Source organism: Paenibacillus zeirhizosphaerae, from assembly GCF_030705605.1.
GTDB classification, from domain to species: Bacteria; Bacillota; Bacilli; order Paenibacillales; family Paenibacillaceae; genus Paenibacillus; species Paenibacillus zeirhizosphaerae.
Window position 1 is genome coordinate 57,672 of sequence record NZ_JAPCKK010000016.1, and the last position, 57,671, is coordinate 115,342.

General features: G+C 48.3%; 45 protein-coding genes and 2 pseudogenes (1 of these 47 only partly in view). 6 read left to right on the plus strand and 41 right to left on the minus strand.

Features of this window, described 5'->3' with window-relative positions:
- Positions 1–124: the beginning of a Dabb family protein gene (locus tag OIN60_RS10085; protein ID WP_305754747.1), read on the minus strand. The gene continues 185 nt to the left of window position 1, outside the view; 124 of the gene's 309 nt are visible here — the first part of the coding sequence; the start codon lies at positions 122–124; the stop codon falls past the left edge of the window.
- A 147-nt stretch (positions 125–271) separates the two neighbouring features.
- Here OIN60_RS10085 and OIN60_RS10090 point away from each other — a divergent pair, with 147 nt between their 5' ends.
- Positions 272–1,132 (plus strand): helix-turn-helix transcriptional regulator, encoded by an 861-nt coding sequence (locus OIN60_RS10090; RefSeq protein ID WP_305754748.1) that lies wholly within the window; start codon positions 272–274, stop codon positions 1,130–1,132.
- Here OIN60_RS10090 and OIN60_RS10095 read toward each other — a convergent pair.
- The 6 genes and pseudogenes from OIN60_RS10095 to OIN60_RS10120 form a co-directional block, all read right to left on the minus strand.
- Positions 1,121–2,098 (minus strand): LacI family DNA-binding transcriptional regulator, encoded by a 978-nt coding sequence (locus OIN60_RS10095; RefSeq protein ID WP_305754749.1) that lies wholly within the window; start codon positions 2,096–2,098, stop codon positions 1,121–1,123. The two genes, OIN60_RS10090 and OIN60_RS10095, sit on opposite strands and share 12 nt — an antisense overlap.
- Before the next feature lie 252 nt (positions 2,099–2,350).
- The gene (locus OIN60_RS10100) at positions 2,351–3,796 is read right to left on the minus strand and encodes a glycoside hydrolase family 1 protein (protein ID WP_305754750.1); all 1,446 of its coding nucleotides are present in this window, start codon (positions 3,794–3,796) and stop codon (positions 2,351–2,353) included.
- A gap of 97 nt (positions 3,797–3,893) precedes the next feature.
- Positions 3,894–4,871, minus strand: coding sequence for a glycerophosphodiester phosphodiesterase family protein (locus OIN60_RS10105; RefSeq protein WP_305754751.1), 978 nt, complete (start codon positions 4,869–4,871; stop codon positions 3,894–3,896).
- Positions 4,864–5,448, minus strand: coding sequence for a TetR/AcrR family transcriptional regulator (locus OIN60_RS10110; RefSeq protein WP_305754752.1), 585 nt, complete (start codon positions 5,446–5,448; stop codon positions 4,864–4,866). The genes OIN60_RS10105 and OIN60_RS10110 overlap by 8 nt, the downstream gene beginning before the upstream one ends.
- A gap of 246 nt (positions 5,449–5,694) precedes the next feature.
- A pseudogene (locus tag OIN60_RS10115) lies at positions 5,695–5,910 on the minus strand (MerR family transcriptional regulator); the annotation flags it as partial.
- A gap of 15 nt (positions 5,911–5,925) precedes the next feature.
- A complete protein-coding gene (locus OIN60_RS10120; protein ID WP_305755512.1) occupies positions 5,926–7,362 on the minus strand; it encodes a DHA2 family efflux MFS transporter permease subunit in 1,437 nt (478 codons plus the stop codon).
- A gap of 279 nt (positions 7,363–7,641) precedes the next feature.
- Between OIN60_RS10120 and OIN60_RS10125 the strand changes: the two genes are divergently transcribed.
- Positions 7,642–8,229: a TetR/AcrR family transcriptional regulator gene (locus OIN60_RS10125; protein ID WP_305754753.1), complete on the plus strand. Its 588-nt coding sequence runs from the start codon at positions 7,642–7,644 to the stop codon at positions 8,227–8,229.
- Here OIN60_RS10125 and OIN60_RS10130 read toward each other — a convergent pair.
- The 3 genes from OIN60_RS10130 to OIN60_RS10140 form a co-directional block, all read right to left on the minus strand.
- The gene (locus OIN60_RS10130; protein WP_305754754.1) at positions 8,219–9,280 is read right to left on the minus strand and encodes an NAD(P)/FAD-dependent oxidoreductase; all 1,062 of its coding nucleotides are present in this window, start codon (positions 9,278–9,280) and stop codon (positions 8,219–8,221) included. The two genes, OIN60_RS10125 and OIN60_RS10130, sit on opposite strands and share 11 nt — an antisense overlap.
- Before the next feature lie 148 nt (positions 9,281–9,428).
- The gene (locus OIN60_RS10135; protein ID WP_305754755.1) at positions 9,429–12,626 is read right to left on the minus strand and encodes an alpha/beta hydrolase; all 3,198 of its coding nucleotides are present in this window, start codon (positions 12,624–12,626) and stop codon (positions 9,429–9,431) included.
- Positions 12,613–13,380 (minus strand): ABC transporter ATP-binding protein, encoded by a 768-nt coding sequence (locus OIN60_RS10140; protein WP_305754756.1) that lies wholly within the window; start codon positions 13,378–13,380, stop codon positions 12,613–12,615. The genes OIN60_RS10135 and OIN60_RS10140 overlap by 14 nt, the downstream gene beginning before the upstream one ends.
- A gap of 179 nt (positions 13,381–13,559) precedes the next feature.
- On the opposite strand from OIN60_RS10140, the gene OIN60_RS10145 reads away from it, so the two are divergent.
- Together OIN60_RS10145 and OIN60_RS10150 are read left to right on the plus strand one after the other, a co-directional pair.
- Positions 13,560–14,231 carry a response regulator transcription factor gene (locus OIN60_RS10145; protein ID WP_305754757.1) on the plus strand — a complete coding sequence of 224 codons (672 nt, stop codon included), beginning with the start codon at positions 13,560–13,562 and terminating at the stop codon, positions 14,229–14,231.
- Positions 14,228–15,280 carry a sensor histidine kinase gene (locus OIN60_RS10150; RefSeq protein WP_305754758.1) on the plus strand — a complete coding sequence of 351 codons (1,053 nt, stop codon included), beginning with the start codon at positions 14,228–14,230 and terminating at the stop codon, positions 15,278–15,280. The genes OIN60_RS10145 and OIN60_RS10150 overlap by 4 nt, the downstream gene beginning before the upstream one ends.
- 79 nt (positions 15,281–15,359) lie before the next feature.
- Here OIN60_RS10150 and OIN60_RS10155 read toward each other — a convergent pair whose 3' ends face one another.
- The 7 genes from OIN60_RS10155 to zwf all read right to left on the minus strand — a co-directional run bounded on the left by OIN60_RS10155 (position 15,360) and on the right by zwf (position 23,248).
- Positions 15,360–16,133, minus strand: a complete 774-nt coding sequence (locus OIN60_RS10155; protein ID WP_305754759.1) for a hypothetical protein — start codon at positions 16,131–16,133, stop codon at positions 15,360–15,362.
- A gap of 147 nt (positions 16,134–16,280) precedes the next feature.
- Positions 16,281–17,093, minus strand: coding sequence for a hypothetical protein (locus OIN60_RS10160; protein WP_305754760.1), 813 nt, complete (start codon positions 17,091–17,093; stop codon positions 16,281–16,283).
- Entirely contained in the window at positions 17,090–18,472 is a 1,383-nt protein-coding gene (locus OIN60_RS10165) for a sensor histidine kinase (RefSeq protein WP_305754761.1), read from the minus strand. Before OIN60_RS10165 ends, OIN60_RS10160 begins: the two co-directional genes overlap by 4 nt.
- Before the next feature lie 71 nt (positions 18,473–18,543).
- Positions 18,544–19,203: a response regulator transcription factor gene (locus tag OIN60_RS10170; protein ID WP_305754762.1), complete on the minus strand. Its 660-nt coding sequence runs from the start codon at positions 19,201–19,203 to the stop codon at positions 18,544–18,546.
- Positions 19,204–19,481: 278 nt separating this feature from the next.
- On the minus strand, positions 19,482–20,897 hold the full coding sequence (gene gnd / locus OIN60_RS10175; RefSeq protein ID WP_305754763.1) for an NADP-dependent phosphogluconate dehydrogenase: 1,416 nt from the start codon (positions 20,895–20,897) through the stop codon (positions 19,482–19,484).
- A gap of 118 nt (positions 20,898–21,015) precedes the next feature.
- Positions 21,016–21,681, minus strand: a complete 666-nt coding sequence (gene fsa, locus OIN60_RS10180; protein WP_305754764.1) for a fructose-6-phosphate aldolase — start codon at positions 21,679–21,681, stop codon at positions 21,016–21,018.
- 40 nt (positions 21,682–21,721) lie between these two features.
- The gene (gene zwf / locus OIN60_RS10185; RefSeq protein WP_305754765.1) at positions 21,722–23,248 is read right to left on the minus strand and encodes a glucose-6-phosphate dehydrogenase; all 1,527 of its coding nucleotides are present in this window, start codon (positions 23,246–23,248) and stop codon (positions 21,722–21,724) included.
- 184 nt (positions 23,249–23,432) lie between these two features.
- Between zwf and OIN60_RS10190 the strand changes: the two genes are divergently transcribed.
- Positions 23,433–24,311 carry a LysR family transcriptional regulator gene (locus OIN60_RS10190; protein ID WP_305754766.1) on the plus strand — a complete coding sequence of 293 codons (879 nt, stop codon included), beginning with the start codon at positions 23,433–23,435 and terminating at the stop codon, positions 24,309–24,311.
- A gap of 77 nt (positions 24,312–24,388) precedes the next feature.
- On the opposite strand, the gene OIN60_RS10195 is transcribed toward OIN60_RS10190, so the two are convergent.
- The 12 genes and pseudogenes from OIN60_RS10195 to OIN60_RS22615 all read right to left on the minus strand — a co-directional run.
- Positions 24,389–25,507 (minus strand): GntR family transcriptional regulator, encoded by a 1,119-nt coding sequence (locus tag OIN60_RS10195; RefSeq protein ID WP_305754767.1) that lies wholly within the window; start codon positions 25,505–25,507, stop codon positions 24,389–24,391.
- A gap of 120 nt (positions 25,508–25,627) precedes the next feature.
- Positions 25,628–28,747, minus strand: a complete 3,120-nt coding sequence (locus OIN60_RS10200) for an alpha-mannosidase (protein WP_305754768.1) — start codon at positions 28,745–28,747, stop codon at positions 25,628–25,630.
- Positions 28,748–28,776: 29 nt separating this feature from the next.
- Positions 28,777–29,601: a carbohydrate ABC transporter permease gene (locus tag OIN60_RS10205; protein WP_305754769.1), complete on the minus strand. Its 825-nt coding sequence runs from the start codon at positions 29,599–29,601 to the stop codon at positions 28,777–28,779.
- Positions 29,602–29,622: 21 nt separating this feature from the next.
- Entirely contained in the window at positions 29,623–30,543 is a 921-nt protein-coding gene (locus OIN60_RS10210; RefSeq protein WP_370872461.1) for a carbohydrate ABC transporter permease, read from the minus strand.
- A 101-nt stretch (positions 30,544–30,644) separates the two neighbouring features.
- Positions 30,645–32,030, minus strand: a complete 1,386-nt coding sequence (locus OIN60_RS10215; protein WP_305754770.1) for an ABC transporter substrate-binding protein — start codon at positions 32,028–32,030, stop codon at positions 30,645–30,647.
- Between the two features lie 378 nt (positions 32,031–32,408).
- On the minus strand, positions 32,409–33,236 hold the full coding sequence (locus tag OIN60_RS10220; RefSeq protein WP_305754771.1) for a carbohydrate ABC transporter permease: 828 nt from the start codon (positions 33,234–33,236) through the stop codon (positions 32,409–32,411).
- Positions 33,233–34,117: a carbohydrate ABC transporter permease gene (locus tag OIN60_RS10225; protein WP_305754772.1), complete on the minus strand. Its 885-nt coding sequence runs from the start codon at positions 34,115–34,117 to the stop codon at positions 33,233–33,235. The genes OIN60_RS10220 and OIN60_RS10225 overlap by 4 nt, the downstream gene beginning before the upstream one ends.
- A gap of 21 nt (positions 34,118–34,138) precedes the next feature.
- Complete coding sequence (locus tag OIN60_RS10230; protein ID WP_305754773.1) at positions 34,139–35,425, minus strand: extracellular solute-binding protein; 1,287 nt, start codon at positions 35,423–35,425, stop codon at positions 34,139–34,141.
- Positions 35,426–35,532: 107 nt separating this feature from the next.
- Complete coding sequence (locus tag OIN60_RS10235) at positions 35,533–36,588, minus strand: response regulator (protein WP_370872462.1); 1,056 nt, start codon at positions 36,586–36,588, stop codon at positions 35,533–35,535.
- Complete coding sequence (locus OIN60_RS10240; protein ID WP_305754774.1) at positions 36,585–38,387, minus strand: sensor histidine kinase; 1,803 nt, start codon at positions 38,385–38,387, stop codon at positions 36,585–36,587. The genes OIN60_RS10235 and OIN60_RS10240 overlap by 4 nt, the downstream gene beginning before the upstream one ends.
- Before the next feature lie 245 nt (positions 38,388–38,632).
- On the minus strand, positions 38,633–38,875 hold the full coding sequence (locus OIN60_RS10245) for a multicopper oxidase domain-containing protein (RefSeq protein WP_305754775.1): 243 nt from the start codon (positions 38,873–38,875) through the stop codon (positions 38,633–38,635).
- Between the two features lie 39 nt (positions 38,876–38,914).
- A pseudogene (locus OIN60_RS22615) lies at positions 38,915–39,083 on the minus strand (multicopper oxidase domain-containing protein); the annotation flags it as partial.
- Positions 39,084–39,195: 112 nt separating this feature from the next.
- Between OIN60_RS22615 and OIN60_RS10250 the strand changes: the two are divergent.
- On the plus strand, positions 39,196–39,888 hold the full coding sequence (locus tag OIN60_RS10250) for an aspartate/glutamate racemase family protein (RefSeq protein WP_305754776.1): 693 nt from the start codon (positions 39,196–39,198) through the stop codon (positions 39,886–39,888).
- A gap of 60 nt (positions 39,889–39,948) precedes the next feature.
- On the opposite strand, the gene OIN60_RS10255 is transcribed toward OIN60_RS10250, so the two are convergent.
- The 12 genes from OIN60_RS10255 to OIN60_RS10310 all read right to left on the minus strand — a co-directional run bounded on the left by OIN60_RS10255 (position 39,949) and on the right by OIN60_RS10310 (position 57,642).
- Positions 39,949–41,955, minus strand: coding sequence for a beta-galactosidase (locus OIN60_RS10255; protein WP_305755515.1), 2,007 nt, complete (start codon positions 41,953–41,955; stop codon positions 39,949–39,951).
- 236 nt (positions 41,956–42,191) lie between these two features.
- Positions 42,192–43,487 carry a galactokinase gene (locus OIN60_RS10260; protein WP_305754777.1) on the minus strand — a complete coding sequence of 432 codons (1,296 nt, stop codon included), beginning with the start codon at positions 43,485–43,487 and terminating at the stop codon, positions 42,192–42,194.
- Positions 43,488–43,511: 24 nt separating this feature from the next.
- Positions 43,512–44,561 (minus strand): glycoside hydrolase family 53 protein, encoded by a 1,050-nt coding sequence (locus OIN60_RS10265; protein WP_305754778.1) that lies wholly within the window; start codon positions 44,559–44,561, stop codon positions 43,512–43,514.
- A 451-nt stretch (positions 44,562–45,012) separates the two neighbouring features.
- Positions 45,013–47,088 (minus strand): beta-galactosidase, encoded by a 2,076-nt coding sequence (locus OIN60_RS10270; RefSeq protein WP_305754779.1) that lies wholly within the window; start codon positions 47,086–47,088, stop codon positions 45,013–45,015.
- A gap of 52 nt (positions 47,089–47,140) precedes the next feature.
- Positions 47,141–48,019, minus strand: coding sequence for a carbohydrate ABC transporter permease (locus tag OIN60_RS10275; RefSeq protein ID WP_305754780.1), 879 nt, complete (start codon positions 48,017–48,019; stop codon positions 47,141–47,143).
- Between the two features lie 36 nt (positions 48,020–48,055).
- Positions 48,056–48,946, minus strand: coding sequence for an ABC transporter permease (locus OIN60_RS10280; protein WP_305754781.1), 891 nt, complete (start codon positions 48,944–48,946; stop codon positions 48,056–48,058).
- A 307-nt stretch (positions 48,947–49,253) separates the two neighbouring features.
- Positions 49,254–50,936 (minus strand): type 2 periplasmic-binding domain-containing protein, encoded by a 1,683-nt coding sequence (locus OIN60_RS10285; protein ID WP_305754782.1) that lies wholly within the window; start codon positions 50,934–50,936, stop codon positions 49,254–49,256.
- A gap of 102 nt (positions 50,937–51,038) precedes the next feature.
- A complete protein-coding gene (locus tag OIN60_RS10290) occupies positions 51,039–52,676 on the minus strand; it encodes a response regulator (protein ID WP_305754783.1) in 1,638 nt (545 codons plus the stop codon).
- The gene (locus OIN60_RS10295) at positions 52,654–54,429 is read right to left on the minus strand and encodes a sensor histidine kinase (protein WP_305754784.1); all 1,776 of its coding nucleotides are present in this window, start codon (positions 54,427–54,429) and stop codon (positions 52,654–52,656) included. The genes OIN60_RS10290 and OIN60_RS10295 overlap by 23 nt, the downstream gene beginning before the upstream one ends.
- Before the next feature lie 233 nt (positions 54,430–54,662).
- On the minus strand, positions 54,663–56,144 hold the full coding sequence (locus tag OIN60_RS10300; protein ID WP_305755516.1) for a DHA2 family efflux MFS transporter permease subunit: 1,482 nt from the start codon (positions 56,142–56,144) through the stop codon (positions 54,663–54,665).
- 50 nt (positions 56,145–56,194) lie between these two features.
- Positions 56,195–56,782 carry a TetR/AcrR family transcriptional regulator gene (locus OIN60_RS10305; protein WP_305754785.1) on the minus strand — a complete coding sequence of 196 codons (588 nt, stop codon included), beginning with the start codon at positions 56,780–56,782 and terminating at the stop codon, positions 56,195–56,197.
- Positions 56,783–57,114: 332 nt separating this feature from the next.
- Positions 57,115–57,642 (minus strand): DinB family protein, encoded by a 528-nt coding sequence (locus OIN60_RS10310; RefSeq protein ID WP_305754786.1) that lies wholly within the window; start codon positions 57,640–57,642, stop codon positions 57,115–57,117.
- Positions 57,643–57,671: the final 29 nt, after the last annotated feature.

The window sequence follows — 57,671 nt, forward strand, 5'->3', positions numbered from 1 at the left end:
CTGCGCTTAGACCCACAATTCCTGCAATAGCATCCTTGAACGAATGGGCCTGTTTTACGGCCTCTTCCTGCTTGTCCAGCGTAAAGCTATCCTTGAATTTAATTAAAACGATATGTTCATACATGCCTGGTGCTCACTCCTTATTCTGATGATTGATTTTTTATCATGGTATACCATAAGCTATTTTATACAAAGAATAAAAAGCCAGGAAGAGATCTGAGTATCCTGGGATTGACAATCCCACTCTTCCTCTGCAATAGGAGACTTAAAAATGTCAATGACCCAATTAGACCGATACCAGGAATTAGCCCGTTTTTTACGAATACGCAGAGAAAGAATCACCCCACAACAGGCTGGGCTGCCTAACAGTGGGCGCAGACGCACTCCAGGCCTTCGCCGGGGGGAAGTTGCCATGCTGGCCGATGTAGGGCTGGACTGGTATACCTACCTGGAGCAGGGGAGGCATATTAATATGTCCGCAGAGATTCTTGACCGATTAGCTAACGTCTTAATGCTCGATTCTGCTGAACGAAAGCATCTGTTCTTTCTTGCACGAAAGGAGCTCCCCTTGGAACAGGCTCTACAGCCATCCAGGGTTAACCCAGCACTGCAAAGCTTTCTGAATAGTCTCGGCACCTCGCCCGCCAATGTGATGGATTCGAGAATGAACATAGTAGCCTGGAACTCTGCTTACTGTGCTTTAAATGGGGATATGTCCCTCAAAACCGAGCAGGAACGTAATTTTGTCTGGATGACGTTTACTTCGCCACGCTTTCGTTACATTAAAGGTGACCAGTGGGAGCAGCACGCTCGGCGAATCGTAGCCCAATTTCATGCGGGCTATGCCCGTTACGCTGATGATTCATGGTGGTCTGAGCAATTTAAGGCCTTATCTAAGATAAGCGTCGAATTTCGGGAATATTGGGAAGCCCATGATATCATGGATGCGATTGATGCCCCGAAAGCATTGCGGTGTCCGAATCTTGGTATATTGAATTTTGATTTCGTATCCTTTCAGTACTTGGGAGACCCTAATTTAACCGTCTCGGTTCACGTTCCCCACCATGACGGAACTGTCGAAAAAATGCAGCAGCTTTTGAGCCAGGATGCTACTAATGCATTAGACACTTGATCTTTCCACCAACTCATAAGGAATCTCCATCTTACGCGAAACGGCTTCCGGATCAACCATATCATTGTAAAAGGCCTGAAAGGCCTGCACGCCAATTTCATGCAGATGCTGGTCGATGGTCGTCAGCCGCAGCGCTTCAGAGATTGGCTGATTGTCGAATCCGACAATGGCCAACTGCTCAGGAATCGAAATCCCCAACTGTCTGGCACGGGTCAAGACACCGGCGGCGGCCTCATCACCGGTTACGAGCAGAGCGGTGGGCCGATCCGCCATAGCAGCAACGCTGTCCAGCACACGTATACCGTCACTTAAATGTACACAGCCTTCGAATATCCAAGTCGGCTGCAATGGTTGATTGATTTCACGGAGAGCGTCGGCATACGCGGCATACCTCTGGCGGCTGCTCTCGCTGTTTCGCCTGCCGATACAGTAGCCTATCTTTCGATGACCGCGCCCGATTAAATAACGCATCCCTCTTAGAAACGCATCATAATGGTTGGTATACACCGAGCTGATTTGCTCATGCTGAACCGACTCACAGGCAACGATCGGGCCACTTGCCGCATAAAGAGCTATGTCTGACCAGGGAAGCTCATGAGAACATAGAATCAAGCCATCCACTTGCTTCGTACGCAGCATATGCAGATAGCGCCGCTCTTCCCTGGGATCATAATTCGTCTGGCACAGAAGCGCCGTATATTGATGCTTGAGCGCTTCCTCCATCAGGCCACCCAGGAGCGCATGGAAATAGGGGTGGTGATTAAACGGAAGTACAACTCCGATCATGCCTGTCCTTCCTGTGGCCAGATGAACGGCGTTTGAATTCGGGCTGTAGCCCGCCAGCTTCATAGCCTCTTCTACTCTTCTGCGTTTCTCCTCGCTGACATAGGGGTGTCCGTTGAGCACTCGTGATACCGTTGTGACAGAGACCTGCGCAGCCTCGGCGATTTCTCGTATATTAGCCATGTCTTGTATTCCCTCATTCCCTACTCCAAACTTGCTGCTCCTTTAATTTTCCCTTCAAGATACACTATATAATGATGTAAAGTTGCATATACCTCATTAAATCATGATGCAATCAGATTGCAAGTATGTAAATCAAGCCGTCATCGTCCTGCTTGCTCTGAAAATGTTCCTAGGCGCGTAAGCGATTAGCTGCACATAAAGATCCCCTCTGGCCCAGTGATAACACACGCTCTGGCCATGAGGGGATCATTTTTAAGGTTTTAACAGATGACCGCCATTGGTGCGGATGACCTCCTGATACCAGTAGAAGCTGTCCTTTTTGATCCGGCGCAGCGTTTTTGCATCGGCTTCATCCCGATCAATATAGACAAATCCGTAGCGCTTTTGGTACCCGTTTAACCAGCTAAGCACGTCCGTAAACGACCAACTGCAGTAGCCGATTAAATCTACCCCGTCATTGATCGCCTGTTGACATTGCTGCAGATGGGATTTCAGGTACGCAACCCGATACTCGTCATGGATTGTATCATCTGCTTCCAGCTTATCGAATTCTCCCAGACCATTCTCTGTAATAAATACCGGAAGTCCATAACGGCTCGCAATGCGGCGCAGGCCTATACGCAGACCGATCGGATCGATGGCCCAGTCCCAGTTGGACGTCTCAAGGTTGGGATTTGATGCCGTTTTGTATAGTCCGGGGATTCCGGTGGACTGATTGCTGCCCTTTTGTCCTGTTGTATTCATTTTGCCTTCCGAGACGCCGTCCAGTGGGTTGTGATCATAGGTGATCGTCTGATAATAATTGACTCCGACAAAATCCGGCTTGCCCTTGCGCAGCAGCTCCAGATCCCCCTCCTCAAAGCTCGGAGCAAGTCCCTGCTCTTCCAAATAACGCAGCGGAATCTGCGGATACTGTCCCAGGCAGTATACATCCAGCCACCAGTTGTTGGTGAACTCCTCCGCATTCTCAAATGCCAGCATATCCTCAGGCTTGCTCGACGCAGGATAGGCTGGCGAGTAAGCAAAGCTTGGCCCGATCTTGCCGTCCGGCACATATTTGCGGAAGGAGTCAATGACCTTGGCATTGGCCAGGAACGCATGATGGTTCGCCTGATAGAACCGTTTACGGTCCTTGGCACCCGGCGGATGCATCGCAGTAATAAAACCATGGTTCGTATTGTAATTTTGCTCGTTCAAGGAAACCCAATATTTTACCCGGTCGCCATAACGTTTAAACAAGGTGGTGCAGTATTGGTCGAAATCTTTAATAATTCGTCGCGACTCCCACGCACCATATTCATCCATAAGCGCTTGGGGCACATCCCAATGATACAGCGTAAGCACTGGCTCAATGCCGTGGGCGAGCAGTTCATTGATAAGGTTATCATAAAATTGCAGGCCCGCTTCATTCACTTCTCCGTAGCCCGACGGATAAATCCGCGGCCAGCTTACGGAGAAACGGTAGGCTTTTAACCCCATCTCCGCCATAAGAGCGATATCTTCTTGATAACGATGATAGTGATCCATGGCTACATCCCCATTGCTGCCTTTAAAGGTTTTGCCTTCGATTTTCGTAAACACGTCCCAGACAGACGGACCCTTGCCATCCTCGTTCCAGGCCCCTTCAATCTGATATGCGGCAGATGCTGATCCCCAAAGAAAGTCCGGTTGGAATGGGCGTAAATGACGGTGTATCATATGACTTCTCCTCCTTGATTCGCTAGTACATATAACTTGTGCAGGAAAAGTATAGAGTATGAAACGCATTTCATAGCAAGCCTTACGGCTACGAATCTCATTGATAAACAGGCGCGATTCGATCAATCCGGTTTGTCCATATACCGCCACTGTAATCGGAGGGCAAACGTTTAAGATCCTCGGCCGAGTCGAAACCGCTCGAAAATTCGCTGCCGTTCCCGGCCACCACGATGACACGGGTATCGGCATTTTTCATTCGATTGACAAATTTCTGCGGCCATCCCCACAGCCAGGGGGCGATTTTTTCGGGAATATGGAGCTGGGAATCTTTGCATGAGTTAGGCATATATCCTGTCCAGCCCACAGCCACATAAGGGAGCAGACATTGCTTGATGCTCGCTTTCGACATGACCCTCATATCCGGCATCTCCTTCTTCAAAGCGTCAATCGGCTCGTCTCCCCCATAAACAGCCAATTGGCTTTGCTGTTTCTTCGTCAGCCGGGACAAAAAGGACGCGAGCAGCCTGCCTTCCTCGGAATCACTGCTTTTGACATTAATCAGAAATGAAGAATTGGGGAAATGATCCAATACCTCCGTCAAGGAAGGCATCATGCCGACACCTTTACCACGAAAAGGATAGGTCTGGCCTTGATCCGCTGTGTAGCCATAACCAATGTCCACTTTTTTCAGTTCGGCCATCGTATAGTCTTTGGTCGTTCCATTCACATTGGTACGACATCCTAAGGTCCAATCATGAAACACGGCAAATTGTCCGTCTTTGGTCAGATGCACATCAAACTCTACGATGTCCGCCCCAGCCTTAAAGGCCGCCTTCATGGAGGAGATCGTGTTTTCCAGGTATGGATATTCAGGCGGGTAGATTCGTTCCGCCGTACATGTATCATTCGTTATATTGTCCATCGTAAACGTCTGCGCAAGCCCACGATGTGCAAGAAGGAGTGGCGCTTCACCACTCGGCTGGACAAACAGATTGCTGTTGTTTACCGCTATAAAAAGGATAAGGATGGCCAGAACAGCCGCAACTTTTCTTCGGTATTTCTTTTTCCTATTCATTTGCAATTCCCTCCCATACTGCGTCCATCCCTCGCTTGAATGACTCAATGATGGTCTGTTTGTCTATTTCCCCCGAATACATCATCAGCGTATGGAGCAGGATCGCGACTAAAATCGAAGCTGCGGTATCCGAATCTGTGCGGGGTCGGAAGGAACCGTCTCTAACCGCCTCCTCTATAACCCCACGAATTCTCTCCTGCAGAATTATTAAATTTGCTGCTTGCTCCTTGCCCTCGATTGCTACTTTAACCGTTTCAGCCAGTGCAAGGCGCAGTAAACCGGAATGATCTGAATAAATGGTGAGCAGTTCGCCGAATATACTAAGTAATCTGGGCTTAAGTTTACCCTCCTGATGTCTTTCCGTAATTTTCCCCAGTAATGTGGAATAGGAATCAGCAACGTGAAGAAGAACATGCTCTTTTTTGGCAAAATAATTAAAGAAGGTTCCTTTTGCAATTCCGCACGCCTGGGTAATTTCCTCAACGGTCACGTTCTCAAAACCTTTCTGCTTGAACAGTTCAACAGCATGATAAACGATAGTATCCTTCGTTTTCTTTTTCTTTACTTCTCTTAGCACATGATCACTCCCGAAAATGACCTTGGTCATTTATGACTAAGGTCATTATATTTCACCTTTTATCTGTTTACAATAAAAAAAACCAAAAATTAGGATAGATACGTACAGAGCTTCCCATAGAGAATATCCTATAGCGCACAGGGAAATCCCTTATTCTGCAAATGCACAGCCTCGGCAGCACATTCACATTGTTGAACGAAAAAAAGAACCGCAGAAATATCCTGCAGTTCTTATGGAACCCATTGCTTATGGATTTGCCACAGCAAATGCCTCCGCAGCCGCGTACAGATAATAAGCTAATCCAGTTTGCTGGCCTTCCAGCATACGAAGATGAAACTCATCGCTGAGGAAAAATCGTGTTTGCGCTGCAAAATCATCAGCCGAAACCTTATGTCCATGCTTGTTCAAGAATTCCAGATGATTGCGAATCAAACCTCTTGTTTGTTCATCATCATGCCTTAATGATCTTTTTTGTAATTAAGCCTCTTTTGGAATAGCTCTTTTGGTTTTTTCGGAAGATGGTTCCTCGACGGCTTGTTTTACACGTTTGATAAAGAACGAGAGCAACAAACCAAGAACACCGATGCCAACAATAACAAGGTAGGCGTCGTTTATCCCCTGTATCGTTGCTTCCGTAACCATTTGAGCTTGCGTCATCCCTTCAGTTCCGCCGGAAGCCATCATATCTTTCATATGTGTTTTTGTCCGGTCGGACATGACGGTTACGAGCAACGAGGTACCAATAGCACCTGCAACTTGACGAACAGTGTTGGAAATTGCCGTACCATGTGGATTCAATCGATTTGGCAATTGATTCAAGCCTGCGGTTTGGATTGGCATCAGAAGCAAAGCCATCCCAATACGGCGCGCAGTAGACATAAGCAACAGATAAGTGTAGCTTGTCGAGTCTGTTAAATTAACAAAGCCAAGCGTTGAAACAATCGTGATGGTCATCCCGATGACAGATAACCATTTTGCGCCAAAGCGATCGAAAAGTTTACCGGCGACCGGCATAAGAAAACCCATCACAAGCGCGCCGGGAAGCATAAGCAAGCCGGATTCTAAAGCTGTATACCCTCGTGCATTTTGTAAATAGAGCGGCAGCAACATCATATCCGCATACATGACCATCGTCACCGCAATATTCAAGATTGTCGTCAAGGAAAACATACTATACTTGAATGCTCCCAAATCGAGCAAAGGATCCCTGGAAACAAGCTGACGCCACGAGAATAGAACTAGAAATACAATACCAGCAGCTATAGTGAGCAGAACTTCCAAGCTGGACCAGCCTTGACTTCCTGCCTGGCTAAAGCCATATAACAGTGACCCGAAACCGATGGTGGAAAATACGACACTTAGAATATCGAGATGAGTTTTAACCCGTTCAGATACATTCTTCAAAAAAATGAAGCCGCAGGCAATGACAATAACAGCAAACGGAATCATCCCATAAAACATCGTTTGCCAAGCGTAATTCTCCAAAATGTAACCAGCAAGCGCTGGCCCAATCGCTGGAGCAAAAATAATAGCAAGGCCCATCATCCCCATGGCGGACCCTCTTTTATCGGGCGGGAACAGCGTTAAGATTACATTTGAGAGCAGCGGCATAATAATCCCTGCACCGGCTGCTTGAATCATACGACCGGTTAGCAGTACGGGGAAGCTCGTTGCAATTGCCGAGACAATTGTACCTATTAGAAAGATGAACATGGACGCCTGAAAAAGCTGCCTAGTGCTGAAACGCTGCATGAAATAAGCTGTAATAGGGATCAGCACTCCATTAACTAACATATAGCCCGTGGTCAGCCACTGGGCGGTTGCAGCGGAAATATTAAAATCCTTCATCAATTCCGGGGTCGCAACACTCATGATGGTTTGATTCAAAGTTGCCAGAAAGGCACCCAAAATCATAATGAACAAAATAGGCCCTTTTTTGACCGAACTACTTGTTGTTTCCTTGCTTTTACTCAACTCACTACATCCTTTCCAAATATCTCTAGACTTAATTTACAAAATGTTAGATAATCAACATTGTATAAATTAAATTATAAATATAGTACTATTTCTTGCAAGCGACAATATAGGACAAAGTGTAAAGTAATCATCGTTATCCGTATCTTTTGTTGTCTAAGTAATATTTATACAACAGAAACTAATATCAATGTAAATTAAAGAAAGGAAGAGATTTGCATGAGTCAAGATAAACCTCGTATAGATCCAAGGATTCTTCGTACTCGTAAATTACTAAAAGACGCCTTTGTTGATTTGTCGCAGGAGATGGAGATCGAGAAAATAACAGTTAATAGAATCGCGGAGCGCGCAACCATTAATCGAGTAACCTTTTATCTGCATTACCGCGATATTCCGGATATGTTGGAGAAAATGGCTGAAGAGATGATCGAGGATATTAAAAACGTCCTACACCACAAGCCTCTGAATCTAGATTCCGTTAAAGACAAGAGTTCTTGGGTTTTAATTAAACTGCTTGAGCACATTGCAGATAATGCTAAATTTTATAAAGTTGTTCTGGGGTCTAAACGGACCCCTATCTTTACGGATCGATTGCATGAGATGTTATCGAAGGCCGTAACGCTAAGGGTAGAAAAAGACCCCTTTATCTCAAAAGCTGGTATTCAAAAAGATATCGCGATCTGGCACGGTTCAGCAGCTTTGATTGGCACAATTGTGGCCTGGCTTCGCAATGACCTGCCTTATACACCGCAATATTTAGCCGAACAGTTCTTGTTATTGATTGACCCATCATATTTTATGGATTAGACTGCTTAAACATTTGCTTTACAAGCTCACGATTGCGTTCTTTGAAAGCCTCATTATGCGATGATACCATCGCACTCTTTTGCGCCTCCGGATCAATGAAGCGTTTGGCGCTATTGACCGCGTTGGCCGCATCCTGGAAGGCTCCCGCAATCAAATGCAGCTTCCCGTCATAATGGAGAATGTCCCCTGCTGCATACAGTCCGGGAACGGAGGAATCGCAGTGTGCTGACCCCGCGATATAATAATCATCTTTACGATCAATATTCAACGGGCTGCTCTCCAGCAGGGAAATGTCACGTTCATATCCATGATTAATAATGACCTCGTCCACGGACAGGCTTGTAACCTCACCCGTTGCGCTGTTCGTCAGCTCTACATGCTCGATAACCTCATGATTATTCGATGCTATCAGCTTGGTGATTTCGGTATGAAAGAAACAATCGACCGTGCTGTTCATTAGCTGATCTACCTGGGCCTCGTGCCCGCTCAGCGCTTCTTTGCGGTATGCAAGATATACTTTTTTGGCGACTGGCTCAAGCTCGTTCGCCCAATCTACTGCCGAATTGCCGCCACCAGACACGATGACCGTTTTATCCTTGAAATGCTCCAGCGATTTTACCGTGTAATTGAGATTGGATACTTCGAAGCGCTCGGCCCCTTCAATCTGCAGCTTCTGCGGATTCAGAATGCCACCACCGACAGCAACAATCACCGTTTTGGACAAATGAAGCCCGGAGGCTTCGGTATGTAATTCAAACAGCCCATCATCATTGCGAACAATCGACTCTACCTTCGTATTCAGCATCACTTCCGGATTAAACGTCAGTCCCTGCTGTACCAATTGTTCTATTAATTTGGCCCCGGTTGTCGGAATCAGGCCGCCCACGTCCCAGATCATTTTCTCCGGATAAACGTGAACCTTGCCCCCCAGCATTGGCTGATACTCAATGATTTTGGTCTTCATTCCACGCAAACCACTATAGAAAGCAGAATATAATCCTGCCGGTCCTCCACCGATAACAGTGACATCAAAGATTTCATTCCTGGACATAAGGTGTTCCTCCAAGGCCTAAGTTTAAAGTAGATATCTAGTAAATGATTATCATTATCATTTAGTATACGTTGCTTTTTATATTTATTCAATATCAAGAAAAAAGCCCCTCCATGTCTGGATGAGGCTTACCAGAAAAACTATTAAACTAAGGCTCCACGAACCGAACCTCCGGATACGGAGTTGTGGAAGAATCAAATAAAGGCTGATTCGCTCCCTTGAGATGAAGATCGAAAAATGCCGTAACATACTTTCGTTGCGCATCCAGCACCTGATCCGGGTCAGCACTGCCGATAACTTGCTGCAGCACCTGCGGTGACATACTTAGCTTGCCGTCAAGGGCAGGCAGCAGATATTGATAGTCCGTGAATGTGTAATGCGCGCCGCCAGGAATACTAATATCCCGCTTCCAACCGTTCGAATTTTGCCAAAAAGATTTGCGGTCTGGAGCCGTAAGATGAGAATCGACCTCTCCTTCATCGTTGTAGCCGCCATTGATCAACAGAAACGGACGATCAAGACCATGTTCTGCTACAGGCAGCGGATGATCCGGCATATAACCCATCGTTCCGTCCATGTCGATCCCGGCATCCAGCCTGCTGTCTTCATACATCGTCTGAGCCGCCGTAGCACCGCCTGCGGAATGTCCAAATATGCCGATTTTTGAAAGATCCAACACGCCTTGAAGTCCTGCAGGCAACGTGCGTCCCTCATAGTCAGGGTTGACACCATCATTCAGATTGGCGAGCTGATCCAGGACAAAACGCATGTCGTTTACCCTAACATCCAACATTTTCAGAATGCTGTTAGCATTGATATCCGGCAATTGTCCTGTTTCCACACGTCCGTCCGGAAAGGCTACAACGGAGGCATCATAGGTATGATCCACGGTAACGACGATATATCCCCTGCTTGCCAGCTCTTCGACCAATACAGTACCAAGTGTTCTGGGAACCGAGCCTCCCGGTGAATATAAAATGACCGGCCAGCCGCTCTCGTTCCGGGCCACAGGCACATCCAGCCATGCGTGGGTGTTAACCCCCGCCCAGTTGATACGCCCCGGATCGATCCCCACGGCGCTGACCGTCTCCTCGTCATAAATTCTGGCTGCTTCCGGATGCATGTAAAGCGCAGGTTGACTGCCTACCTTCTCGGCAGGATACCAGATACTGACCATCAACTCTCGTTGTTTATCCTTTTTCCAGGGGTCGGGACGTTGTTCGTCCACGAGGTGCAATTCTGCCGTTCCGACGGGATATTTGCCTGTTGGCTTTGGCAGCTCCAGTTGAATTTTCGCGCCTGTATTTGCCTTTTCCTGCGGGACACTGCCCTCTAATCCGACAAACATACCGCTGATGACCAGTACACCGACGAGGAGGATGGCGACCCAACCCTTCACCATACGGGCTGATTCTCCAAGAGCCATTCCATTAATGGCATTTACCGTTAAAGCGAAATAAATAGCGTAGATCAAAATAAAAACAGCGGCGCAGATTAAAAACGGCAGCGTTAAATCAACTCCAGCGAGTGAACTGAACAGTCTTATCAGCAACTGAAGGATCACCATGTAGTGGGCCAGTGCCACCGCCAATGGCAGAAGGAAAACAAACGCATTTTGCTTCAGAATGGAATGTCTGATTTCCTTGCTGCTGACCCCGAGCCTGCGCAGAATCGAGTACCTTCCTGTATCTGCCACCGCCTCACTCACCTGCTTAAAATAAATGATGCTGCCGGTGGCCATCACAAAAATCAGACCGAGAAAGCCGAGAATAAATACGTTGAAGGTGGCGTCCTCAATCCCTAACCGGTACTCGGAATAAAAGGTCAACAGCTTGGATTCAGGTGTTTTCACGACTGCAAGCAGATCAGCGGTTGTTTTGGTTGTCTTTTGCTGCTGTACAATATAGCCGATGTACTTTTCAGGAGAAATTTGGCCCTCCAGAGTACGGAAAGTTTCTTCATTCACGATAATCATCACGTCAGGATAACTCCAATTCAGCACCCGCTGTACGGTCATACCCGCAAAAGATAAGGTTTCGGGTCCTTTCGGTAGCTGGAGCGTGATGCTCTCTCCCTCATAATCCGAACTTTCACGGTCCGTGTACAGCGGCTGGATAGCGATGGCCTCCGTTTCTCCTACAGAATTCAGCTGTGGAACACCCAGCGCCTGAGCAGCACGGTTGTACTCAGCCAGTGAAATTACCTTGATGGGGCGTTCATCCGCTTTCGCTTCTTTCTCGCTGAGGATCTGCGGCTTAGAGGCCTCGCCCTGCACCTTGATGACAGGTATCGTCATCTTGTGGTCAACCGGGTGCTCCTGATCGCTGCGGATGATTTTATCTGCCGTTTGATTAAAATGATCATCCTGTGCAATAAACATATAGCTGAAGGGGGCTGCCAGCCTTGACGTTTTCTCAAATCCGTAATACATGCCAAAGCCGATACTGAATGCGCATAATGCTGCCGCCGACAATAAGGAAATGACGCTTAACATTCGTGCATTGCCTTTGATTCGATACACAAGATTCGACGTGCTGACCAAATTCATGCCTTTGTAATAGCTTTTCTTTCTGCGTTTGGTCAGTTTTAAAATAAAAATTACGAGCGAAGAAAACAGCAGCACGGTTCCAACAATAATTCCGCCAATCATGACTCCCAGATTCGTGAGAATTTCTTTGCTGTCGGAGAAGCTCCGGAATGCATAGACATATGCCGCAAGAATACACAGGACGGCAATAATTGCGGATATCCAGGAGGCTCCGGGTTCCTGTTCCCCTTCCTGTTCCGCTCTGAACAGCTCAATAAGCTTAAACCTATAGACCAAACGATAGCTCTGGAACGATGTAATCAAAAAGATCACCGCAAACACGACGATGGTATTCAAAACGGCCGCAAGCGAAAAATTCATCCCTACCGCTGTGGCGGACCCGAGCAGTCGTAACAGGATCATGGCAAATAACTTGGACAAGAACGCCCCCAGCGCAATGCCAACGAATAAAACGACAATACCCAACAGCAGATTTTCATAAATCAACAGGTTTCTGACCGTTTTTTTAGGCAGACCCAGTAGTAAATAGATTCCTGCCTCTTTCTTGCGCTTTTGTGTAAAAAATTGATTTGAATAGAAGATAAACACGGCCACAAATAATATGAGAATAACGGATGCCGCCATAAATACAGATTTCATGCTTTTCGACGATTCAATGCTCTCCGCGATTTCGGTGTTATGCTGCAGAGACACAAATGTGTAATAGATAACAACACTGAACAGCATGGATACGAAGTAAACCAGATAGTTTTTGAAGTTCCCGCGTATATTTTTCCTGGCAACATCAAACAAGGTCACTGCTGTTCCCTCCCAACACGGTGAGCACATCCAATATCTTTTTAAAAAATTCCTTGCGGGAAGTGCTCCCTTTGACCAGCTCACTGAACATAGCTCCATCCTTGATAAATAACACCCGGCTGCAGTAGCTGGCGGCAAAGCTGTCATGTGTTACTATCAAAATGGTCGCCTGCTCCTGCTCATTCAATTCCTTCAAGCTTTCCAGCAGTTCCGTGGCTGCCCTGGAGTCGAGCGCACCCGTCGGTTCATCGGCCAGGATCAGGCGGGGCTTCGTAACCATGGCACGTGATGCTGCCGTGCGCTGCTTCTGTCCGCCGGAAATCTGAACCGGGTATTTGTCCAAAATGGAAGCGATCCCGAACCGTTCGGCTATTTGCCGAACCCGCTGCTCCATCTCGGCCGCATTTTGTTTGGCCAGGGCCAGAGGCAGCAGGATGTTTTCTTTAACCGTCAATGTATCCAGCAAATTATAATCCTGAAAAATGAACCCGAGCTTATCCCGGCGGAACGCGGACAATTCCTCCTCCCCTAGTTGCAGGATATCGTCCCCATCAATCCGGATCTCCCCCGAAGTTGGCTGATCGATGGTCGCCAGTATATTAAGCAGCGTGGTTTTGCCGGAACCGGATGCCCCCATGATGCCGACAAATTCACCTTCTTGCACCGTCATATCAATGCCATGCAGCACATGCAGCACATTTCCTTCGGCACCAAACGCCTTTTTGATTTGCTTAGCTTCCACAATGGTTCTCATTTTTCCCATGTCCTCCGCTTCAAAATGTTGTTGCTCTTAACCTTGGTCCTATCCTATCATCTCCGAAGCAGCGCTGCCTTTGAACAACCTTGCAATGCTCGAAGACAACCTTACATTTTTGTAAGCCTGCTTTTATATAAAAGCAGTGGTGATACAATGGTTCTATGGGAGGTCAAGACATGAAAATCATGATTATCGAAGACGAGCCCGTTATCCGGGAGCAACTGGTTGAAACACTTGAAAAATGGGGTTATGAGGTCATCGCCTTGGAAGACTTTCATCAGGTGCTGCAAGCCTTTCTTACGGAAAATCCCCATCTTGTGCTGCTGGACATCAATCTGCCAGCGTTTGACGGATACTACTGGTGCAGCAGAATCAGAGAGGTTTCCAAGGCGCCAATTATGTTTCTTTCCTCCCGTACTACGCCTATGGATATGGTGATGTCGATGAACATGGGGGGCGACGACTTTATTGCGAAGCCATTCTATGAGGAGGTGCTGATTGCAAAGATCAAAGCTCTCCTCCGCAGAACCTATTCCTATAGCGAAACCTCTCCGAACATTATTGAGCACGATGGGGTCGTACTGAACCTGAACGATGGCTGCATCATCAACGGAGCAAGGAAAACCGAGCTGACTAAAAACGAATTTAAAATTCTGAAAAATCTGCTTCAGCATAAAGAAAGCATCGTCAGCCGGGAAAAGCTCATGCGCAGCCTGTGGGAAGATGAAAGTTTTGTAGACGATAATACCTTAACGGTTAATATAACCCGTATACGCAAGAAGCTTGCAGAGATCGGAAAAGAAAACTACATCACCACCATAAAGGGAGAAGGGTATATCATAAAATGAGCCTCCTACACTATCTTGAACAGAAACGTTTCTTTTTATTGTTTTACCTTGGAATCGCCTTGTTTGTGACTTTGATGATCGCGGTTTGCAGCAGCCCGGACATGCTTGTGGACAATATCGTGTATACGAATCTGGGCTGTGCGTTGCTGGCGGCTGCCTACATCATCATCGGCTACTTTTACCGGAATGCTTTTTACCATGAACTGCAGGACATGCTTCATATGAAGCAGCAGGATATGCTGGCCGTACTTCCGCAACCCAAAGACCCTGAGCAAAAGCTGTATCTACAGCTCCTGAAGGCAGTACTGGCCATGCAGTTGAAGGAGCTTGAGCAGCTTCATGCAGATAAAAAGGATCATCAGGATTTTATAATGTCCTGGATTCATGAAGTCAAGCTCCCCATAACCGCAAGCCGCCTGCTCATCAGCAATAGCTCAGGCAAAAGCGCAGACTATTTGGCGGACAAATTCGAGGATGAGCTGGGCAAAATCGATAATTTGGTCGATCAGACGCTCTATTATTCCAGACTGGATTCCTTTTCCAAAGACTACTTGATTGCGGAGGTCTCATTACACAGTGTCGTCAAAGAGAGCATCCGCAAACATTCCAAGCTATTTATACATAAACATATCCAGCTTAATCTGTGGGAAGAGCCACAGAACGTGCACACCGATAGCAAATGGCTGGGGTTCGTGGTGGATCAGATTCTCTCCAATGCTTTGAAATACACGAGGAACGGCGGTACGATCTCCTTTTCCTATGCAGAAACCACCAGGGAAAAACAGCTGCATATTCATGACACCGGTATCGGAATCAAACCTGAAGATCTTCCACGGGTATTTGATAGGGGCTTTACCGGCTTTGCTGGAAGAAGCTATGCAAAATCTACCGGGATGGGGCTTTACCTTGCCAAAAATTTAGCCTTAAAGCTCGGGCATGATCTGTCGATTCAATCCAGCGAAGGTCAATCCACAACCGTGACGATTCATTTTTTCAAAAACAGCAGTTACCATAACGTGTGGTCAACCTCACCGGATTCCTCTGCCTAACCGCTATTCCAAAGCTTTGCCATTTCAACAAATAAACCCTTTCACTTCTTTGCCAGAAGCGAAAGGGTTGAATCAAGAGTTAGTATTCAACTCCATGAATCCATTGCAATTTTGAATACTGCTTCATGGGGATTCCTGTGGTATCAAACAAACTTTTATCATCAACATATTTATGCTCATAAGCAACAGAGTATTGTTGTGTTTTGATCCCTTTATATTCAGAGTATGCTTCCAATTTAACAGGCAGTCCGGTAGCTTCGTCGAGCTGAGCATATTCATTGATGACCACTTTACTGCCTTCCGGCTGGATATCGTCTTCCAGCATATTCTGACCAGAAAGCTTGATTAGCTTCTTCCCGTCCTGTGCTTCCAGAAGTCCTTCATGTTTCCACCCTGTTTTGGCAAATTCGGCTTTACTGTCGGCAAAGGATGTCCATGTATCAACACTCAGCTTTTCCTTTTCTGACAGTTTGTAGTATTTTCCGCTTATAGCCTTCCCGTTTTTATCTCTTGCAACCTCTACCCATTTCGTTCCGTTTTCTTTTAAGTACTGACTGATTGGATGGATTGTTCCATCCTCTTCTTTGGCCATCATGTCGATCCTTTTGTCGTGAGTTACAGGATCTACCCACGTTTCTACCACCGCATTCACACTGCCGTCATCAAGGTAAGAGATCTCCTTGGTATATTCAATACGACTTTGCGTTTCTTTGTTTGCAGACTGAAGTCCTCCAGTTTCTTTGCTTGTGGACTGAGGTCCTCCGGTTGCAGGTTCTGTTGCCATTGCAAATGCTGCAGTTGAAGTAAGCGCCAGTGATGCCATCATTGTGGATGCGATCAATAATCGTTTCAATTCAATAATCTCCTTTAAGCAATTTAATTTTGAATCAGATTCTTTATATTAAAACCACAGATACGGCCGTTCTGTAATGTTACTTTAACAAGTGACTGTATCCAGGACTCATCATAATCCCATCTTTTTAGCATCATTTATTCGTTTTTATTGAAAAGACCAGGAGATGGTCAAGCTTTTTTTGTCTTGGGCGATGAGAAATGAATATACGACCGTTTGGTTGCCATCGGTATAATCATGTACTAATGCCATGGCCATACCGGATGTTCGATCATCAACGGGATAATCCTGATCTGATTCCTCTGACATACTGTTCAAAGGAGGGAACGGCCCGTTATCATTGCTATAACCGCCTTCAGGTAATTTTCTGGCATGATCTGATTGCTCAAGGGAAAGCCCTATATAGTCTTGCCAATGAAGGTATGCATTGTCGTAATCCAAGACCAGGGGTTTGACGACCGATTCAATGCTCAGCTCGTAAATTTTATGGGTGTCCGCGTCCATCGTAAAAGAGATTCGATACTGGTTGGAATACATTGTCATGACATAGTAATTCACGACCAGGTCCGGCCTTGACGTATCAAAGCTGGTAAATGAAGATCCCTCAAATCCGGTGCTTAGGCCGTCTTCCAGAGCAGGAAGCAGCTTTTTTTCTCTCAGCGTCTGCAATTCGGCATAACATACGGCGTTGAGCTTTTCCAGGTCAGCTGCTGATAACTGCGCGTTCTGAACAACCACAATGTCTTTGGAATGAACACGTTTATCATAGAGAACGCGCAGTTTGTCTATCATACTATACTGCGTGGAAGGATTATTTTCTTGAGCTTTAATTTTCTGTAAATGGATTTGTCCCAGCAGTTGCTGATCATTGACTTTGGAAAGCAGTAGCGGAAATACTGCAGAAAATGCCATCAATAGAATGAGTACAAGAAATAGGGTCATGATTTTAAATGTTTTCATTTTCCGCACACCTCTTTAAAACGGATATATACGGAAGTCCCCTGACCAGGAACACTTTCAAAATCCATTTCGGCATGGTGCATTTCGATAATTTGTGAACATATGGTCAGTCCCAATCCTGCGCCGCCCTCTGCTCTGGAACGCGATTGATCCGCCATATAAAATGCTTCCGTGATTTTGGATAACTCTTCCGGCTCCATCCCTTTACCATTGTCCGTGATGATGATGCTATAACCCTTGTTGTCCATTTTACCCAGGAAACGAATACAACCCTCAGTCTCAATGGATTTTCTGGCGTTATCCAGCAGATTAAGACAAACCGTTTTCATCAAATCAGGCTCTATCAACAAATTCGCCTCATCCGCCTCCATGACCAGTTCTATCCCTTCGCGCTTGAGTATAGGTGAAATCACACTTTGCACGGATTCAAATAAATGAGACGCAGGAACCCTTTTCATGTTGAATTGCTGTTTTTTCAATACGATCAGATCCATTAATTTGAGCGAAAGGGCTTCCAGCCTTCTTCCTTCCTGAAAAATATGATTGGCATACAGAATCATCTGCTCCTGTTCAACGTTTCTCGAACGAAGCATATCGGCGTAACCGATAATCGAGGTCATAGGTGTCTTTAACTCATGGGCAAAGCTTGCAATAAAATGTTCCTGGCGCCGCGCAGCATCTTCCAGCTCCGCTACCATGTGCTCCAGGCTCCTGGACATATGGCGGAAAGCCTTGGCAAGCAAACCGATTTCATCATTACTGTCCTGGAAAGCCGGAAGTTTAAAATCCCCTTCAGCAATGCTCTTGGTTGCCCTGGCAAGTGTTTTGATCGGTTTAGTCAGCCAGTAAGCAACAAACAAAATCAGAATAAAGCTCAAGCCAATCATGCCAAAAATCAAGCCGTAAAAAACTTGGTATTGATTTTCCCTGCTTTTAAACAATGAGGTAATGTCCCGATAAGTTTCCAGATAGAAGGTTTCTCCGTCAGACACAATAGCGCTGGCAACCCTGATGAAATACTGTTCGCCTAGCGGCACCACTTCATAACCTTGCGTACTGTGATCTAGCCTTTTGATCAATTCATTGTCAAATCCCGGGGTTCCGGTGGTATGGATGGTTAGATAGTTACTGCTACTGATCCGGAATGGGACGGTCCCGTTAGAAGTACTCACGGTAATGGTCTCTAAAGCGCTTTTAATCAGACTATCCCGCAGTTGACGCTGCTCCAGTTTCGAAACAGCTTCATCGGTATAGAATGCGGCGGCACTTTGGTATGTTTTCGAAAGTTCTTTGTCCAAAGATGCTCTCAGAATATCATTTTCTTTGAGAGAATAGCCTATTTCCTGCTTTAAAGCAGATTGAAAGAGTGTGTTGATCATAATCGAGCTCCCCAGGCTGAACATAAACAAAGTAATAATGCTTGTACTGAAAAAAAACTTCCAAAAGAGCTTCATTGCTTCACCACAAACCGGTAGCCAATTTTGTATACCGCAACAATTTGTTCTTCCCAGCCCATCTTTTTTCGCAGCCTCTGCACGTGCAAGTCAACGGTTCGGCTGTCTCCCATATAATCATCGCCCCATATTTTTTCATAGATTTGTTCCCGGAAAAGGGCGATGTTTTTACTGCGAACAAAGAGTAACAGCAGCTCATACTCTTTCAATGTCAGTGCAATTGTGTCCTCTCCCTTTTTAACAATACGGGAAAGGGTATCGATAGAGGCATCTGCAATTTGTAAATAGCGTTCATTTTTTTTATTACGCCGTAAAACGCTTTCGACACGAGCCAGCAGCTCAATGATTTCAAAGGGTTTGCCTAGATAATCGTCTGCCCCCAGCTTAAGCCCTCTCACTCTCTCCTCTACACCCGCTTTAGCTGTAATAAAAATAACGGGAATATCCCGTGGTTTGATATATTCAAGCAGCTCATATCCATTGATTATAGGCAGCATAATATCAAGCAAAATCAGGTCATAGCTGTTTTGTTCAATCAGTTCAGCAGCTTGTCCTCCATCAAAAGCACAAACACAACGGTACCCGGCTTCAATAAGATTGATTTTAATGAAGTCGGATATGTTTTTTTCATCTTCAACAATAAGTATATTAATCATTCGTAGTTCACGTAGAATCCAAGTATCCTCTTTTTAGAGGTGGTTGGATTGCTTTCCTTTCTCCCGAATCCAATTTTGTTGGTTGGTTGCACCCATTGATTATACTTTAAAATTGCATCAAAATTGCATCAGCAGCAAGGCAAGAAAGTGATATTTCGTTGCATTTTCTTCATATTTATGGGAACCCCTTTATCCTTATAGAGACGAAAAAAACTCCTACAAATAATCACCGTTAAATCCATGATCATCTGTAGGAGTTTATTTTCATTTATCTATGCTCAGTTTTTATCCATCCACTGAAAGTGGAAGCTTCCTTCGCGGTCTGTGCGCTGGAAGGTGTGTGCGCCAAAGTAGTCTCTTTGCGCTTGCAGCAGATTGGCTGGCAGACGCTCGGAACGATAGCTGTCGTAGTATGCCAGTGCAGATGCGAAAGCAGGAACCGGAATGCCTCTTGTTACGGCAATCGCTACAACTTTTCTCCATGCTTCCTGATAGCTCTCGATCACGCCGCCGAAGTAGTCGTCCAGGAACAGGTTTTTCAGCTCAGGGTTGCGGTCATAGGCATCCTTGATGTTTTGCAGGAATCTGGCACGGATAATGCAGCCGCCGCGGAAGATCATCGCAATTTTGCCATAGTCGAGATTCCAGTTGTATTCCTCGGAAGCGGCTCTCATCTGCGCGAAGCCTTGGGCATAGGAAGCGATCTTGCTGGCATAGAGCGCTTTGCGCACAGCTTCAATAAGCTCTTGGGCATCGCCGTCATAGCTTGCTACAGCCGGGCCGTTCAATTTTTGGCTTGCTGCCACACGCTCTTCCTTCATGGCCGAGATGAAGCGTGAGAATACGGATTCTGTAATGATCGACAGCGGTACGCCCAGATCCAATGCGCTTTGGCTGGTCCATTTGCCCGTTCCTTTTTGGCCTGCCGAATCAAGAATCACATCGACCATCGGTTTGCCCGTATCCGGGTCTGTCTTGGAGAAGATGTCAGCCGTAATTTCGATCAGGTAGCTGTCCAGCTCGCCATTGTTCCATTCCGTGAAAATTTCATGCAGCTCGCTTGTGCTTACATTCAATACATCCTTCAGGATGTGGTATGCTTCGCCGATCAGCTGCATATCGCCGTACTCGATGCCATTGTGCACCATTTTCACATAATGACCCGCACCATCCGGTCCGATATAGGTCGAACAAGCGTCCCCGTTCACTTTGGCGGAAATGGCTGTCAGGATCGGCTCTACCAGCTCATATGCTTCCTTCTGGCCGCCAGGCATGATGGCCGGTCCTTTCAACGCGCCCTCTTCACCGCCGGATACACCCGCCCCGATAAAGCGCAATCCTTTGGCTGACAATTCTTTATTTCTTCTTTGTGTATCAGGGAAATAGGCGTTGCCGCCGTCAATCAGAATATCTCCTTCATCCAGGTACGGTACCAATTGATTAATCGTGTCATCGGTGGGCTGTCCAGCCTTAACCATGATTAAGATTCTGCGGGGCACTTCCAGCGATTGAACAAATTCTTCAACACTGTATGTACCCACAAAGTTTTTGCCTGGGCTTTCTTCCAGCAGCTCCTTCGTTTTTTCAGCAGAACGGTTATATAAAGAGACGGAAAATCCCTTGCTTTCGATATTCAAGGCCAGGTTTTTCCCCATGACCGCCAGGCCAACGACACCAATTTGTTGTTTGCTCATTGTTATATCCTCTTTTCGTCATTAATCTATTTTGAAAAGGCACTGCGCGGGCGGCATGTAACTTGACACAACCGCCGCGCCTGCCTGAGTTTTGAGAAAGGTCTTGCTTAATACAAATTTACTGCACTGCTTTTTTCCAGTCGTTTGCGAATTTCTCCAAACCTTGATCTGTCAATGGGTGCTTGGAGATTTGTTCGATAACGGAGAAAGGAACGGTTGCAATATGCGCGCCGGCCATAGCAACACGGGTCACGTGATCCGGATGTCTGACGGAAGCTGCGATAATTTGCGAATCCAGGTTATGAATGCGGAACAATTCAGCAACTTTGACAATCAACTGCACACCATCTTCCGAAATATCATCCAGGCGGCCAAGGAATGGCGACACATAGGTAGCGCCTGCACGGGCTGCCAGAAGAGCCTGGTTAGCGGTGAAAATCAGCGTCACGTTAGTTTTCACGCCTTTTTTCGTCAGGTAACGGCAAGCCTCCAGGCCGGCCAGTGTCATTGGCAGTTTGATGGTAATGTTTTTATCGTTATTATTGATTTTGATCAGCTCATCAGCTTGGGCAATCATCTCTTCCGCTGTCACTGCATCTGGTGTCACCTCTGCGGAAACCGATTCAACCTCAGGCACGGCCTGCAAAATTTCTTCAATGCGTGTTTCAAAGGATACGCCTTCTTTGACCACGAGAGACGGATTCGTAGTTACGCCCGACAGGACGCCAATTTTATATGCCTTTTTAATATCTTCCAGGTTTGCAGTATCCACAAAAAACTTCATTGTAAATTACCTCCATATTTTGGTTTGTGTTTTATATAAATTAAAGGGTTGCCATCGAATAGGTTGTGCTGTTATTTTGCGTCTCGCTGTTCTGTTCCGGCTTGGAGTCAAACCACCAATGATAGCCGTCTTTGGCAAGCAACGCATCCACTTCGGCAGGCCCATAGCTGCCTGCAGCATAAGGATACAGCGGAATCAGGTTTTCCTCGAATGCCTCCAGAATCGGCTGCACCCACTCCCAGGACAATTCAACCTCGTCCCAATGCGCGAAATACGTTGCATCCCCATTCATTGCGTCATGAATCAGATTTTCATAAGCCTCCGGCAGATCATTCTGGCTCGAGTGAAGCTCGATATTCACAGGTTTGATCTCCCCCTTATGATGGGGATCGTTCATATTTAACTGGAGCGTGATACTCTCGTTCGGACTCATCTCGATGACAAGCAGATTAGGCTGCAGGGAACTGTCCTTGACTGAACCCAGTTGAGCGATCGGATCTTTAAACTCGACCACAATTCGTGTGGACTTCTCCATCATTCTTTTGCCTGTGCGGATATAGAACGGAACGCCCTTCCAGAAATAATCATCGATCTGCAACTTGGCCGCAATAAAGGTATCGTTGGTGGAATCCGCAGCGATTCCGGGCTCTGATGTGTAAGCAGGCACCTGAGCTCCTTTAATGCTTCCCGCCTGATATTGGCCGCGGATGATATTCAGGCCAACATCCTGTTTTCGTACAGGCTCCAAGGCTTCGATCACCTGTTTTTTCTTCAGCCGCATCTGATCGATGTTACTCCCATGCGGAAGCTGAATCGCCGTCATCATGAGCAATTGCAGCAGATGGTTCTGGAACATGTCCCGCAGAGCGCCTACATGATCATAATAGCCTGCTCTTTCTTCCACACCTACGGTTTCGTTTGCGGTAATCTGCACGTTCGCGATATAGCGGTTTTTCAGCAATGCCTGCAGCACCGGGTTCGTTGCCCGCAGCGTTTCAAGCCCTTGAACCATCGGTTTGCCGAGGTAATGGTCAATACGATACACCTCGTCTTCCGTAAAGGCCTTACTCAGCTTCTCATTGAGCTCACGCGCTGACTGCAAGTCATGGCCAAAAGGCTTTTCAATAACAAGACGTTTCCAGCCTTGGGTGGAACCCAGTCCGCTGCTCTGAATGTTGTCTGCGATCGGTACGAAAAATTCCGGTCCCACAGACAGGTAAAAGAGTCGATTCTGCGGAATGTTCAGCTCTTGCTCCCGCTCTTCAACCAATTGCAGCAGCTTCTGGTAATCCTCCTTGCGGCCGATATCCAGAACACTGTAGCGGAACGCCTCCACAAACTGCTTGATTTTTGACGTGTCCGCTGATTCCCGTCTGGAGAAATCACGAAGCGATTGCTCGACATTCGCCTGGAAGGTTTCATCAGACCATTCTCTTCGTCCCAGTCCAATTAAGGAAAAGGATTCCGGCAGTTTTTGATCAATAAACAGATTATATAAAGCTGGATAAATTTTTCTTTTAGCTAAATCGCCTGTAGCCCCAAACAAAATAAAAGTAGTTGGCTCCATCTTCCTTGCTCCTTTCAAAAGAGAGCTGCCTGATTTTCCCGCGCTGCAAAGGTGACTGTAAATTGCTTTATTCAACGGTTTTTCATTTTTGCAAGCTCTGGTTTGTTCTTTGTAGTTTTACTATAATACTTTTAACAGCCATATAAGTAATTAATAAATTTAAGAGGAGATATAGACAACATCTATGAGTATAAATTATGAGCTTTACAAGGTGTTTTATTGGGCTGCCAAAACAGGAAGTTTATCCCAGGCGGCCAAGGCTTTGTACCTCACCCAACCCAGCGTCAGTCATGCGATCAAGCAACTGGAGGACAGCTTTGGCATCACGCTGTTTCATCGAAATGCCAAAGGCGTTATCCTAACGCAGGAGGGTGCTGTTCTGTATTCCTACATCGAGCAGTCTCAGATTCTAATCACATTGGCAGAGGAACGGATGGCTGCGCTCAAAAATCTGGAAAGCGGCGAGCTGCGAGTGGGCGGCAGCGAATCGCTGTTCAAGCATTACCTACTGCCTTATATCGAAAAATTCCATGAACGGCACCCCGATGTCAGGCTGCAACTGAATCATGGGACGACTCCAGAAATTATCTCCTTCCTCAAGGAAGGAAGAATTGACTTGGGTGTTGTGCGCATGCCTATAGTGGATGCTCAATTAGAGGTAAAGGAAAGCTTTCAGTTGCGGGAGTGTTTTGTCGCGGGTGAACGGTATGCCGAGCTCAAAAACGAGATTTTGCCATTGCATAAGCTGCTGCAGTATCCGATTATTTTATTCTCCCGGAACAGCCGGGTCCGGGTAGCCATCACGGAACTCTTCGAAAGCTACGGCTTTCAGCTAAAGCCTGATATCGAGGTAGGAAGCGTGGATCTGCTGATCGAATTTGCGCGGCGGGGGCTCGGACTCTCCTATGTAACCAGGGAGTTTGTTACGAAGGAGCTGGACGAGGGCTCACTCTTCGAGATCCAATTGGATGTACCGCTTCCACCGTCACGTGTAGGAATCATGACGATGCAGAGTATGCCGCTGTCCAGTGCGGCAAGCAAATTTATCGAGCTTGTCTACTAGGAAAAGGGTCATATCAAAAGGGGACCGCTTACCGTGATTCAGGTTAAGCGGTCCCCTTGCCGTATCGTTCATGTTCATTATGCACCATGCACAGGTCTGCCAGCGTTTTTGACGACACTGCTTCCTGCCACCAAGGTTGCAGGAAGACAATCCTGCCGGTATGTGAACTCGCCTTCCATCATTTCCAGAAGCCGTCTGATGGCAAGCTCGCCGAGCGCTTTTTCATCTTGAAGAATACGTGTGAAATTCCAGCTCTGCAGACTTCGTTCCGGTCCGTCAAAACATAAAATGGAGAGATCCTCCGGTACACGCATACCGAGCTGCTCTGCGGCTCGTTTGGCCAGAAGCGCGATATTATATTCCAGCGCAAATAAAGCGGTAATGTGCGGATTACGTATTAAATGCCTTTGAATTTCATCAATATCCTGATCTATCGTTGCTCCAGAAGAAGGCTGCGTGCTCTCGATTGCGGTAAGCCACAATTGCCTGTTTACGATGACGTTTCTTTCCGCATAGGCCTGCACGATACCGTCCAAACGGTCCTCCACGGTCGTAATTCCGATCGCACGCGGCGACAGAATTCCGATATGCTCGTGACCCAAGCCTAATAAATATTCTGTCCCCATTTTAGCAGCGGCTGTATTATCGGTGGATACGGAAGTCGCAGCGACCCCCTTGAAGACCCTGTCAATCAGCACAAACGGGAACCGGTTCACCACCATTTTCAAAATTTCAGAGCTGTAATGATCCGCTTCCGCCGGATAGATAAGAAGTCCGTCAACACCGAATTCCAGCAGCTCTTTAATCATTTTTTCCTCTTTTGCCGGTTGACCTAAGGAACGCTTTAGAATGACAAAGCATTTGCCATCGGCCGCTTCCTCAATGCTTGAAATGAGCTTTGCGCCGTAGGTATCGTCGAACTCGGTAACAATTAATCCAAATAGCGGTTTCCGCTCACGATCCTGTATGGTCCGGTGTGCCTTCTGATTTCCTGATACGAATGTTCCTTTGCCCCGCTGTCGGTATACTGTGCCGTCCTTAACTAATTTCTCCAGCGCTTTTTTGCTCGTAATCCGGCTGACCCGAAAGCCTTCAGACAGCTCTTTTTCCGAAGGAACTCGGTCGCCGACCTTGTATTTCCCGGACACGATGTCCTGCTTTAATGCCTGATATACTTGTTCATATAAAGCTTTCATTCCAGCCTCCACCTCATAGCCTTTCACATCTATCGAGAATCGGGCGATTCCCTCTTTCTACAAAAAAAGCCCTTTAAGTATAATTACGTCTCTATTATACCGAAAGGGCTATAGGTTCGTTCACTGTTTTTTCAACTGCACGAGGAAGGTTTTGATTTCATAGGGCTTGATTTCAAAGGAGAACGCCCCGTTCTCCGAGGCATGATCTCCGTCTCTCTCCAGCAGGTCGCATTCACGCCAGGATACGATATTCACCCCGCTGTTGATCTCGACCCGTCCTCTGGCGCCCGCAAATTCGTGCAATCGGATGACGATGTCCTCATTCTCCTCAGCTCGTTTAACGGCATCAATCATGACATGATCACAGTTGAGTGAGAACATGGACAGGCTGCCGCCCTGCCCTTGAATGCCGGTAAGCGGGCTGTTGAGATCCCATGCTTCCTGGACCGTCCTGCCTTCATACCAGCCGGACGCATGGGGAAGCAGGGAATATGTAAATACATGCTCGCCCTGATCTGCCAGCACATCCGGATAAGTTGCCGATTTCAACAAGGTCAGACGCATCACATTATCTTTGATATCATGGCCGTATTTGCAATCGTTCAGCAGGCTGACACCATAACCGGTTTCAGACAGATCGGCCCATTGATGACCCACCGTTTCAAACCGCGCGTAGTCCCAGCTAGTGTTCCAGTGCGTGGGCCGCTTGACGTTGCCGTATTGAATATCATAGGTCGCTTCCGTCGCCCGCACATCTACGGTGAAGGCTGCTTTCAGCAGCTGATCCTGTTCGTGCCAGTCAATATGTGTCTCAAAATCGATGCGTGGATTGTCCGCATACAGAGTCAGATTCTGTTGGATCACGGACCGGTTATACGACCATGTGAACTGAATCACGGTGCGGACCGGACCGTTTTCAGTGACTGTGCACCCGGTCAAACCCGTAATTTCCTTCATCTTTTCCTGGTAGTAAATATCGATATCCCAGGCATCATACTGCATCGGTTTATCCTCGAATACCTGCAGCACATTGCCTCTCGCCCCTGATGCCAGTACATCCCGTCCGTTCTTTACATCAAAAATGCGGATCAATTGGCCATGCTCATTCCACGTTATTTCATAATAAGGAGATATAACAGAATGGTTAGCAATCTGAAATACGGAAGCCTCCTGCTCCCCACCTGGTTCTGAAGTAATGACTGTGGCACCAAGCGGCGGAATTTGCTCCAACTGTACGAGCCAGTTCCCGTCAGCGGTCATCTGGGATGTAAGGAGATCACCGTTCTGATTTTTCCAGATCAGACGATCCTCACTGCCCTGTTTCACTACCTGAACGATGCCGCTGCGAATCCAAGAAGCCGAATTGAAGACAGTAAACGATTGCGAATCAGCGCTGTTGACGAGCCCCGTGGCCGCTTCCAGCAGAGCCTGACTTGCCAGACGTTCAGCTTCCTCGTATTCGACTTTGCTGTCCTCATACACCTCCCGGATGGATGAACCCGGAATGATGTCATGGAACTGGTTGCGCAGCACGATTTTCCAGCTTTCCTCAAGCTCCTGTGCCGGATAGGCTGACCAATCCCCGAACAGTACACTTTGCAGCACGTTCATCCATTCCGCTTCACGTAGCAGCAGCTCCATTTTCCGGTTCATACGTTTATTGTACGCCTGGCTCGTGTAGGTGCCGCGATGATACTCCAGGTATAACTCACCGTCCCAGGTATGCACATACTGGTCCGTCTGCTCGACCGTCTTATGCAGGCGCGTAAAAAATTCGTCCGCTCTGCCCGTCTTCACCGCCGGCAGACCGGGCATGCGGTCCAGACGTCTGCGCATTTCCAGCATCTCGCGGTTGACGCCACCTCCCCCGTCCCCATAACCGTAAGAAAGCAGCAGCTCCTGGTTGACCGCCTTGTCGCGGTACACCTCCCAGCTTCCTTTGACAGTACGAGGCGTGATACGTCCGTTGTAGGTATAGAACCAATATTCATCCTCAGGGGTCGTAATAAAATGAGTGAGAATTTCAGTGCCGTCAATACCCCGCCATTTGAACGTATCATGCGGCATTTTATTGAACTGGCTCCAGCTGATTTTGGTCGTCATAAAGGTGCGGATGCCCGCTTTGACCAAAATCTGCGGCAGCGCCCAGCTATATCCGAACACGTCAGGCAGCCATAAATACTCACATTCCCGTCCATACTGTTCACGGAAAAATTTCGTTCCATAGAGCAGTTGCCGCACCAGCGACTCACCAGAGGTCAGGTTGCAGTCCGCTTCCAGCCACATGCCCCCATCCGTCTCCCAGCGCCCTTCCTGCACCCGCTTGCCGATCTGGTCATACAAGTCCGGGTAATCCTGCCGGATATAATCGTACAATTGCGGCTGAGTCTGCAAAAAGATATATTCCGGAAAAAGCTCCATCAGCCGCAGCACGGTCGAGAAGGAACGGGCCGCCTTCTCCCTCGTATGCTTCAGCCGCCACAGCCATGCCACATCGATATGCGTATGTCCGATGCAGGTAACAGTTACCGGATAATGCTTCGGAATCCCCTCAATCGCTTCATTCAAGCTGGAGCCCGCACGGTATACGCTTTCATAAAAGGCATCCGTTCCCGGAGCGGACCAGTCGATCACCAGAAAAGCCTGATCGAGCGCTTTTAACAGCGTTTGCCTCTCCGGCTGCGTCTCCTGCAAATAATTAACGGTATCCAGCGCCGCTTTTGCCGTAAAGTACAGATCATCGGTCCTGGTATCCAGACAGGCGATATACGCTGTTTTGAGCTGATGCTCCTGCACCGTCGGTTTGCCTCCACCCTCAAGCCCCGACCACAGCCTGAAGCACAGATTCAGGCTGGTGCCAGCCAACTCATCACTAATGAACACCTCCTGATGGTTCATATCCACACCCTGATATGGCTCACCATTCAGATAAAGCAGGGATTCAAAACCGGAATTTCCGCCGCCGCCTGTTTTGCCAAAGTCGAATATGCCGACGATTTTTTCACCTTTCCAGTCCGCCGGGATATCGGCATCCGTTTTTAACCATATATATTTGTCCCGCCCTTCCCAACGTTCTCCTGTGTTCATAACCGACCACTCCCCCTCGTGAGGGGGACGCTGGCCTACGATACCTTCATCGTCCAGTTGAGCCTGGAATGAAGCAATCGGCCGGATATTTCGATAACGCCATGAGTTCAATTCGCGAATACGGCGTTCCAGTTTTTCAATCGTCCAAAACATACGTGTCGCTCCCTTCAACGTGGAAATTGCTATCCTTTGGATGCTCCGCCGAGACTAAATCCTTTTGACATATAACGCTGTGAGAAGATATACAGCACAACTGCAGGCATCGTATAAATCAGGGAAAAGGCCGCAAGCTTGCCATACTCGACCATGCCGTAATTGCCGAAGAATTGGTAGATGCTGACGGAGGCGGGAAAATTCTCGGGTGTCTGAATCAAAATGTATGGAACGAAGAAGTTGCCCCAGCTTCCTGAGAATGTAAAAATAGCAACCGTACAGATGCCCGGCACCATCAGCGGGGCCACAATTTTTCGCAGCCCTGTCCATACCGCCGCGCCATCCACCCAGGCAGACTCTTCCAGTTCAATCGGAACGGCATCCATGAAATTTTTCATCATCCAAATCCCGTAGGGCAGACCCGAGGCTGTCAGAAACAGCATCGTGCCCACAAGGGAATCATCCAGCTTCAGGTAAATAAAGAGCTGATACACAGGCACCATGACCGCCGTAATCGGCAGCGAGGTCATGAAGAGAATCGTGTACATGAACGGCTTTTTGTATTTCATGCTGTAACGGGACAGCGGATACGCCGCCAGCCCTGCCACAACAACGACCAGCACCGCCTGCCCGAAGGACAGAAGCAGACCGATCACAAAGGCGCGGATATTCGCAGAATCGGTAAGGATCGACGTGAAATTTTGCACTGTTAAGGAATCCGGAATTTTCAACGCCTGCTGTGCATGCGGGTCCACCGCAGCAAAAATGACCCACAGCAGCGGCAGCAAGAACAGCACCCCTATAAGCGTCAGGACCCCATAGGAGGCGGTTTTTTCGGCTTTCAAACGGTTCATCGCTTATTCACTCGCCTTTCCCTATACTTTGACGTTCATAGAACGCATGTACACCAGACTTGCTAGGATACCCACCAGCAGCAGAATCAGGGAAATCGCTGTGCCGTAACCAAGCTGATAATTGACAAAGGCCTGATTGTACATAAAAATCGGCAGTGTCTGGGTGGCCGTCCCCGGCCCCCCGCCTGTCATGGCATAGATCAGGGTGAACACCCCCAGCGTTTGCAGCGTCACCAGGATCATGTTGGTCACAATCGAACCCTTTACCGTCGGGATCACCACCCGGATAAGCACCTGGAACCGGCTCGCTCCGTCAATGACCGCTGCTTCTTCAATCGCCTTTGGCACATCATCCAGCGCGGCCTGAAACACCATCATGGAGAAAGCGGTACCATGCCATATGTTTGCAATGATGACACTGACCATCGGAAACGTATACAACCAGGCTATCGGCTGCAGCCCGGCATATCCAAGCATGGCGTTCAAGGTGCCGTTATCGCTAAGAAAGGCCACCCAGCAAAAAGCCACCACGATTTCCGGCGTGACCCAGCCCGCGATTATAATAATGCCGATCAAGCGCCGGAAGGTCGGATTTTTTTCCTTCATGAGCAGGGCCAGAATAAAGCCTAAAATCTGCTGGCCCAATACAGCAGATGCCAGTAAAAAAAGAATCGTATTCACCATGCTGACCCGGAAATTCGGGTCCTGGAACATCGCTGCAAAATTCTGAAATCCGATAAACTGTACATTTTGCGCGGCAGTACCTGTCAAGGATAGATTCGTAAAAGCAAAATAAAACGTTAACAGAATCGGTCCGGCAAAAAAGACGAGCAGCAACGCCCATGCAGGGAATAAAAAAAGCACCGACCTGAGCGCCGTGTAATCCCGTCTTGCGGAGCTGTTCGTCCGCGCCGTCCCGGAAACAACCGGATTTGCAGCCACAGTAACACTCCTCTCTTGTTCACCTGCTGGTAACAACCCATGCCCAGAATGACTTGACTGGCCCCCTTCCGGTTAACGGAAAGGGAGCATTGCATCATCCGTTAGCGTGTGGTAACAAGATCCTCACCCACAAGTTTTGTTACATTCGCTTGATACTGTTCAGCAGCCTGCTCAGGCGTCAATCTGTCTGTAACGACATCCTCGACCAGCGTCTGGATCTGGGTGGAAACGGAAGGGTATTTATCGACTGCCGGGCGGAAATGGGTGTTCTTCAGGAAAGCGGAAGCTTCCTTGAACATCGGAATCGCCTGATACTTCGGATCCTCGGACACATCGCTGCGTGGAGAAAGGTTGTTCTCTTTCAGCAGAAGCGACAGATTGTGCTTTTTGTTGGACGCCAGCTTTACAAATTCCCAGGCCAGCTCTTTATTGTCCGAATTTTTCGGAATGGACCAAGCCCAGCCGCCGGACATGGACACAGAGCCAGGTGCCTGCCCTTGTTGCGTTGGCATCGCCGCAAAACCTATCACATCCTTGGACTCTGGCCATGGGGCTGAGCCACCCTCCCGCCAGGTGCCCATCTGCCAAACCCCGTCAAGACCAATGGCCAGTTTGCCCTTCGGCATAAGCTGCTGATACGCCACGGATCCCGCCTGACCGTTGAGTACCTGCGACAGATTCGGACCGAGCTTTTCCTCATACACCTGATCGATAAATTTGAACGTATTCGTCAGGCCTTCGCTCTTCACGATCCACTTCTTGGATTCGGAATCATACAGCGGGTCCCCCGTCCCGTACAACAGCATTTCAAAGGTCTGCATGGAAGTGGCTTCCCCACTCGCCTTACCCGAGTTCATCCAAAGCGGAACGACGTCTGCAGGCAGCTTTTCCTTGATCGTTCTGGCGGCTGTCAAAACGTCATCCCACGTCTTGGGCTCCCATGGAACCGGAAGGCCGGCCTGCTGGAATAATTGCTTGTTATACCATAGTCCGCGGGCATCAGTATTATAAGGGACTCCATACACTTTACCGTCCTGGGCGATTACTCCGCTTTTGACGTTCTCGGTAAACTGCTCCCACTCACTCCAGCCTTTTACCTGGTCATCCAGCGGCTCCAGATAACCCGCGCTTGCATCCGAGTTAACCATGAACGTATCCTCTGTCACCACATCCGGGGCGGTGTTGGCGGATTTCAGCATCAGCGCAACCTTGGCAAAATAATCCCCCTCCGACACATTCAGCGGCGACAGCTTTACTTGTGCATCCGGATGCGCTTTTTTGAATTCCGGAATAACCTCCTGCTCCAGCCACTGTGTCAAGGACTCATTTGCTCCGCCGCCGGAGCGGAACGTAATGCTGATGACATTTTTACCGCTTTCCCCGCCTGCATCCGTGCCCGCACCTCCATTGGAACAAGCTGTGCTGAACAACAATCCCCCCGTTATCAAACAAACCGTAGCCAATTTTCTGTATTTGCTCAATCCCATCAGAATCTCCCCGTTTCCGCAATGGTATAGGTGACAGCATCTCCCTTAGTAAACGCTTTCAATTCTGTTGAAAAAAAATTTCCTCTGACCGATCAGCCCTAACACCATCCGTTCGGCTGAAAAGGCTTAATATATATTTCTCATCCCCTCCCCCAACCGTATTGGGTAAACCTGGCACATAAATAATCTACTTGATATAAATGATATATGTCAATATACTTTTTATGTCGAAATTTGCTATTCTGACCGTTTGGAATCGGCTCTGCTTTATTCTTGGTTTGGCGATGATGTTTTGTCTTCAAAAACAAGGCGGGCGACCTGTCTCCGATAAAATACCGGGAACAGCTCGCCTTTTAAACCTCTGAATCTATTGTTTTTTTAGCCTTTCACCGCGCCTTCCGCAATACCTTCCATAATAAATTTCTGAAAGAATCCGTAGATAATGACCACCGGGATCGCCGTTAGCACCAGCGAGGACAGAATCAAGGGCCACTCCTTGTTGTACTCCCCAAACAGCATATTGGTAGAGAGAATCAATGTGTACGTGTTCACGTCGGTCAGCATCAGCAAGGGCAGCAGGAAATCGTTCCAGATCCACAGAAAGTCCAAAATCGCAATCGTTACCGTAATCGGCAGCAGCAGCGGGAAAATGATGCGGAAAAATGTCTGGAACTCGCTGCAGCCATCGATTTGGGCAGACTCCTCCAGTTCTCGCGGAATGGATTTGACAAATCCGTGATAGAGGAAAATCGCCATGTTGACACCAAGCCCGATATAGATCAAAGCTAGTCCATAGGTTGTGCCCTGCACATACATCGCCTTGGCCATGCGGGTGAGCGGGATCATGATCGAATGGAACGGCACCAGCATGGAAGCGACAAACAGGAAAAAAATCGCGCCGCTCAATCTGCCCCGTGTGCGGGATAGTTTATACCCTGCCATAGAAGCAGTGAGGATAATGCCAGCAATGCCGATGACAGATATCGTGGCTGAATTCAGCGTGCTGCCCAGCAGATTGATTTTGGCAAAAGCATCCCCATAGTTTTCCCAGTGCATTGTTGTCGGCAGCGCAATAAAGGATATGAACATTTCACCCTGGTTTTTGAAGGAATTGATGACCGCCATGTAGATGGGGAAGCAGGCAATGACAGCTCCGACGATCAGGAGCAGCGTTATCAGCAGAGAGCTGGCTGTGCGTTTTCTCATGCCTCCACCTCCCTTTTCTTCATGACCGTGATCTGGATCAAGGTGAAAATCAGAACGATGACAAACAGAATGACAGATTTCGCGCTTGCATAACCATAACGGAAATTGTTGGAGAAGGCTTCCTCGTAAATGTTCATCGTAATCACCTGTGTTGCGCGGCCAGGCCCTCCGCCTGTCAAACCGTAAACGACCTCGAATACTTTAAAGGCCCCGTTCAGTGTCAGGAAAAAACAGATGGTGACCGCGTGTGTAATCATCGGCAGGACCACGCTGTGCAGCGTCTGCAGCGGACTTGCGCCGTCAATGAGCGCGGCTTCCTTCAGGCTTTGCGGAACCCCCTGCAGGGCAGCCAGATAGATGATCATCATGTAGCCTACTCCATTCCAGAGCGACACCGTCAGGATGGAATAAAAGGAATACTGCGGATCACCCAGCCACGACTGATCCAAAAAGAGGATGGCGAACCGCTCGGCCAACTGCGGCAGCACCTGGGAGAAGACAAACGTCCACATAAACGCGCTGATGATGGTGCTGATCATGTTGGGCATGAAAAAGATCGTCCGGAAAAAACCTTTGCTCTTTGTGCGGGACTCGATCAGCACGGCCAGCAGCAACGCGATTCCGTTTTGCAAAATGATCATAAAGAGCACGTATTTCAGCGTGAACCACAAGGAATTCATAAAATCTGGATCTTCCCGCAGCGCCTCCGTGAAGTTGGCCAAGCCGATGAAATCGTAATTCCGATTGAGCCCGTTCCAGTCCGTGAAGCTGTAATACATGCCGCCGACCGTCGGGATGAGCAGGAAGATCGCATAGAGAATAAACGCCGGGGCCGTAAATAGCAGCAGTGAAATATATTTTTTGTATCCCCCGTTATACACAGCAGCTTCCCCCTTGCCGGTTCATTTGTTCACTTTGTTATAGGATTTCCAGGCTTTATCGAGCGCGGCAATGACATCATCCTGGGACATTTGTCCGGCATAGTAGGACTGCAGCGCTTTACCCGCCTCATCCTTCACCGCCTGTGGAATAGCCGGGTCCTGATAGGACTTGCCTGCTTTTACATATTCCATGGCATCATTCACCCAAGGATAGCTGTCATACGTATGAGTTTTGGCAACCGGATTGAATTTCAGGGCCTGATAAAATGCGCTTGAATCCTGATTATCCAGCACATAATTGACAAAAGCCAGCGCCAGTTCCTTGTTCTTGCTGGAGGAAGACACGGCCAGCGAAGTTGATGTGCTTAGGTCGATCATCGTTGCATCCGGATTATCACTGACCGGCAACGGTGCTACGCCAAAGTCCAGCTCCGGATTGGATTTCAGAATCGTCTCCGCATACCACGGGCCTTGCACCCACATCGCTGCTTTACCGGCAGCAAACGCGGCCGCTCCGTCGTCTCCACCCACCTCCAGGGCGCGATCCGTGCCATTGGCGTTGACCAGATCCATCATACCGAACAGAGAAGCTTTAATTTCACTAAAGGAACCTTGGTCATTATTCATGCGTTCCACGAAATCCTTGTTTTCCGTATTGATCGTGGCACCGGCTGCGAGCGGCAGGAAGAGCTGTGGAATCCAGGCTTCCTTGTAGGAGATTTCAAATGGAGTTATATTGGCCGCCTTTAGCTTATCTACCACGGTTTTCATTTCCGTCAGTGTTGTTGGCGGGTTAATGCCCTGCTCTGCAAAAATTTTCTTGTTGTACAGAAAACCCCAAGCGAGCGTTTCCATAGGAATGGCTACGATTTTACCGTCCGTTGTCGTTACAGACGGCTTCACGCTGTCCAGCATCTTATCCACCAACGGCTGCTCCGACAGGTCTTCCAGATAACCGGCTTTGTAGAAAGACGGAATCTCATTAACTGCATGCAGCGCGAACACGTCAGGCGCATCATTGGACGCAAGCCGGGTTTTCAGAATCTGGGCTGCATTATCCGAGGGCGGCATTTCCAGTTGCACGGTGAGGTCGATATTTTTCTCTGCTTTCATCTTCGCTTTAAACTGTTCGATGTACTTATCGTAGTGCTCTTTAAACCTGGGCTGGCCGATGAACATTTTGAGCGTAACGCTGTTCCCTGCCGTGGCTCCGCCTTCAGTCCCATTTGTTCCCTCATTGGCACCACATCCAGCTAGCAGCACGGCAGCCAATAGAGATCCCGTTATACCCTTCCATAGCTTCCTCACATCCATGACCTCCCTGATGTTCACTCTTCTTTTTGTACACAAGTTCATTGTAAATCATTAATGTAAGCGCTTCATTGGACGGATTTAGAGCATATTATTGCACATTTTTAAACTTCATTCTGTTTGCGCATTTCTCCGGGGGCAATTCCGAAATACTTTTTGAATACCCGGTAAAAATAGGATACATCCTCGTAACCCGCCATCTCACACACCGTTTTTATCGGATGCTGCTCCTGCACGATCCACTCCCTGGCCTTTTCCATCCGCAGCTGCACAATATAATCGGTCACGTTCACCCCATACTCCTGCTTAAATACCTTGCTGAGATATTCTTTGCTGACAAAGAACACCTTGGCGAGAAACTCCAACGTAATCGGCTCGGTAAAATGCTGCTCCATATACTGCCGGATTTCCTCCAGATTCAGCTTGTTCTTGAATTTGCGCTGCTGAATAAGCGCATCAAGCGCCTGCATATAGTACTGCTGCATGTCATGTACCGCCGCCTCTGCGGAGGATAACGTATGCGGTGTCACCCTGATCTCCTGTTGCTCGGCCCCTGGCATTGCAGCAGCAACCAGCTCTTTTAAATGAAGAAGCAGCTCTTGCACAACCCGCCCCAGCTTGCGATGGCCTGAATCAGTCTGCAGCTCCTGCTGAAGCTGTCCGAATACGACGGTTATGCCCTCCCTGTTCAATTCATGGAAATAAGAGCGCAAGCTTTGCTTATAACCGGAGAGCCGTTGCGAGCATTCAAGATCAAACGGCTCCAGCCTGGATTTTTGGCTGTCCTGCAGCTCTGTTTTGCATTTTTGCAGCGCGGCGTTAAGCTCCTGTGGATCAATCGGCTTGAGCAGGTAATCGACCGACCGGTATTTTAACGCATGCTTGGCATAATTAAAGTCGTCATAACCGCTGATCACAATCGTCCTGATCTCCGGAAAACGCTCCTTTAAAATACGCAGCAGCTCCACTCCATCAGCAGCGGGCATGCGCATATCCGTAATGACAATTTCGGGCTCTAACGCTTCGGTCAGCCGTACTGCCTCGATCCCGTCCCCGGCTTCGCCAACGATTTGCAAGCCAATATGATCCCACTCTCCGAGTGACCGGATCATATCCCTGTTCCAATGCTCATCATCGACCAGAAGCACTTTTAACATCATTCCGCCGCCCCCCTTGATTCGTTTGGAACACAAATGCAAACGTCCGTGCCCTTGCCTGGTTCGCTATTTATACTGATTCCATACGCCGGACCGAAATGCATTCGGATGCGAGCCGCAACGTTAATCAGCCCGATGCTCTTTCCACTCATCCATATGCCGCCTGTGCCTGAACCATCTGCATCTGAAGCAAGCTTGCTGCGCAGCTTCGCAAGCCGGTCCGGCTCCATTCCGGCCCCGTTATCGCTGATGCGGATCAGCACGCCGGTACCGCTGCGTTTGATCGATACGTTCAGCTTCCAATTCTCCGGTCTGGACTCCAGTCCGTGCGCAAATGCATTTTCTGCAATCGGCTGTAAAGACAGCTTGGGCAGCTCGCTCTGCAGCGTCTCCTCTTCCACATCCAGCGTATATTGAAGCCGGCCTTGGAACCGCTTTTGCTGAATATGCATGTAATGCTGCAGGTGCTTCAGCTCTGCCTGCAGGGAGGCCAGATGATCGGGTTCACGCACGATATAACGGAACATTTCGCTTAAGGAGCGGATCACTTCATAGCTGTCCGCTGGCTTATGTGCAAAGATCATACCCCCGATGAGCTGCAGCGTATTTTGCAGAAAATGCGGGTTGATCTGCGATTGCAGCGCTTTAAGCTCTGCTGTTCTTTTTTCCAGATTGATCTTGTATTCATACTGAATATGGCTGCGGATACGGATGGCCATATCGTGCAGGTTGTTCTCCAGCAAACCGATCTCATCCGTTCTTCCGCTGCGGGCAGGCAGCACCTTACGCTCATCGATAAGGTCGATGCCCTGCAGCGATTGGACAAGCTTAACGATTGGCCGGGCCGTTCTCCAGGCCAGAAAAACGGCGAGCAGCACCGAAAGTGCTGCCGACACGGTGCCCACAAGCAGGCCATAGGTCATGGTAGCGATCGCGGTTTGGTCAATTTCCCGCTTGGGGATGATTTTGACCAACCGCAGACCGAGCGGATCGACGGTATTGTAAAATACATACTCCTGCGGTGTGCGAAAATAACCCGGACCGGGACCTGCAGCAGTCAGCCGTTCCACAGCCTCTTTTGATAAAGCGCTTTCAATCGATGGGCTGTAAAGCACTTTGCCGTCATTCCCGGCAATCAACACACGCTGCTTCTCCGTTCCGCCCAGTAGCTCCAGCGTCTGGTTAAAGGCCGACCAGCGAATCTCCAGGGTGATCGCCCCAAGCCTCTCCTGGTTCTCGAAACGGTTGATGCTGCGGATCAGCCTGAACTTTTCCGGATCATCGCCAGTCGTATCAATGATGAAATCCTTGTTCTGCCGCACGAGATCGCCATAGACCACAGGAGGCGCAGCAAGCGTGCGTACATTGTTCTCCATGGAATCGATCATGAACAGGGTGCTGGTTTCATGCACATATAAACCGATCCCGACCACATGATTGCCTGCCGAATAATAGACACTGTTCAGAATTTCGAAAATTTTGCGCTGCTCGTCCAGACGGCTTGAGAGATCGTCTTGTTCTCTGTCTCCCAGATACTCAGTTAGAACCGGACTGACCTGAATGGTATAAATCAGATTGTTCAACTGCGAAAATTGTTCCCCCAAATAAATGCCGGTCCATTTCAGATTGGACAAATTGGTGTTGATGACCTCGGACTCCATGGAAGCCCTGCTGTTCTCGGCCGCCAGCGCCGTTATGGCGATAATCGGCAGTACAGCGAGCAGCACCATCGTGATGATTAGCTTGCTGCGGATACTGCGCCGCACAGAATGGATACAACGCCGGAAAAGATGCTTTAACAATGCAGATTCACCTGCTTTCCCATGCAGTGATTGCCCTGCAAAGATCGTGAAAAAAAATACGCCCTCGCATCAAGAAGGCGCTTTCATTAATAGATGCCTGAAAGACTCGCGGAAATAGTTCCAGCCTCATGATGCCGTTCTTTTTGGCTGTATTATACCTGATTTTGATCTGGAATACGATGATAAACAGGCGAGCCGAATCATGATCCATAAAGGGATCTGTTCGGCTCGCCCTATTTTTGATCCTATTTTTTGATACTACTCCGGTTTATTTCCGGCGTTGGGATCTGCAACAACGTATCTTTAACAATTAGAGACCCTTCAAGCGCTTTCCCGTGCTTGCTTAACACCTGAAAGAAGTGACCGTGCAGATGCATCGGATGATCCTCGGTTTTCGAGTTATTGACGAGGCGGACTTTGACGGCACCTCCTTTCTTGACCTTGATCGGTTCGGTTTCGGGAAACGTCTTATCGGAACCGGTGGGCACCTTCCTAAGCGATGGTAGCTTTCATTCCTGCAACAGCAGTACACTATCCTGATGCGAGTGGTACCAGTAGGTGCCAGGGACATCTGCTTTAAACTCATACGTAAATGACTGGCCCGGTTGAACCGCGTTTTGTGTTACGCCTGGAATGCCGTCTCTTCAAGTTAACTTTGATCGTTTCGCCCTGCTTGACCCGAATTTGCGGGCCAGGAACTTGACGTGGGGACAAGGATTGACCCATTATAGAAACAGCCAATATCTTGCTAAGATTTTCAATAAAATAATGATGAGATAAGTAAAAATACGCCTTATAAGGAGGGCTTATGAAAACTATTGGACTTATAGGTGGAATGACTTGGAAATCTACGCTGGAGTATTATCGAATCATTAACGAAGAGGTAAATGGCAGGTTAGGTGGATTTCATTCGGCAAAGTGTCTGTTGTACAGTGTGAATTTCGACGAGATTGAACGCTGCCAATCTGAAGGCAACTGGGAAAATGCAGGTCAAATATTAGGGAAAGCTGCTGCATCTTTAGAAAAAGCGGGTGCGGAATTTATAGTGATCTGTACGAATACAATGCACAAAGTCGTGGATCATATTGAAGAACAGATAAAAATACCTGTTCTGCATATTGCTGATGCAACAGCAAAGCAAATTAAAAGCTCTAACCTAAAAACTGTTGGTTTGCTTGGTACCAAGTACACGATGGAACAAGATTTTTATAAATCCCGAATAGAATCGAACGGAATCAAGGTGCTCATTCCCACTGACGAAGAGCGGGTTATTGTAAATAAAATCATTTATGAAGAGTTAGGTTTTGGACAGATTCTAGAACCCTCCAGGGATTATTATAAAAAAGTAATTCAAAATCTGGTTGATCATGGGGCTGAGGGAGTCATTTTGGGCTGTACAGAAATTGGTTTGTTACTTAAACCAGAGGACTCAGAAACCCCATTATTCGATACGACAATGATTCATGCCGTTGAGGCCGTGAATATTGCTTTAGAAAAATGAAACATTCCCAAAAGCCCCTGCCAACGGAAACGAATCGGCAGAGGCTTTTGAGTTGCAGATTTAACCTTCCTCGATGATCTTGACCCCCCAGCGGTCAAGCCCGATGGTCTGGCCGGTATGGACCGGAGTGCCCCCGATCAGTTCTGTCCCTTGTCCGTGCGGATATGCACATTCCGCCGGATGATCCGAGTAGTTAAAATAATAACGAATGGTTTTACCTGCCTCGTTAACACCTGTCTTCGTAATCAGCGGGAACGCCTGTTTCTGGTCCGCCCCCCACAGCCCGGCTTGTATAACTGCATGTGCCAACACTTTATGCATCACCTGCGAGCTCACCATGCAGCCAATGTAAATAGCCTGGCCTTTGCCATACGTATTTTGCGTAATCGCGGCATATTGGCCCCAGTGCGGATGGTCATAATAAGCGAGCACTTCTGCTGTGTCCGGGGTGATCAGTTCCATCCAGGTATGGACCTCATTGTCCTCCGGCTCGACATTAAACGGATTGCCCTTCAGGGTCACCCTCTTCGGTTCAACAAACATCTGATAACTAATTCCGCAAGCCTCACTAATAATTCCCGGCTGGCGGACGGTCCTTACTTTTACATGTTCATCGGTAAAGCCGCTTTTGAAGGTATAGATGATATGGCCGCCACAGCGCACAAAGTCATTCAAGCGTTCCAGCAGCCGGTCCGAAGCGGTATATAATGCTGGAACGATAAGCAAGTCATATCCGTCAAAATTTTCAGCAGACACATCAACAAAATCACATCCGACATTCATGCGATAAAGCTCATCATAGACCAGCCGGACCACGTCATTGTATTTTTTAGTGCTCGTAAAACTGAATTTGAACCATTCCATCGCCGTTAACGATTCATTGCTGACCAGAATGGCAGTTTTATTATTTTTCTGCAAATTTACCAGCTTATCCGACAGTCTGGCAAAATCTCTCCCGATCGTTTTCGCTTCATTATATACAGGGTTCGGCTCAAAATCGTGACTCAGCAATCCCTTCCAGTATGTCTCAAATGAATTGTGTATAGAGTGCCAATGCCAGTACGCCACCATGTTCGCTCCTGATGCCAGATGACTGAAGGCCTGCAGCCTTAGCTGGCCGGGATAGGGAACCCAGTTCAGGAAAGCCTGGGCTTCGGTTTCCAGCACGAGATAGTTGCTGCCTTTTGTCGAACGTGCCATATCACCGCCAAAAGAAATTTCGATGCCCGTCAAATCATCCTGCGATGGATGATAGATGTCCACACCGGTAATATCAAACGGTTGCGATGCGGCAAAATGGTCAACATCCGGCTGTACCCCGTAGGAATGACCACGCCATTCAAAGTCGAAATTTTGTGTAACAAATTGATGCGGTTGTTTATACTCATTAACAATAGCGACCTGCCAGCTCAGGAAATCTGTCACCAGCTTGCGCTGAAATTTGGCGAACTCCGCACACAGGCTGCCATTAATCGTGCCGATCACGGAGGGAAAATCCTCCCAGCTATTGATGCGGTTGCTCCAGTAATCCAAGCCGAAGGTTTTGTTGATTACATCCAGCGATTTGAACTTCTCTCTCATATATTTCACAAATTGCAGTTGCACATTGGGCCCTGCGGTATGATAATGCTTCGTTTCATTGTCGGTCTGATACCCGATGACAGCCGGATGCTTGCAGACTCTGCCAATCAGCTTGCGAATGATCCGTTCAGCGTAAAAAAGGTAGGCAGGATGCGTGATATCCATGTTTTGCCTTGCTCCGTATTTTCCGGGTCCATTCTCTGTTGTCGCCAAGATGTCAGGATGCTGCTTCACCATCCAAGTGGGCACCGCGTAGGTCGGTGTTCCTACAATAACGTGAATGCCCGCTGCCTGCATGGCGTCCAGCACCCGGTCAACTGAGGTGAAATCAAATACTCCGTCCTGCGGTTCATGCGTGCTCCAGGTTGATTCGGCAATCCGGACCACATTGATGCCCGCCTCTTTCATCATCCGGATATCCTGCTCCAGCCTGTTATAAGGCATATACTCGTCATAATAGGCGACACCGTACAACAATTTCTTCATCATCATGAGCATCCTCCAAATGTAGAAATAGGACCACTGCATTTAAGACAGCGCTTTCTTTTCGCAGTCTGCAAAACTTGCTTCGTCCGCATGTGCTGCGTTAGAGTCATTATAACAATCGAAAATGTAAAAAGGATATACAAATAGGCAAGGAGCCCCTATTCATCGAAGCTCCTTGTTCATAAAGTGTCTTTCTTGTTTTTTTGTTTACATAATTTTTTATATGTTGTTAAACATCATCCATTAACCATATCATTAAGACAAACGGCACCCTGCTCCCGAATCTGAATGTTGAACACTGGTGTTGCAAGTGCACGCTTTATATAAGCTGTATAATCCTCCGCATGCTCCTCCGGCAGAATCGCAAGAATGACTCCCGCAAAGCCTCCTCCATGAACCCGGCAGGCGCCGGTGCCAATACGTCTCAGATAAATTTCCGTCAAAGCAAGCGCAATAGCGATGCCCTGTTCCTTCACTTCCGACTCACGGTATACGTTTTGCAGCCATTTCCAGGAGGAATTCCCCGAAGCAGTAACCAGCTGGAGAAAGTCTTCCAACCGGCCCGTCTGCAAGGCGGCAACTTCCTGTTCTACCCGTTCGTTCTCCTCCAGAAAATGGAGCGCCCGCAGTACAGCACGGTCTCCAACCTGCTGGCGCAGTGTTCCCAGATTGCTGTAAATTTGTTCTACGGTTAAATCACGGACCACTTCACCGTCAAGCGCCCTGGCGACCGCCTTCATCTCACCCGGAACCGCAGCGTAATCCTCCGTCAGATCGGCATGGTTGCCTCCTGTACTGACAATCACGAGCGAGTATCCTTTATTGCGGAACTGTGTTTTCACAGGCTCGATAACCGGTTGCTCCGGATTTTCAAAATCAATGGTGATCAGTCCGCCATAGGCGCAGGCCATTTGGCCCAGCAGCCCTGAAGGTTTATTCCAGAACTGATTTTCGGCATACTGCCCGATCTTTGCCATCATGACCGTATCAAGTGAACCTTCATTATAAAATGTGTTCATGATGGTACAGATCAGCATTTCAAACGAAGCGGATGAGCTCAAGCCGGATGCGGAAAGCACGTTGCTGCTGACATAGGCGTTAAAGCCGCCAATCTTAAATCCTTTATCGACAAAACCTGCCGCAATGCCGCGAATAAGCGCCAGTGTTCCGCTTTCTTCCGGCTTTGGCTCCAGATCAGAAAGATCGATCCGGTACTGGTCGGGATAACCCTCAGACACAATTGAAATCACGGAATCTTCTGTTGGGAAAGCGGCAGCGATCGTGTCTAGATCAATGCTTGCTGCCAGCACCTTGCCGTGGTTGTGATCGGTATGATTGCCGCCGATTTCCGTTCTGCCCGGCGAGCTAAACAAGCTTAGCGCGTCCCCTTCCCCGTAGTGCTCCCGGTAACCCGCAAGCAGTTGCTGGTATCGGTCTGTCTGCACAGCCAGTTGATGAGGCCCGTACAGCTCGACCAGCAGCTTCTGCCAGGATGGTGTTTGAATTTTATTCATATGACGAATGGTTTCCATTGGTTTCCTCCATATTGTTATTCATTAATTCAGGAATCCTTCCAGGGCGATGGTCGGCTTGCCGTCCGCCTGCCAGGCTCCTTTGTTATATCCTTCATTATAACCTGGTGTCGCTTCTGGTTCCCAGTAAAAGACACCCAGTCCCTTACCTCCAGGGATGCTGCGTATTTTCGTTTTGATGTCGGAAATGAAGCTTTTGGCTGCGGCAGGCTCGTTGTAGTCCATGCCAATTTCGGTGATCATTACTGGCTTGCCATAGGTGGCGATCATATTATTAGCATTGCTGATTGTTTGTGTTACTTTTGTGGACCAGTCCGAAGCGGACGGATAAAGCGACATGCCAATGATATCAAAGTTAGCGCCGTTACTGATCAAACCACCGATATTCCACTGAAAAAGGGAGTGATCAAAACCGTTGGCCAAGTGTACGATCGTCTGTGTGCTGCTGCTCACGGACTTCACCGCGTTATGTCCCGTGTTCACCAGCCAGGCATAGTTTTTCATATTCACCGAAGCCTTGCCGTCTTCCCACAACATGCCGTTATTCGTTTCATTGCCGATCTGTACCCAATCCGGCGTTACCCCATGCTGCTTCATCGTGTTCATCACATATACCGTGTGCGCCCAAACCGCGTCCATAAGCTGCTGGAAGGTGTAGCTTCTCCACGCATACGGTTTGGTCTGCTGTCCCGGATCGGCCCAGGAGTCGCTGTAGTGAAGCGTCAGCATGACACTCATGCCGAGCTTTTTGGCACGGGATGCGAGCTCGGCTGCCTTTTCCGCGTTCATGTATCCGTTTGCATAATCGCTCATATTAGGATTTACCCAAACTCTGATGCGTACTGAGTTCATTTGGTAGTCATCACGTAAAATTTGCAGAACATCCTTTTGAACACCACGCTTGTCCTTCCAAGTATACCCCTGCGCTTCCATACCTGCAACCCAGCTGATATCTGCACCCTTGGCAAAAGCAGGCGCGGCGTCCGCTCTCTTATTACCAAGTGAGCCTGGTGCAAACAGCAGCACTGCAGCACAAAGAACCAGCAGCAGCGCAAACCTTGGCCTTCTTTTCATAATACAATCCTCCCTCTCATGTAAGGTAAATGGTTTATGCAGGTAATTGTATCCATTTTCCCCGTGAGAGTAACGGATATAATCGCAAGCTTTTGGATGCTTTTGCAATCAAAGGGGGTCCATTGACCAGCGGGGCGCTTTTAGATGTTCTAAGACGCTCCGAGAACGAAGCATTCCTGCAATCGCTGTTGCCCCTTCGGGGCAAAGGCGAACGCTCCGCTTTTCCGGAATTGCTTCGTTCTCTCCGCTGCTGCGGTGCTTAGTTCAACTAAAAGCACCCCGGCAAGCAATCAAAGGGACATTCCTTTGATTGCTTGCCGGGGGAAAAAGACCAAGAACAGGGATGGGTTACCCTGTTCTTGGTCTTTGCTACTTGTAAAAGCAAGGAAGGCGATTCCTCTGTAAAAGAACTGAGTTTTGGGAACCACCTTTCCTGCCCTGCTGCTTTAAACTAGTTGAGAGCTGATGGGCGCTTGAAAACTTTGACGCCGTAAGGCTCTAAATCAACAGTTTCTTGCACCGCTTCCCCGTCAAGAAGATTCGTGTATGTGGAATCTTTGAGGTGAACTGTTTTAGGTTTATTTTCAAAGTTCATCAGGAATACGAAGTCCTGCTCTCCGTCGGTTCGTACAGCGGCATTGACGCCGGATGGCAGGTCGGCATGCATAGCCTTGCGAATGTCTGCCTGCTCGATCAGCTTTCCGTAGAAGTCCTTGTGGAAATCAGCCGTACTGCGGGCAGCGATATAATACGCCTTGCCTTTGCCGAGCCGGTTCACAGTCACTGCAGGACGTCCCGCATAAAAGTCCGAACTGTAGGCTGCCAGCACTTCCGCACCTTCCGTATGGATCAGGTCGCAGAGCTCGAATACATCGTATTCGCCAGCAAGTCCCAGTTCATTGTCCTGTACTGGAATTATTCCGTTGCGGTCATGATCATGCAAGCCGTCGATTTCCTCGGACCAGATGCCGAGTGTTGTGCGCAGCGGCCCCGGAAAACCTCCTAGGAAGCAAAGGTCGTTCTCGTCCACGATCCCGGACCAGTAGGTCGCTACAAAGGTGCCGCCCTTTTCGACAAACTGCTGTATCCGTTCGCCAACCCCGGGACGCACCATGTACAGCATCGGAGCAATTAGCAGCTTGTATTGGGAGAAGTCGGCGTCCATGTTAATGACATCCACTGGCACACCCTGTTCCCAGAACGGCAGATAATGAGCCTCCACAGTTTCTTCATATTTAATACCGACGTTGCGGGGGCCCTGCGAATCTTTGATAGCCCAGCGGTTTTCCCAATCGAAAATTACAGCCGTTTCCGCAGGCACCGTCGTACCGACGACCTCTTGCAATTTTTCCAACGCGTCTCCGACATCCTGTACATCGCGGAATACGCGGGTATGCTCATGTCCGGCATGATCCACAACCGCCCCGTGCAGCTTCTCGCTGGAGCCTCTGCTTTTGCGCCATTGGAAGTATTGCACCGTATCAGACCCATGCGCGACTGCCTGCAAAGAAGACAGTGCATGCATACCCGGACGCTTGAGCTTGCTGACATCCTGCCAATTTGTCAGGCTTGGCGTGCTCTCCATCAGCATCCACGGCTGACCGCCTTTAATGGAGCGCACGATATCATGCATCATCGCCACATGAGCAGCCTGACGGCTGTCGCTCTCTCCACGGTCATGCCAGGTCGGATAGCTGTCCCAGGACAGGACATCCAGCACATCCGCGAGCTTCCAGTAGTCCAAGCCTTCGAAAAATTCCATCAAATTCGTCGTTGCAGGCAGCTCCGGGTTGGCCTCTTTTAAAGGTCTGATCTCATGTCTGATAAAATCCGCCGTCTGGTGAGTCACAAACCGCTTCCAGTCCAGGTTCATCGCATGCACCTGTGTCTCGCCGTGTGGTGCCGGGGACTCCACCTGACTCCAATCCGTAATCGTATGACTCCAGAACGTTGTCCACCAGGAATGGTTCAGACTTTCCAATGTGCCGTATTTGGTTTTTGTCCATTGACGGAAAGCGTCCTGACAGTGGTCACAGTGGCAGTCGCCTCCAAACTCATTGGAGATATGCCAGCCGATAACGGCAGGATGAAACGCATAACGCTCGGCCAGCTTGCTGTTCATGATGTTAACCTTTTCCCGGTAAACAGGGGATGTATAACAGTGATTGTGCCGGAACCCATGCAGATTGCGTACCCGGTTGGCCCCAACGCGCAGCGCCTCCGGATACTTGTGGGACATCCAGGCTGGCCGGGCACCGCTCGGTGTTGCCAGCAACGCGTATATGCCGTTCTTGGCGAAGCGGTCGAGCACGCTGTCCAGCCATTCAAACGTAAACACACCTTCCTCAGGCTCAAGCGATACCCATGAAAAAATACCGACAGACATCACATTACACTTGGCCAGCTTCATCAAACGGATGTCTTCTTCCAGCACCTCAGGGTAGCGCTGCCATTGTTCGGGATTGTAGTCAGCCCCATGCAGCATGACAGGCACGCGGGGACTTATGGGCGGATATTTAAATGTCATTTGGAATTCTCCTTTATCGGTAGATGAGATTTTCTTCTAAATTCTAGCTGAATTATTCTTTGACAGAACCCAGTGTCATTCCTTTCACAAAATACTTTTGCAGGAAAGGATATACGATCAGAACCGGTGCAGCACCGATAAAGATCTGCGCGGCATTTACGGTTGTCTGGGACAGCAGTTCCATCTCGGTCGGACTCATGCTCATGGAGCTCATGTCCCGCTGGATGATTACGGTTTGCAGGAACGTAGCCAGCGGATAATCCTTGGAATTGCTCAAATACAGCAGTCCGTCAAACCAGGAATTCCAGTGATATACCATACTGAATAAGCCGATAGTGGCGATGGACGGTAGCGATACCGGCAAATAAATGCTGAAGAGTGTCCGGAAATGCCCGGCTCCGTCTATCAGAGACGCTTCCTCCAGCTCCTTCGGAATACCGCGAAAAAAGTTTAGCATCAGAATGATCAAGAACGTGTTCACTGCGCTTGGCAGGACAAGCACCCAGAAGCTGTCGATCAGACCGAGTTTTTGAATAACGATGTAAAAAGGCACCAGCCCGCCGCTGAACACCATGCTGAATACAAACAGCCAGGAATAGATGCTTCTGCTGCGGAATACGGCCGTTTCCTTGGACAGCGGGTATGCAGCCAGGAAGGTAACGAGCAGCGTAAGTGCCGTACCGAGCACTGTTCGTTTGACAGACACCCAGATGGAATGCAGAAAGACCGGGTTATCAATCGTTTTCTTATAGGCTTCCAGCGAAAAATTGACCGGCCACAAGCCGACGAGATTGGCGTCCGCCGCCGCCTTGGCGCTGAAGGATACCGCCAGCACATGAATGAGCGGAACGATACACATGATGGCCAGAAAAATCAGAAAGCAAGTATTGAAAATATTGAATATACGGTATGGCAGTGTTTTTTGATACATCGCTCTCCCTCTTTCTCAAGAAAACATCTATCATTTTCAGAATATCCGGTAACCGGCCCATTTGTAGGCAAGACGGTACGAAATCAGGATCAGAATCATGCTGATGACCGATTTGAACAGCCCGATCGCGGTTCCGAAGCCCATTTCCCCATTCAAAATCGCCGTTCTGTAGACGAAGGTATCGATAATATCACCTTTCTCATACACCAGCGGGTTGTACAGGTTAAAGATCTGGTCAAAACCTGCGTTCAGCACGTTGCCCAGCGCCAGCGTTCCCACTACAACAACCATCGGCAGCATGGAAGGCATCGTGATGTGAAGTGTCTGCTTCCAACGGCTTGCTCCGTCCATCTCGGCCGCTTCATACAAGGAAGGATTGATGCCCGCCAATGCCGCCAGGAAGATGATCGTGTTGTACCCGAACTCCTTCCACACATCTGATACGACGACCGTGAAGCGGAACCAGTTATTATCACCGAGGAAAAATATCGGGTCGATGCCGATCATACCCAGCACTCGGTTGGCAAACCCGTCGGCCGCCAGCAGGTCAATCAGAATGCCGCCAAGAATAACCCATGACAGAAAATGCGGCAAGTATACCAGCGTCTGAATAGAGCGCTGCAGCCCGATCTGCCGGATTTCATTCAGCAATATCGCGAATACGAACGGGACCAGCAGGTTAAACACCATTTTGAGCACGGCAATAATCAGAGTGTTCCAAATCACCTGCACGCTGTCATCTCGTTCGAACAAATAGCGAAAATTGTCCAATCCGATCCATTCCGATCCACCAAACCCCAGCCACGGTTTGTAATCCTGAAAGGCCATAATAATACCGCCCATCGGGATATAGCTGAAGATCATTAGAAATATGACCGCAGGCAGCAGCATGACGTGAAACGGCCATGTTTTACGCAAACTTCTCATAAAGGGTCCTCCTGTAACTCAATCTATATGTTCATTTTAGCAACGGTCTGTCCGCCCAAACAGCGGTTAAAACCAATATAAATGGCACAAAAGCAACCTCTTTTTCTGGTTATGGGAGGGGCTCCGAGAACGAAGCATTCCTCCAACCGCTGTTGACCCTCCGGGCCAAAGGCGGACGCTCCGCTTTTCCGGAATTGCTTCGTTCTCTCCGCTGGCTGCGTGCTTTGCTGGGCACGCTCAACTAAAAAAGCGGCCGGGAATCCGGGCCGCTTCTATGTCCGGCTGTTCGCCGGAGGAAGTCTGAAGATTATTTTTTTACACTCTTATACCATTCGTTGACTTCCATTGTAATCTGGTCGCCGCCGCCTGCTTTCCAGGTCTGCACGAAGGTATCGAACGTATCGAGTGGCTGTCTGCCGTAAATGATTTCGTTGAAGGTCTGGCTCTCGATTTTGTTGAGATAGTCGAGCTTGGATTTCATCGTTTCCGTTGTCGGGCCTGTGAACATATTTTTCTTGGAAATGTCCTTCTGTGTCAGCAGCACCTGAGCCGCTGCGGGTGTATCTTTGCCATAGTTCACTGCTACGTCTTTTTCGAGGCGTGTAGTCGGCTCGCCCCCCTCGGCCAGCTTGAGCAGAGCTTTCATCTGGGCATCCGGAATACGTGCCCCGTCTCGGACGAGCAGATAACGCACCGTGTTGACGTATCCGCCTTCGATCTGATCCATAGGAACCATCTTGCCGCTTGCGTCAAGCTCATAATCATAACCTTCGAAAAGCCCGTTCTTGAACTCACTGCCCGGATCAGAGGTAGCAAAATGATCAAAAAGATAGTTCTGGTACGTAAAGAAGGCCTCTGGATGCTCCATCTTTTTGTTGATCAGCACAACCCCGTTCGTAAACTGGGTACCATGGCGCATGGCGGTGCCGTCAGGTCCTGCTGGAATCGTGATCGGTTTCCATAAGGCGTCCGGCGCGTTTTTCACCGTATCCTGCAGCGGCCAGCCGCTCATCCAGTAAGGTCCGGGGAGAATGCCGGCCGTACCGGCAACCGCCGGCTCCGCCGTCTTGTTCTCATCCCACAGCGCGGCTTCCTGAGGAATATATCCTTTGCTCATCCATTCATTAAGCTTCTGCAGTCCCTGCTTCATTCCCGGATGAACAGAACCGTATTCCAGTTGTCCGTCCGCACCGGCATTCCACTGCTGCGGCAGAGTGCCGTAAGCGCCGAATACCCATGACGGATCACCCATCCACGTATTCATGGATGTTTTAAAGCCAATGCTGAGCGGAACGACTTTGTCCGGGGACAAGCCGTCAGGATTTTGATTTTTAAAGGCATCCATCACCTGTTCCAACTCGTCCATCGTTTGGGGTGCTTTCATACCAAGCTTATCGAGCCAATCCTGACGGATCCAAAGCACGTAGTCATGGTTGTAAGCGAAATCCAGAACCGGAATGCCCATTTTCTTGCCGTCACGGCTGTACTGATTCCATACGTTCGGATCCTGGTTCGTCGCTTCCTTCCAGGTATCTGATGCATATTTATCGAACAGCGGCCCCACTTCCGCGTACATGCCAGAATCGATCAAATCCTGTGCCAGCGTATTATTTTCCGTACCAATGGTCACCACATCCGGCATTTCCTGTCCGGACGACATAGCCAGACGCAGCTTCGTGGCAAATGCGCCGTTCGTATCTGTTACCGACCAGAGCGATTGGATATTAATGCCAAACTTCTCCTTGGCCCACTTCGTGGCGACATTATTTTCGATCGTTTCGCCATTTTTGAATTTCAACGCCGGATCTACTCCCCATACCGTTTTAATGGTAACTTCCGGGTCGTATTTCTCTTTGTACACGTTTTCAGTATTAACCGCAGCGGATGAATCGCTCTCAGCTTGCTTGCCCGAGCATCCGGCCAAGCCTGCACCCAGCACCAGGGTAGCGGCAAGCAGCGGCAGGAAGCGTTTTTTTGAAAAGGCTTGCATAGTTGTTCCCCCTCAAGTCATGTTATCTACAAATATTATTATAGAGGGCTATGTCGCGCGGTCCTATGTCATTAAATGAAGATTTCTGCACCTTTGCCAACATCATTGATCCCTGAACTCATTCGGGGTCATTCCGTAATGTTTCTTGAACATTTTACTGAAATATTGCGGGTTTTGATATCCCAGCTCGGTTGTAATTTCATAGATTTTCTTGTTGGTATGCTTGAGCAGATACAGCGCCTTCTCCATACGCATACGGATGATATAGTCGCCCAATCCTTCGCCGGTTTCCGCCTTATAAATTTTGGACAAATACACTGGATGCAGGTATACCTGGTCGGCAATCGTCTTCACAGACAACTCCTGCCCATTGTCGTTGGATACCAGCTCCTGTACCTGCTTGATGACATAACGCTTGGACTGCTGTTCATTCGCGGAAAGCTCTGTCCGCAGCTTGTCCATGACCGCATGAGTCCACTCCTTCAGCTTCGGAAGGGAATGCATTACCCCCTGGGCGGAAAGCGGATCCAGCCCGGTCTGATCAAGCTGATAGAACAGCCGGCCCTGTTTATGGGATATATACATCAGCGCATTGGTAACGGATAAATACACCTCATACAAATGCTCGCGTGAAAAGGAGCCGTTCTCCATATCCGCAAATACCTGCTCAATCTTGCTGCCTGCCGCCTCCCATTGCATAGATTCCAGCAGGTGGATGAGAGTCGGCGGCTTATATAAAGACTCCAGCGGCTTTACCGCCGAAGGACGATTCGGCTGATCTTCAAGAAAGTGAACCGCCCCTGCCTCAGTATGCTGTGATAGATACATAGAGCTAAGTCCAGACCGGTAAGCCGCTGGCAGTTCCTCCGGGAAGATGAACCCGTCTGTAATCAGCACGGTAATATTACCTTTCAGATAATTGCTGACATGCTTGCGGAAAACCTCAACCTCCATTTCCAGACGCTCCCTGCGCAGCTTGACATACTCCGCACTCCATTCCTTGGCGCTCCAGTTGTCTTCCTTCGACTGCACCAGCAGAACGAGACAGTCATGCGGGGCTTTACAGTGCCACACGTTAAAACTACCGGCGAATACTTCCTCTGCAATGTTGCCAATCGCGTATTCAATCAGAGACACCGAGTGATGATCCATATCCGTAAAATGTCTGCCCAGTTGAATCAGCAGCATAACGGAGTGAGCATCGGTATGGAATGCAATCTCATAAGCGCTTAGTTTATCCTGGACACTTTTGATGGACAGCTTTCTGCCCAACAAAAGGTCATGCATAAGCTGGGTTCGCAGAATACCGATATCCGTTTTGCGACTGTACATGAGCTTATGCATTTTGTCGAAGGTCTCCCACTCTTCCTTCAGCGATTCCATAGCCCCTGTTACACTTGCCAGCAGTTCATCGTCGTTGACCGGCTTCAGAATGTAATCAACAGCCTGCAACTGAATCGCTTTCTTCGCATATTCAAAATCCGAATGGCCCGTAAGCAGAATGCTGCGGATATGCGGCCAGCGATCGCCGACGGTTTCGATCAGCTCAAGCCCTGTCATGCCCGGCATGCGGATATCCGTAACCAGAATATCAATATCCTGCTTTTCCATAACGGCCAGCGCCTGCATGCTTGAAGCCGCCTGATAGACTCCGTTGATCCCTAATTCTTCCCATGGAAGGGTTACAGCCAGACTTTCAGTTACATACGTTTCATCATCAACCAGCAATATATTGATCACTTCTGTGTTCCCCCAGTACATTTATAGAATCAGGCTCCGTCCAATACAAAGTAGCCCGTAACCCGCCATAAGGTGAGCGTGCAAAAGCCAACCCGGCGTTTTCGCCGAACCGCAAGCGCATACGCTGGTATACATTCCAGACACCACAGCCCATCTTTTCGTCCATCGGACTACGCAGCTTCTGTTCCAACGTAAAAATGTCCATCTCGCTCATGCCCTTCCCGTTATCATCCACATGAATCTTCATGCAGCTTTGCTCGAATTCGGCAGTCACATGAATCAATCCGTTGTCTGCATTCTGCTCTATGCCGTGGATAACCGCATTTTCCACCAGTGGCTGGATTATGAGCGGCGGCACAGATAATCGGCCCATCTGCGGCGACAGCTCAATGCTGTAGCTCAGACGGGGCATGCGCATATTTTGAATCTCCAAATAATGTGTGACAAATTCAATCTCTTCGTCCAGCGGCACAAGCTCCCGCTCCTGTCTTGTCGTGTAACGGTAGTATCGCGACAGATGATGGGACATCGCAATGACTGCCTCGTGCTTCTTCAGCTTCGCCATGCTTGTCATAAAGGAGAAGCAATTATAGAAGAAATGGGGATTAATCTGCGACTGCAGCTGTTTCAGGCGGGCTTCCCTCACATGGATCTTTTCCATATACACCTTTTCAAAAAGCTGCTGGATCTGCTCCACCATCTGATTAAACCGATCAGCCAGGAAGCTGAATTCATGACTTCCCTTACGCTGCATGCGCACAGAATAATCTCCGGCCGCAAGCCTCCTGAAGCCCGCAACCAGCCGGCCAATCGGAACCTGCACCTGTGAGTACAACATGTAAGCAGCAAGAAAACTGAACAGCAGCAGTCCTCCAGCAGATACATAAAACAACCGGTTGGATTGATCGATCGGCTCCATAATGGCGGAAAGCGGCGTATAGTCAATCAGGTACCAGCCTGTCGCCTCGGATAAGACCATACTGACCATATATTTGTTGCCGTTCACCTCCAGGGTCCGATTTTCACCATTCTTAAGCTCACCGTCCCCTAGCCCCCGCAGCAGTCGGCCAATAAGCTCCTGATTCGCCGTCCGGTTGTAGATAACCCCCATATCCTTCCTGAAATAAAAGGGATCACCTCTTCCATCACTTTTAAAACGGTCCAGCATATCCTGAATGCTGCCGCTGTCGAACTCGACTTTAATAATCGTGTTGGCGGTCTCCGGATGCTGCACAGCCGAGAATGGAGACACAGTATGCCAAGAAAAAACGAACCGTTCATTACCATCCTGTTCCTGCCTCTCAACCTTCCATCCAGGCTTGACCTCCTCTCTTAAACCGCTGGTCTCATATCTTTGCGCATCCCGCTCGGTTACGACTCTGCCCAACGAAGGCGAGTAAATGGAAATGCTGCTGTCCCAATTGGATGAGCTCTCCTGAATACTTAGCTTTGTTTGAATACGCTTAACCAGGTTGATGGCGTCCAGATCAAGATATTGATCCTCCAGAAAGATATCCTGAAAGCTTAAAATATCGGGATCATGAATGAGCAGATTCGGCCAGGAGGAGAGCAGCTCAATGTTCGTGTTCACCTGGCTCTGAAAAAAGACCAATTGATTAATGTTGGAGGCGCCGAGTTCTTCGCTGAGAACATCTGTTGTAATTTTATTCGAATAAAAATAAAGCAGCATGATTGGAATCATCATGATGACGGCCAATGTGACGATTTTGGTATAAAAATTAAATTTGAACATATCGGATTTAACACCTGAATTCTTCATATTTGTCGTTAAAACCTGTCGAATTTCGTCTGCGTGGGCACCATTATAACCGCTTTCATAAGAAAGGTATAGGGGACTGTGAGAAGATTTAGGATGATATGGAAAGCAAAAAAGCACCTGCCAGCACCTCCATGATGAATAGAGGTTATACTGAACAGGTGCTTGATGACCCAGTGTTATTCGGTAATGTCAAATCAATTCATTTGTTAATGCATTGGGCCTTGCTCGCCCACTGGTTTGTCCACTTTTACCCGTTTAATGAAGAGTGAGCATACCACACCAATCAGCGCAAGGATTAAGGCAAACGTGAAGGCGTTCTGTACACCAGCCGTAAAGGCACCCAATTGGTTTTCAGCACTTTCAGGATTAGTCACACCATTCAAATAATTCGTCTGGCCTGCGCTAAGAATACTTACCGCGAGCGCTGTACCGATCGCTCCCGCCACCTGTTGAAGTGTGTTCATGATCGCCGTACCGTGAGGATAAAACTCGAATGGCAGTTGATTCAATCCGTTGGTCTGGGCAGGCATCATAATCATGGAAATACCAACCATCATAAACAAATGCATTGCAGTAATTAAGCCATAATGCGTAGTTGGACTGATTCCCGTATACACAAACAGGATCACGGATACAATCACAATGCCTGTGATTACAAGCCATCTAGGACCGAACTTGTCAAACAGACGTCCCATGACCGGAGACAAAAATCCGTTCAGCAGGCTGCCAGGCAACAATACCAGACCGGCGGTCAGAGCACTGAGCGCCATTCCCTGCTGTAAATACATGGGCAGAATCAGCATGGAGGACAGGATCATCATCATGCAGATAAAGATCAATATCAGACCAATCGTGAACATCGGGTATCTGAATGCACGAAGATTCATCATCGGCTGTTCCATCCGTAGTTGGCGAATGGTGAACAACAGCAGCGCCAGCCCACCAATTACCAGTGTTGCGATTACAATCGGGCTTGACCAGCCGCCGCCGCCTTCACCATGACCGCCAACGCTGCTGAATCCATATACGATTCCCCCAAAGCCAAGCGTAGACAAAACGATAGACAGAATATCAATTTTAGGCTTGGTCAAATTTGAAATGTTAGGCAAAAACATCAAACCACAAATCAGGGAAATAATGAAAAACGGCAACGAAGTCCAGAAAATCCAGTGCCAGCTCAGATTGGCAAGGATCAATCCGGAAATCGTCGGTCCGCTTGCCGGCGCGAACATAATGACAAGACCGATAAATCCCATCGCAGATCCGCGTTTTTCAATCGGAAAAATGACCAGAATGGTGTTAAATAGCAAGGGAAGCAGCAAAGCTGTACCTGCCGCCTGAAGCACCCGCGCTACCATCAGAAGCTCAAAACTCGGTGCCATTGCCGCAACCAGAGTCCCTGCAATAGAGAATAACAGTGATGTAGTGAACAACTGTCGGGTAGTAAACCATTGCAGCAGCATACCCGAAACCGGTACCAGAATACCCATCACCAGCAAATAACCGGTGGTTAGCCATTGAATCGTAGTTGGCCCAACTTGTAAAATGTCCATCAATGGCGTCATAGCCACGTTAAGGGCCGTTTCACTGAACAGGCCGATAAACCCGCTCAGCAGCATTGCAAATAAAATCGGAATTACCTTGTATTGCTTTGTTTCCTGCTGATCCTTCGCAGAACCAGCCTTCATGGTTGCCTCCACTTTCCATCCTCCTCAGCTTCTCTATCTCGTTTAGTTGTTTAATTCATCAAATCAATGTTCTTCATCAGAACTGACAAATAATCAGCCGCATTCAGCATCGGTTCCTTACTCTGGTGAGTCAGGCCGATAATTAATGCACCTTCCATCATGGAAACGACCAAAAGCGCCGTTTCACAAGCTTTCTTCTCAGTGAAGCCATCTAAAAGAAGCCGCTCCGCTATGATCTGCTGCCAGGCTGTGAACACTTCCTGGCAGGCTCTGCGCAGCTTATCACTTATGCAGGATGTCTCGACTGCCGCCCAGAAGCTGAATGGCAAAAATCCGGTAAATCCAGCCGCCTCCGCCTCATCTGCCATGTCATGAATGAAATGCCGGATCGCATCTCCTGTATTGTCATATGCAGCAAACGTGCTTCGAAATTTATGAATAGTATGCTCATTTGCTTTCTGGATGCATTCGTGCGCAAGCTCTTCTTTGCCACATGGAAAATAATGATACAAAGATCCTTTTGGCGTATCACTTTCCTTGATGATCTGATTAAGGCCGGTAGCATGATACCCTTGGGAAAAGAAAAGCCTTGCTGCTGTAGTGACAATCGCTTCCTTGGCACTAGACTTTTCGCTCAATGGAACCACATCCCTCAAAAATTATAACAACTGGTCTACATAATTAAATCAGTTCTAAGGAAGTGTGTCAATAGCCAGCATATAGAAGACGTATAAGCACCGGATTTGGTAACGGGAATAAAATCCTCCTTGTCCAGTTATGATAAAGGGGCAGTTCGCCCAAAGTGAGCGACTTTGGGCTTTCGCTCGATTATAGCACATATGTTCGGTTTTTAGTAAAAAAAATAGCGATTCATCCCCCGCCTAAAGCAAAACACCTTATGAGGAAGGGGACCTCTCGCTTTCACACTTACAAAATTCTATCTCGATTCTTCTCTGTGCAGCAGGCCTATCTAATTATTAATTTCAGGCAAATAACGTTCTCTAAGGATGTTCTGATGATGAATCTCATGACCTGCAATGACGTAGGCCGCCTGGTTCACGGTCAGAGAATCCTGATTAAGTACACCTTGCCGCTGCCATGCTTCTGCCGGAAGCCCTTTTAACATGAAAGCCGTGGATTTTCTGATCCATTTAAATTCTTCAAGCAAATCAACATAGGGAATACGGTCAAACTGAGCTTCTCTGACAAACTGATCCTGCTCATATCCAGGGTAGACCAGATTGTCGCCACGTGCGATCCGCAGCAGCCGGTAAGACCATACCCGCTCATTGTCTATCAGATGACCAACAACTTCTTTGATGCTCCATTTGTCGGCAGCGTATTTGAATTTCGCTTGTTCTTCGGTTAAAGGCTGCAAAGCGGCAAGCGTCTCTTCAATTTGGGCTTCCAGGATTTCGATGATATTTCCCGTTGGAACCTGATTGATATAATTGGTGAAAAAGGGCTTCTTTTCGTTTGCCTGTACATCCATATCCATGATTCCCCCCCCTGTATGATCAATGGAAC

Bases quoted from the DNA above. Each gene is read 5' to 3' on its own strand.
- OIN60_RS10250 (WP_305754776.1), top strand. From the start codon at position 39,196: ATGAAAACTATTGGACTTATAGGTGGAATGACTTGGAAATCTACGCTG.
- OIN60_RS10145 (WP_305754757.1), top strand. From the start codon at position 13,560: ATGAAAATCATGATTATCGAAGACGAGCCCGTTATCCGGGAGCAACTG.
- OIN60_RS10220 (WP_305754771.1), bottom strand. From the start codon at position 33,236: ATGAGAAAACGCACAGCCAGCTCTCTGCTGATAACGCTGCTCCTGATC.
- OIN60_RS10165 (WP_305754761.1), bottom strand. From the start codon at position 18,472: ATGATCAACACACTCTTTCAATCTGCTTTAAAGCAGGAAATAGGCTAT.
- OIN60_RS10160 (WP_305754760.1), bottom strand. From the start codon at position 17,093: ATGAAAACATTTAAAATCATGACCCTATTTCTTGTACTCATTCTATTG.
- OIN60_RS10310 (WP_305754786.1), bottom strand. From the start codon at position 57,642: ATGGATATGGATGTACAGGCAAACGAAAAGAAGCCCTTTTTCACCAAT.
- OIN60_RS10205 (WP_305754769.1), bottom strand. From the start codon at position 29,601: ATGAACCGTTTGAAAGCCGAAAAAACCGCCTCCTATGGGGTCCTGACG.
- OIN60_RS10200 (WP_305754768.1), bottom strand. From the start codon at position 28,747: ATGTTTTGGACGATTGAAAAACTGGAACGCCGTATTCGCGAATTGAAC.
- OIN60_RS10280 (WP_305754781.1), bottom strand. From the start codon at position 48,946: ATGAGAAGTTTGCGTAAAACATGGCCGTTTCACGTCATGCTGCTGCCT.
- OIN60_RS10125 (WP_305754753.1), top strand. From the start codon at position 7,642: ATGAGTCAAGATAAACCTCGTATAGATCCAAGGATTCTTCGTACTCGT.
- OIN60_RS10215 (WP_305754770.1), bottom strand. From the start codon at position 32,030: ATGGGATTGAGCAAATACAGAAAATTGGCTACGGTTTGTTTGATAACG.
- OIN60_RS10095 (WP_305754749.1), bottom strand. From the start codon at position 2,098: ATGGCTAATATACGAGAAATCGCCGAGGCTGCGCAGGTCTCTGTCACA.
- OIN60_RS10090 (WP_305754748.1), top strand. From the start codon at position 272: ATGTCAATGACCCAATTAGACCGATACCAGGAATTAGCCCGTTTTTTA.
- OIN60_RS10150 (WP_305754758.1), top strand. From the start codon at position 14,228: ATGAGCCTCCTACACTATCTTGAACAGAAACGTTTCTTTTTATTGTTT.
- OIN60_RS10275 (WP_305754780.1), bottom strand. From the start codon at position 48,019: ATGTATCAAAAAACACTGCCATACCGTATATTCAATATTTTCAATACT.
- OIN60_RS10190 (WP_305754766.1), top strand. From the start codon at position 23,433: ATGAGTATAAATTATGAGCTTTACAAGGTGTTTTATTGGGCTGCCAAA.
- OIN60_RS10235 (WP_370872462.1), bottom strand. From the start codon at position 36,588: ATGATGTTAAAAGTGCTTCTGGTCGATGATGAGCATTGGAACAGGGAT.
- OIN60_RS10260 (WP_305754777.1), bottom strand. From the start codon at position 43,487: ATGGAAACCATTCGTCATATGAATAAAATTCAAACACCATCCTGGCAG.
- OIN60_RS10295 (WP_305754784.1), bottom strand. From the start codon at position 54,429: ATGTTCAAATTTAATTTTTATACCAAAATCGTCACATTGGCCGTCATC.
- OIN60_RS10100 (WP_305754750.1), bottom strand. From the start codon at position 3,796: ATGATACACCGTCATTTACGCCCATTCCAACCGGACTTTCTTTGGGGA.
- OIN60_RS10285 (WP_305754782.1), bottom strand. From the start codon at position 50,936: ATGCAAGCCTTTTCAAAAAAACGCTTCCTGCCGCTGCTTGCCGCTACC.
- OIN60_RS10300 (WP_305755516.1), bottom strand. From the start codon at position 56,144: ATGAAGGCTGGTTCTGCGAAGGATCAGCAGGAAACAAAGCAATACAAG.
- OIN60_RS10170 (WP_305754762.1), bottom strand. From the start codon at position 19,203: ATGATTAATATACTTATTGTTGAAGATGAAAAAAACATATCCGACTTC.
- gnd (WP_305754763.1), bottom strand. From the start codon at position 20,897: ATGAGCAAACAACAAATTGGTGTCGTTGGCCTGGCGGTCATGGGGAAA.
- OIN60_RS10195 (WP_305754767.1), bottom strand. From the start codon at position 25,507: ATGAAAGCTTTATATGAACAAGTATATCAGGCATTAAAGCAGGACATC.
- OIN60_RS10140 (WP_305754756.1), bottom strand. From the start codon at position 13,380: ATGAGAACCATTGTGGAAGCTAAGCAAATCAAAAAGGCGTTTGGTGCC.
- zwf (WP_305754765.1), bottom strand. From the start codon at position 23,248: ATGGAGCCAACTACTTTTATTTTGTTTGGGGCTACAGGCGATTTAGCT.
- OIN60_RS10255 (WP_305755515.1), bottom strand. From the start codon at position 41,955: ATGAAGAAATTGTTGTACGGTGTCGCCTATTATGACGAGTATATGCCT.
- OIN60_RS10265 (WP_305754778.1), bottom strand. From the start codon at position 44,561: ATGAAAAGAAGGCCAAGGTTTGCGCTGCTGCTGGTTCTTTGTGCTGCA.
- OIN60_RS10130 (WP_305754754.1), bottom strand. From the start codon at position 9,280: ATGTCCAGGAATGAAATCTTTGATGTCACTGTTATCGGTGGAGGACCG.
- OIN60_RS10120 (WP_305755512.1), bottom strand. From the start codon at position 7,362: ATGATTTTGGGTGCCTTTCTGGCAACTTTGAATCAAACCATCATGAGT.
- OIN60_RS10270 (WP_305754779.1), bottom strand. From the start codon at position 47,088: ATGACATTTAAATATCCGCCCATAAGTCCCCGCGTGCCTGTCATGCTG.
- OIN60_RS10105 (WP_305754751.1), bottom strand. From the start codon at position 4,871: ATGAATAGGAAAAAGAAATACCGAAGAAAAGTTGCGGCTGTTCTGGCC.
- fsa (WP_305754764.1), bottom strand. From the start codon at position 21,681: ATGAAGTTTTTTGTGGATACTGCAAACCTGGAAGATATTAAAAAGGCA.